A 57,671-nucleotide genomic window follows, 5' to 3' on the forward strand; every position below is an offset into this window, starting at 1 on the left:
AGCGCTCGTATTCAAAGGAATAGGCCCCACGTGCGATGCCCAACTCAATCCGGCCCTTGGTAATCTGATCCGCCGCCGCGGCCTCCCCGGCCAGCTTGATCGGATGCCAGAAGGGCGCGACCACAGTCCCGGTGCCCAAACGGACATTCTTTGTGTGATGCGCCAGATCGACCAGAGATAGGAACGGATTCGGGGCAATGGTAAACTCCATCCCGTGATGCTCACCTGTCCAGACAGCACGCATGCCGCCTTCATCAGCCATTTTCACCAGACCGACGAACTCATCGTAGAGCACGTCATGGGGCTGATCGGGCGTCAGACGTTCCATATGCGCAAACAGAGAAAACTCCATCAATCGGCTCCTTTAGCGAAAGTTGTGAATGTCGCCGCGCTCGGCATCGCCCAGATACAGGGCGAAATCCCCTGTCTGGGCTTCGCGCGCAAAGCGGGACATCATGTGGTGAATGCCTTTTGAGGCAAAGGTGAGATCGGGTAGGTCAGCGACGGATACCCATTCAGTTTGTTCAGGTGCCGGGTGCTGATCCGCAAGTGTAAGAAAGAACGTATAGTGCAGCTTGCTCTCGGCATCATTGAACGACGAGTAAACCTGTTCAATCCGGGCATGAATCCCGCGTTTGAACAGCCCTTGTGCCAACCGGTTTCGTTGGCCACCGCGCTCTGCGCCGGAAATCTGGACCGGGCGGAATGTGTCGCCTTCTCGCTCAAGCAGCACCTTGTCGCCGGATGATATGATCGCGCCGCACACGGTCGGGACCTTGGCGTCCATTTCTCGCTCTAGTCCCAGGCTGAAATACGACCCGCCGACGTAGCCCAACCCGTCGCCAGCGGTGTGTGAAAACTCCAACACACGACCGATCAGCACCGTGTGGTCCCCGGTAGGGATGGCTTGATGCGTTTCACAGCAGAACTGAGCGAGGGCGCCGTCAATCAGCGGCAGATCAAGCACACCGTTTTTATGAGCCACTTTAGCGAACCGGTCGCCCTTGTACCCCGCGAAGGTGTTCGACACCTCTTGCTGTCCTTCCGCCAGGATATTCACGGCGAAATGGCTGCATTCAGCAAAGACCTCATAGCTGGACAGAAACTTACCGGGGCACACCAGCAACATCGGAGGATCAAGGGACACCGAAGAAAAGGAATTGGCGGTGAAACCGACCGGGGCGCCTGTCCTATCACGGGCAGTCACGACGGTCACGCCGGTCATGAAGCTGCCAAAGGCATCGCGCAGCGCGCGCAGATCGAGTGAGGTCATGACAAACACTCCCGCAGAAATCGCAATAGCGCAGCGTTGACCTCAGTTGCATGGGTCATCGGCATCATATGTGCTGCATCGGGGATGATCTCGGCCCGCCCCTTCGACGTTAGCTTGGCCATGTCGCGCGACATTTGAGGGGTCGAATTCGGCTCATCCGCACCGGTCAGGAACAACGCCGGACATGTGATCGCTGCCAGTTGCGCCTGAGTTGGGCCATCGCTTTCCGCGAAAACTGTATAGGCGGCCTTGTATGCGCGCGGGTCTACCTGTTGCAGCCACAGGGCGCAGGCGTCGCGTTCAGCCGACGTCTGATCTGCGAACCACCGTTGGAGCGTAACTGCGGGATCATTCGCGCGCTGTTCATCCAAGGCGTGTGCACGCGCCAAAACGGCTTGGCGCGCGGTTTCAGGTCGCTTGAAAATTCCGTTTAGAGCTACAACGCCTTTGACATTTGGATTGCCCGACGCCGCGATGCGCAACGCAATAAGCGCGCCCATCGAGTGCCCGACAAGAACGGCAGGCTCTTGCAAGCAAGCGGTCACTGGTGCGGTATAGCTTTCCAATCCATCCGGTAAAAAAAACGATGCTTCGCCATGTCCGTTCATGTCTGGACACACAACGCGGTATCCACTGGACGCCAACGCGTCGACCTGCCCGCCCCACGCCTCGGCCCGCAGACCGACACCGTGCAACAGAACAACCAGAGGCCCTGTGCCCGCTTCAATCGCGGTCAAACCACCAAACTCAGACCGACGCCGGGTTGTCCACGTCATGACCCAGATCCTTCAAGTCTTGATACCGGTCCCCGATGCGATGATGAGGCCGACCCGAGGTTGCGCCACCCAACACTATGACAACCTCATCCGCGCGCGGGGCATCTGGAATGGCGAATTGCAGTGTCAGGTAATGGGACCGGCGGCCTGCGTCGTTCTTGTCCATCAACGGCACCATGATCGGCGCGTTTGCGGGGCCACGTGTGTTGGTAAAAGACAGATACGATTTCGCAGACACCGCCTGCCGGAAGTGATTGCCGAAATGCAGAGTGTGGATCAGGCCCGAAGCGTGCTCGACCTCGCCATCCAGCCCCACAACGGCGGCCTTGCCATAGGCTTCGATCACATCACCGCTGCCCGCCAAAGCGATCATCCGGCGGGTCAGTTCCTGACCAAGAACCGGGGCAAAACTCAGAATCTCGGGCTGCAGATCTTCGACATAGCGGCCCGCCCACGGGTTCGACACCACTGCGGCCACAGCGAACATCCTCCACGGGCGCCCGGCCTTGCGAAATCCTTCAACCAGAACCTCTTCGTCATAGGTCACGATTTTCCGAATATTTGGCTCCACAGGCGCCCCCTTTTCTGTCGTGGGCATACTATCCTCGCCCAAGGTCCGCTTTGACAAACGAAAGAACTTTGGTCTTAGGTATTAATGAATCTAATATGTAGGTTACCAATGTCGAAATCCCTGCCCCCGTTGACATGGTTCAGATCGTTCGAAGCCGCGGCCCGACGGCTGAGCTCGACCGCCGCCGCCGAGGAGATCGGCCTGACGCAATCCGCCGTCAGCCAGCAGATCAGGTCGTTGGAAACGCGACTGGGTGTGGTGCTGTTTCACCGGCATGCGCGCGGGCTGTCCCTGACCGACGAAGGTCGCAAACTGCTGCCGCAGGTCGAAGCCGCGCTTGAGATGCTGCACTCCGCAGCCTCGCCCTATCTTGCCGAGGAACGGGCGCGGCATATTACCGTTGCGGCCTCGGTCAGTGTGCTGGAATGGGTGATTTCCCCGGCCCTGCCCCGGTTTCAGCAGCAGAATCCCGATACCTCCGTGCGGTTCGTCAGTACAATCTGGCCCGATGAATTCGCCGCCTCACGCGCAGATGTCGAGATTCGGTTCGGGTCTGAAAAGCAGGTTGGTCGGGATGCGACAGCACTGCGACCCAATCACCTGATCGCTGTGAAAGCACCACAGCTTTCGGGCGGCCTGCAAGACCTGCCGCTGATCGGAACTGTTGGAACATCGGACAATTGGGGATCTTGGGCCGAAGCGACAAATCGGCCGGTTGGTGCCCCTGCGTTCTATGTCGATTCCTATGGCCTTGCCCTGCAATTGGCCACAACTGGTAACGGTGTTGCTTTGGTCAACGCTCTGATAGCCAATCACGCCCTGCAATCCGGTCAGGTGGTGCTTGCGTCCGAAGCCTCTGCCCCGGCCAGCGAAGGGTATTTTCTGGCGGTTCAGCGCCGCTCGCCCGAGGTTGACGCATTTGTCCAGTGGTTTACCGATATTCAGCGCGAACAGACGCACAATCAAGTCTGATTCAAACAAGTCGATGTCGCATCTGAGGATATTCAAACGCCTCAAAATAGTGAATTCTGGCGAAAAAGGTCCGATTCATGCGATATTCCGGCTTTCGAGTCATCAAAGAGGCGCTCACCGGCCACAAAGGGTGGAAACCGGTCTGGCGCGAGCCCGAACCCAAGGCGCATTACGACATCGTCGTGATTGGTGGCGGTGGTCATGGACTGGCCACGGCGCACTACCTGTCCAAGGTCTATGGTCAGCGCAACGTGGCCGTGGTGGAAAAGGGCTGGATCGGTGGCGGCAATGTTGGGCGGAACACCACCATTGTGCGTTCGAACTACATGCTCGACGGGAACGAACCGTTCTACGAGTTCTCGATGAAACTGTGGGAAGGACTTGAGCAAGACCTGAACTACAACGCCATGATGAGCCAACGCGGGATCATCAACCTGTTCCACACCGACGGCCAGCGCGATGCCTATACACGGCGCGGCAACGCGATGATCCTGAACGGCGCGGATGCCGAGCTTTTGGATGCCGAGCAGGTGCGTAAGGAACACCCCTATCTGAATTTCGACGACGCCCGCTTTCCGATCAAAGGCGGCCTGGTGCAGCGACGTGCAGGAACAGCCCGCCACGATGCAGTAGCCTGGGGCTTTGCCCGGTCGGCGGATTTGCATGGCGTGGATATCATCCAGAATTGCGAGGTGAGCGGTCTACGGATCGAGAACGGCAAATGTCTGGGGGTCGAGACCACCAAGGGCTTCATCGGCGCGAACAAAGTGGGTTGCGCGGTTGCCGGCAGTTCCAGCCGTGTGATGGGAATGGCCGGTATGCGTCTGCCTATCGAAAGCCACGTCCTGCAGGCCTTTGTATCCGAAGGGCTGAAGCCGGTTCTGCCCAGCGTCATCACCTTTGGCGCGGGCCACTTCTATGTCAGCCAGTCCGACAAGGGCGGGCTGGTCTTTGGCGGCGATATCGACGGCTATAACACCTATGCCCAACGCGGCAACCTGCCCGTGGTCGAGGATGTTTGCGAAGGTGGCATGGCCCTGATGCCGATGATCGGGCGCGCGCGCCTGCTGCGGATGTGGGGCGGCGTGATGGACATGTCGATGGATGGATCGCCCATCATCGACCGCACTCCGGTCGAAGGGCTCTATTTCAACGGTGGCTGGTGTTACGGCGGGTTCAAGGCGACCCCGGCCTCGGGCCATTGCTTTGCGCACCTTCTGGCGAAAGACGAACCACATCCTGTCGCTACCGCCTATCGCCTCGACCGGTTCCAGACCGGCCGGATGATCGACGAAAAAGGCGTGGGCAACCAGCCCAACCTGCACTGAGGGGGACCGTACAATGATTATCAACCATCCCCTTCTGGGCCCACGTGACGCGTCGGAATTCACCTATCTGGGCGACGCGGCCCTGATCGACCGCCCCGATTGGCAGGCCGAGAACGCAGCCGATGCATTCTATGAATACGGCTATCTGCGCGACAACCCCTCCGGTGAGCATCAGGAGCTTTGGTATCACGAGGCCGGTGATCGATCGTGGCTGGTCGTCACGCGCAACACGCTGACGCATGAGATTTCAAAAGTGGAACTGGCCCGCGACGTGGCCCGCGCTCGGGGGCGATCCAAATGACACAGACAAACAGGCTTGAAGGCGGTCAGATCGATCGCAACACTTCTCTGAGCTTCCGTTTCGACGGGCGCAGCTATACCGCCCACTCCGGAGATACTTTGGCTTCGGCTCTGCTGGCCAATGACGTGCGGCTGATCGGGCGCTCGTTCAAATATCACCGCCCGCGCGGGTTGCTGACTGCCGGGTCGGAAGAACCCAACGGAATGGTCGAGCTGCGCACCGGCGCACGGAAGGAACCCAACACCCGTGCCACAACGATTGAGATGTTCGACGGGCTTGAGGCCTATTCGCAGAACCGCTGGCCGAGCCTCAAATTCGATGCGCTGGCAGTGAACGACATGTTCTCGAATTTCCTGTCGGCAGGATTCTACTACAAAACCTTCATGTGGCCCGCCGCGTTTTGGGAAAAGCTCTACGAGCCAATAATCCGTCGCGCTGCTGGCTTGGGTTCTCTGTCGATGGAGGCCGACCCGGACGAGTACGACAAGGGTTTCCGCCACTGCGATTTGCTGATCATCGGGGCCGGTCCTGCTGGTCTGATGGCGGCTCTGACCGCTGGTCGTGCTGGCGCCGATGTCATCCTGGCCGATGAGGACTTCGCCCTCGGCGGGCGTCTGAACAGCGAGACCTTTGCGGTCGGCGACCACAGCGCTTCGGAATGGGCCGCGCAGGCGGTGGCTGAACTGTCTTCGATGCCCAACGTCCGCCTGATGCCGCGCACAACCGTGATCGGCGCATTCGACCACGGTATTTACGGCGCGGTCGAGCGGACCGGAGACCACCTGCCTTCCCTGCCTGCTGGCAAACCGCGTCAGATTCTATGGCGCATCTACACGCAAAAGGCGCTGCTTTGCGCCGGGGCCACGGAACGCCCCATTGCGTTCGAAAACAACGACCGCCCTGGCATCATGATGGCGAGCGCATTGCGTACCTATGCAAACCGCTTCGCGGTCACGGCGTCGCAGCGAGTGGCGATTTTCACCAACAACGACGACGGCCACCGGACCGCCGCTGATCTGCACGCCAAGGGCGTCAGGATCGCCGCTGTGGTAGATGTGCGCGAGGATGCGCCCTCCAGCTATGACTATGAAGTGCTGAAAGGCGCTCAGGTCACGAACACCAAAGGCCGCCACGGGCTGAGCTTCGTCGAAGTCTCCTTGCCTGATGGTTCGGCCCGGACCTTGGATTGCGGCGCGCTGGGTGTGTCCGGGGGCTGGAACCCGAATGTCCACCTGACCTGCCACCAGCGTGGTCGCCCGGTCTGGAACGAAGCGATGGCGGCCTTTGTTCCCGGCGCCGACCTGCCTGTGTGCATGTCGGTCGCAGGTGCGGCGAATGGGATCTTGTCAACTCATGGTGCCCTGCAATCCGGCGCGGAGGGCGCGGCCAAGGCGCTGGACTTGACTGGTGCTCTGCCCGACCTGCCCGAAGCCGAGGACGCTCCGATCGCGCAGACGCCCTTCTGGTATGTGCAGGGTTGCAAACGCGCTTGGGTCGACCAGCAGAACGACGTAACCGTCAAGGATGTGAAGCTCAGCTATCAGGAGGGTTTCCGCTCGGTCGAGCACCTGAAACGCTATACCACGCTGGGCATGGCGACCGATCAGGGCAAGACCTCGAACATCACCGGGCTGGCGATCATGGCCGAGGTGGCTGGTAAATCGATCCCCGAGGTCGGCACCACCATTTTCCGCCCGCCTTACACGCCGGTTCCGATCGCCACCTTCGCGGGTCGAATGAAAGGGCAGGAATTCCACCCGACCCGCCTGACGCCCTCGCACTATTGGTCCAAGGAACGCGGAGCGGTGTTTGTCGAGGTCGGCAACTGGCTGCGCGCGCAATGGTTCCCCCTGCCCGGTGAGACGCACTGGCGGGAATCGGTGGACCGTGAGGTGCGCCAGACCCGCGCCTCGGTCGGGGTGTGCGATTGTACGACGCTGGGCAAGATCGACGTGCAGGGTACTGATGCGGCCGCGTTTCTGAACCGTATCTACGCCAACGGTTTCGCCAAACTGGCCGTAGGAAAAACTCGGTACGGTCTGATGTTGCGTGAAGACGGGATGGTCATGGATGATGGCACCGCCGCGCGGATGGCCGAGGATCACTTCGTCGTCACCACCACCACGGCAAACGCCGTAAGCGTCTATCGCCACATGGAGTTTGTGCGTCAGTGCTTGTACCCGGACATGGATGTGCAACTGATCTCGACCACCGAGGCGTGGGCACAGTATGCAGTGGCCGGGCCCAATTCGCGCAAATTGCTGCAAAAGATCATCGACCCGGAATTCGACATTTCGAACGAGGCTTTCCCGTTCATGGCCTGCGGTAACGTCACCGTCTGCGGTGGGTTGCGTGCACGGTTGTTCCGGATCTCTTTCTCGGGCGAGCTTGCCTATGAAATCGCGGTGCCCTCACGCTATGGGGATGCACTGATGCGGCGGCTGATGGCGAAGGGTGAGGAATACGGCGTCATCCCCTATGGCACCGAAGCACTGGGCGTGATGAGGGTTGAAAAGGGTCATGCCGCCGGGAATGAATTAAACGGGACCACCACGGCACTGAACCTTGGATTGGGTAAGATGGTTTCGAAGAAGAAAGACAGCATCGGTTCGGTCCTGTCCGAGCGTGAGGCCCTCGTCGAACCGGATGTCCTGCGACTTGTCGGGATCAAGCCGCTAAAACCCGAGGATAAAATCACCGCAGGCGGGCATTTGATGAACACCGATGGCCCGGTCGATGCGGCCCATGATCAGGGTTATGTTACCTCGGCTGTTTATTCACCAATCCTGAACAGCAATATCGGTCTGGGGCTTGTTAAGAACGGAGCTGAGCGGCTGGGTGAAAAAATGCGCCTGGTCTCACCGCTGACCGATCTGACCGTCGAGGTCGAACTTGTTTCGGCCCATTTCGTCGACCCTGAAGGAGAGCGTCTACGTGCATGATCTTGTTGCGATAACCGCCCTGGGCGGAACTGAGCCGCGTGTGGACACCATAGCCGGGGTCACCTGCACAGAAGTACCGGGCGTCGCGCTGGCGTCGGTCGCGGCGCGTTTGGGTGAGGAGGCCAATTGCGTCAAGGCTTTGGGCGACCTCATTGAAGCACCCACGCCCGAGGTTGGCCAGTGGGCTGGCGCGACGATCAGTGCGTTCTGGTCTGGCCCCGACCAATGGATGGTCGAGGCCCCGTTTGAGAGCCACGAAGACCTGCCCGGTCAGACAAAAGCCGCCATGGCAGGTACTGCCTCTGTCACAGAACAGACGGATGGTTGGGCACGGTTCGATCTAAGCGGGGACAATATTTCGTCTGTGTTGGAACTGCTTTGCCAACTCGATCTGCGCAAAATAAGCGCGGGCAGTGCCGACCGCTGTTCGATCCATCATATCGGCTGTTTTGTGCTGTGTCGGACCCCGGAACACTTCAGCATTTATGGCCCGCGATCATCTGCCGGATCATTGCATCATGCCATCGTAACGGCGATGCGTTCAGCGCTGTAAACCGAGCTTATACCGACGGCAACGGCGCGTTATCTTCTACGCGGAAACGGTTGATACGGTGCCGATCTTCGCTGGGGCTCAATCCGAACGCAGCGCGGTAATGCGTGACCAAAGGTGCCACAGAAGCATAACCGACAGCCGAGGCGATCTGGGGTATCGGGTCTTTGGTGTATACCACCATCTGCCGCGCCGCCTTCATGCGCATGGCGCGGTAATAATGGCTGGGACTTTGCCCAGTGGCCTGCTTAAACGCGCGCTCGATCTGCCGGGAGGTCACACCCATTTGCTGCGCAACGTCGGCGATTGAGATTGGCTCGCTCATATGCGCACCAAACAACGCAACACTTCGAGATACCAGAGGCGGCAGGCTATCCCCCGTCCCCGGCGCATTGGCGCTGGGTACCTGCTGCTGCACACCGGCCCCGCGCATCATCGGGTGTTGGAACCAGCAGGCGACTTCATGCGCAACATCACCGCCCAGACGATCCTGAATCAGGTGAAGCGCCAGATCAAACCCCGCCGCAGCACCCGAAACGGTTGTGCGACTGGTGTTTCGAACGATCACTTCACTGCGCGCATCCATGTCCGGAAATTCAGCTTCAAACGCGGCCTCGTAGCACCAGTGAACTGAAACCGGATGGCCCTGCATGACGCCCGACCGCACCAATGGAAAGATGCCCGCACTGATCCCACCTAGAATTGTGCCGTGACGGCCTAGGCTGCGAAGTGCGCCGTTGCCGAAACTTGGGTTATCAAACCCTGAGGTCGGACTGCTGAGCAGGAACAATATGTCGACATCCTTGCACGCAGCCAGAGATCGTTCAGCCTCGAACCCAACACCTGCGCTGGATTGCACTTTTTGCCCGTTCTCCGAGATCAGAACCCAGCAGAATGCCTCTTGTCCGGCAATTTCATTGGCTGCGCGTAACGGCTCGATCACCGAGGTCAGGCAAGCCATCGGAAAGCCATCAAACAGCAGAAAGCCTATCTCGATTCTGTTTTCACTGCGCATGAGGCTGTCCTAGCAGGAATCCCGCGACAGCCCTATGCGAAGTTTCAGGCCCAGCGGATCAACCCGATGATGGCCGAGGTTGCGTAAAACCCCTGTAACAACAGAAAGGTCCATCGCCGGTCGATCATGGCCCAGGCGGCAAATAAAGCAGCGGACACGAAAAGCAGCGTAAAGCCAAGCAATTCCGCTCCTATATTCGAGGCAATCAGCAAGGCGTAAGCCATTGCCAGCACTGAACCTGTCACCTCGAACACAGTGGTCAATCTGCGACGCGTGGTTTCAACTAGGGCCATTGTTGGTCTCCGATGTTTGTCTTCCCCTTTGACTAGACCAACGCTAGGATGTGACTCAAATGAATGATTGTCATTCTACGATCTGATTTTGTCATGCGAGGGGATTATGAATGAACGGCTGGAAATCGACGCTCTGCGTGCCCTGCTCGCCATTTCGGCTCATGGAGGTGTGACCCGCGCGGCAGAACATCTGGCATTGTCGCAATCAGCAGTAAGCCACAAAATACGTCGGTTGGAACAGACCCTGGACTGCACCCTGCTGGCCCGTCGCGCCGGTGGCCCTCTTTTTACAGAGGCTGGCCAGCGGTTGTGTGACTATGCCCGCCGAATTACAGAGTTGCACGACGAGGCGCTGGCAGCGTTGGACAAGAAACCTCTGACCGGTGCCATCCGACTGGGCATGACTGAAGATACCACCACCAGCGGAATTGCAAGGGTATTGGGTCGTTTCACGCGGCTTTACCCTGACGTCCGCGTCCGAACGCGCACCAGCCAAAGTCTGAATGTGCAAGCATGGTTAAAGGCCGGAGAGTTGGACGTGGCGGTAATGCAGATTTTCCGTAAGGACATCTTGTCCGACGACCTGATCCTGTTTGAGGACCGGTTATACTGGGTGAAATCACCCGAGTTCCAAATTGACGTCTCAGCGCCTGTACCGTTCCTGTCCTTCGACAGCCAATGCTTTTACAGGCAGTGGGGCATGGGCAATGGGACGCACAGGTTCGACAGCGTGCTTGAATGTCCGAGTGCCGCTGGCATTCAGTCAGCGGTACGCTCCGGCCTCGGGGTTGCTCTACTCAATGGGCTGCATGTTACTTCGGATATGGAGATCATTAACGATCTGTTCCCCAATCCGCCTGACATATCCTATGTCGCGCGCTCATCACTGAAACGTCGGAACCCAGCGGTGATGGCATTGATTGAAGAGATCCGCAAAGAAGTCACGTCCGCCCTTCCCTTGCGTGCTGCAGTCTGAGCAACGTGCCCGGCTTGGTCAGTAGCCCCTAGTCATCCGTTTCCGACGGCGTTCATTTGATTTCTGGAAAGCCCAATCGCTGAACAGGGTTAGCGGGAACAACACCCGCTCGCCCAGACCATCAATTACGACCAGCTTCCCACCACGTTCCTGCGCTCGTACTATGTTTTCAGGGCCCATATCACCGACAATAATGCGCCCACGTTCCAGGTCGTTCAGCAATTCAATGACCTCTTCCTTAAGCTTTTTTCGAGCATCCGAACCCTTTTCCAGTGCCGCCTTCTCGGATTTCAACGTTGGCGCAAGATCGCCATCCGGTCCGGTCAGCTTTTCAACCACCAGACCCGGCCCTTCAGAAGTCGGCGCATAGCCCATGAAGCGGGCCAGTCGCTCAATTTCAGGACAACCTCGATGCAGGGCAGCAAGGTATTCGTTCGCCTCGCGGTTCCACTGCCGAAGAAAACCATAACGCCGCTCTGCATAGCGTGGAAAAATATGGTTTCGTACGGGTTCATCCACGCGGACTTTCAGCAATGCGCCTTCAATCTCGGGGTGTTGATATATTTTATAGTTGTTGCTGTCGCGCAAAGGAGTGTGGCCACTTAGGTCGATCATATCTGTCCGGTCCAGTTCACTAAAAGCCCGTCTCGAAAAAGGCGCGGGTGATGAATTCTGCGGCACTACTTAATGTGTTCCTAAACCTGATACAATTGACCATGAGGTCGGTCTGCCCACTGCTCAGAAGCATTGTGACCCCAATTGCAAACCGTATCCGTGCTTTACCACCGAATTTCGAGTGGTGACGCGAGACACGCTTTATGAATTCGAGCGGGAGGCAGAGGTCATTTTCGCTTCGCTAAAAGCCGATCTGTCGATCAGCCTGAACCGCGCCGATCGTGAAAAAACCATGACCGGTGAGCGCAAATTGACCGACATGCTGACCGATGGCACCGCACAATCCGAAGGCAACGTCGACGTGGTTGCGCAGTTGGCCTCGACCCTGGATCAGTTCGATCTGGGTTTTGAACTGATGCCCGGCACCGGTGCACAAGACCTGACACCGCGCCTAGTTTATTTTCAGCAAGTAAATCTCAACCAACTCCTCTCTGCCGCGAAGTTTGTGGGCGCCGATACGTTCGAAATCCAGTGGTTTGACCAAGGCACTCCGCACAGAGCTGGACACAAGAATATTCGCATCAGCGCGAGTGTCGCCCAAAACTCTTCCAGCTTCTTCAAGACGTTGCGCTACGTTCACTGAATCTCCGACCACGGTATAGCTAAGCCGCCCTTCGCTGCCGATATTCCCAACAACCACACGACCGATATGGATCCCAATGCGCAGCCTGACCGAATAGGGCAAACCCGCCTCTACTCGTTTAATCTGATTGTATTCGGTTACCCACTGCGCAATCTCAATCGCCGCGTTGCAGGCCAGATCAGCCGCATCATCCTGATGTTCCAGAGCCCCCCATACAGCCATCACCGAATCTCCGATGAACTTGTCGATCGTGCCACGGTTCTTCTGGATGCAGTCGGCCAACCCAGCAAAGTGGTCATTCAGGAACAATGCTGTTTGATGGGCTGTCAGATGTTCCGACAATGTCGTGAATTCAACAATGTCAGTGAACATTATGACGACGTCCCTATGCGATGAATTGATCTGCTTGCCCGGGTGGTGGCGCATCAATTGGCGGACCAAACGCTTGGGCACGTAGAGTTCAAACCAACGCAGTCCTTCTAGCATGAAGTTGTATGAACGCGCTGCCTCATCCAGTTCTCTGAAAAAGGACCCTTCGATTTCAGCGATATTCGAAATATCGAGATCATGAACCCGCTTTGCGCTGTCCGACAGTCGCCGCACAGGCTTGGCAATTTTCTGACCAATCAAAGCTGCCGTTCCGGCCGAAATAACTGCCATAACCAAGCAGAATATTATCGCCCATCTCAAGCGGGCCGCTTCTGCGATAATGTCGTGAGCTTCGAAATAAGTAGCTACGGTGAGTGTTTGAACGCCGTAGTCGGACAACTCTTCGAAGAATACAACATATTCCCAATCGGCATAGGAAACGAAACGGGTGTTCGCGCCGGTCAGAAAATACTTCGCGACGCTAAAACGATCATTCGGCAACCACATTGCCGAAACAATTGGATCAGAAAAGCGGTCCTGCTGCGGAAGCGGCGCCGCGCGATTTAAACCTGCGTAACCAAACGCCATGAGCGGATGCGCCAATACGGCTTTTCTACCGTAAAGCATAAAGACATTTGCGCCGAATTCCATTTCCTGATCGGCCAAAAACTCAGACAGTTTTACGACCGAAACCCAAGCTGAAAGGACGCCTATTATTTTGCCGTGTTGAATTACCGGCCTTTGGTAATTCAGCACAGACTGACCGTATTCTTCGCGCCAGAGAATTTTGCCCCAATGGGCTTTCCCAGTTTCAATTGCCTCGTCAATGAGATGACGCAGGTCGACATCGTCTCCTAGTTTCAAGAATATGGGTAGCGTCTCGTCTTGAGCACGTTCAACGCCAGTCAAGATTTGCCGTCTGTCAATAAACTGTATCCGCAGTATCTGAGGGGTCGCTGAAACGGCACCAAGCAGCAAGCTGACGAACTCTTCAGAACCGTCCGGATCCACTTCCCCCGAGGCGATCCTGCCCGCGATAAAATCGATTTGATCCGAGGCTGCCATCAGATAGCGCTCTACCTGTTGGCGCTGTGTGCCAATGATTAGTTGCGCCTTTTGCGTCAGCAATTCCGAGGTATTGCGATACCCAACGACCAACCCAACACCTAATACACCTGCAACTGAAGTCAGAACAAAAAATCCAAGACCAAGGGCCAAAGCAACAGACATGGAGGCATGCCATTCGCCACCATTACCGTGGGTCGTTTTTGATTTTATGCCCCCCATAACACGCCCCGTGAACGAGACTATCGTCCGGTGTAATTCGGCTGATTATATAAAAATTCTTGAATTTTTCAAAGATTGCTTGGCGGACGGACCTATCTGAAGAATAGGTCTGAGGGTGCACAAAGGCATTCTTGGACTGCGCCAATGAAAAGAAGTTCGCCTTTCTCTTTCACAGGCTCTATGCTGCGATGCAGAAAACCCTTGGAGGCTTGGCATATGAGCGGTCGAATCATCTGTGTAGCGCAGCAGAAAGGCGGAGCGGGCAAGACAACTCTCGTGACCAACTTGGCAACCGCGTATTTGGCGGAAGGCAAAAGCGTTGTTCTGCTGGATACAGATCCCCAAGGCAGCCTTGGAAAATGGCTGGATATTCGCGAAGAGACGGTTGGAGAAAATGAGAAACTACAATTCTCTACCTCGACCGCCTACGGGATTTCGCGTGCACTCCGCGGTGTTGGTGGTGAAGCCGACGTTATTCTGATCGATACGCCACCTAAAGCCGACAGCGATGTTCGCTGGGTCTTACGTGAATCTGATTTGGTACTGGTTCCTATCGCTGCCAGTCAGGCTGATGTCTGGGCGACCCATGATATATTGGACTTGGCAGACCGTGCTGGAAAACCGACGAACATTGTCCTGAACCGTACACGTGCAGGCACGCGCGTGGGCGAACACGTGGCGAAATCGGTGTCCGAGCTTGTGGCAAAGCCACTGCAATCGTCATTGGCAAACAGAGTAGTTTATGCAGAAGCCTTGGGACGAGGTTTGGGTGCGATGGAAGCCAAAAAGACCGGTTCCGCCTCGGAAGAAGTCCGCGCACTGGCTAGCGAGGTATCGGCCATCCTTAAGTTGTAATAAGCAACGCGCGACAATGTTGTGTTTGTCGAACACTTGCGCCGCGCTCGTTTTACAACTTGCCCGCGTCAACCCGAACAGTACTGACAACAGTTTCCGAGATTGATGGAGGTGCTGCCAAACGAATTCGAACCAGTCTCGGCTAGGCCAGTGAAGCTGTCTGTTATGCCGCGCCAAGTTCACACCACCCGGCAAGAGCGGTGGACCTTGTCAGTTTGAAGGTGTCTCGACTGTTTAGAGATCGCTCCTGGTTGAAGTGATTGCAATCGGAGGGGTGAACGGCGTCGAACTTCTGCAAACTTCACATCTGCCTGAACCGCTGCATCGCGCGTAATCGTCGTCGGAACGGTAAGTGCGAGCTCTCGACGCGGTTGTTGAGCCACCTGCCCGTCTTTGTTTTCCTTGGCACCGAACTCTCTGAGCCCTGCCCGATATGACGCAAAGCGATCGGTGACCAGCTCATCCACTGTGCCGTGTCTCTTCATCAATTTCTTGAGTATTAACAATGCAGCTTGCTTGTTTCGACGTTTGGTTAATACGGCTTCAACCACGTTGCCTTCGTTATCCACGACGCGCCACAGATAGTGCCTTTTGCCATTGAGCTTCACAAATACTTCTTCGACATGCCATTTCGATTTTTAGTATGCCCGCAACTGCTGGGCCCGTTTTCTCTGGATTTTCGATGCGAACATCGGGCCGAAACGGTTCCACCAATACCTCACTGTCTCGTGGCTCACTTCGATGCCACGCTCGTGCAAAAGGCTTTCTACTTTGCGAATGCGATAGTGGGAACCAAGCATATAGCAGCACGGCCAGACGAATGATCTCGGGACTGGGTACAAATTACTTGAAGGACATAGGTTTGGTTATTCACAAACGCTACGCAACCGCCCTGCCGCTTTAGGCAGTGTTTGCCTCGGTACTTTGGTTTATATGTGCCCGTGAAATGGTGTTCCTACGTTTTTCCGAAACGGAATTGACATTTTTGGACGCCGTTTTTCATAATCCGCCATGATGCAGCCTATAGACCGCAAGCTAGAAATCGTTGTTTTGGTGAGTCCGCATTTCAATGTTTCGGCGACGACGTCTTTCGTGGATCCATTCCGAATAGCAAATTATCTGATAGGTTTGGCTCGATTTTCTTGGACCTATGTCTCAGACGCCGGTGGTCCAGTTGAGTCTAGCAGCGGCTTGGTCGTTGACACTGCCCCATTGGCGGACGTGGTTGGGAGCAAGCCTTGGCTAGTTCTGGTGAGTACAAGTTGGTCACCTGAACGTCACGGAACACCTCAGTTCAAGGTGGCCCTTCAAAAATGGGAGACGTGCGGAGCGATCGTTGGTGGCTTGGATACCGGTGCGATAGTTCTTGCGACTGCTGGACTTCTCAAGGGCAAGACTGCGACGGTTCACTATGAACACATCGATGCCTTTGCCGAAATGGCCCATAACACCACCGTGTCAGAGGACATGATTGTTATGGATGGAAAGATATTCACTTGTTGCGGGGGATCTGCCGCGACTGATCTGGGGTTGCGGTTTGTACATTCTGTCGTCGGTGAAAGTATCGCCAATGCATCTGCGCGATACCTGTTTCATCACAACGTGCGCGGCGAAGGTCAATCACAGAACCCCAAAGATGTTGAGCCGCTGGGGTATGTCACTTCTGGGGTCGTCCGAGACGCGATAGATCTGATGGAGCAGCATTTGGAAGCCACCCTGTCGATCCCTGAAATATCAGCGCGGTTAAGGATTTCGCAACGACAACTTAGCAGGCTGTTTCAACAATATGTCCATAAGTCGCCGATCGAGTATTACCTTGACATACGCCTTGATCGGGCGCGCGGATTAGTGACGCAAACTGAGCTTAAGTTCAGCGAGATCGCAGAAGCATCAGGGTTTAACGGGCAGGTTCATTTCAGCCGAGCATATCGCAAACGCTTTGGTTTGACGCCAAGTGCAGACCGCATAGAAGGCCGCACGCCATTCGAATTTCGCGCTTGGCCAATGTTCAAGCCTGACATCAAGTCCGAAGGTGTTGGGTAGCCTTTTGCATCGCTGTTAGCATCTTGTCGCGTTGCGCTGATAGCTCTTCGGTACTTTGCCCTTCTGCTTGCTCAGCAATGCCATCGACCAGAGTATTGATCACGTCCTCATCAAGACGGGGATCGCCCAGATCGTCCCACCAGCCGTTGAATGTGTCTTTGAAATGGTCACAAAAGGCCCGCAGGCCACCGTCTCCGGCACCCAGGTGAAAAAGAGTCGTCGGACCCATCGCAGCCCACCGCAGTCCCGGTCCGGCCCACATCGCTTTGTCGATGTCTTCGACACTGGCGACACCTTCGACCGCCATATAGACAGCCTCGCGCCAAACTGCGGCTTGCAAGCGGTTTGCGACATGCCCGGGCATACCCCTCTTGATCCGGATCGTGACCTTGCCAATTTCCTTGTAGAATGCCTCTGTGCGGTCCAACACATCTGAACCGGTGGAATCGTTTGCTGTCAACTCGACCAGCGGGATGAGATGTGGCGGATTAAATGGATGACCTAAGATCAGTTTGCTTGGATCGCGCCAACCCTCTTGTAAAGCCTTGAGTGTCAGGCCGGAAGTTGAGCTAGAGACAATCGCGTCAGCTTTCAACTCTGGCTCAATCGCAGCATAGATCGAATGTTTAATTGGGAGCCTCTCTGGCACATTCTCCTGAATGAATTGCGCGCCACGCACAGCCGCCTTGGCGGTCGAAACAAAAGTGATCGCGTCAGGTGTAGCTCTGTCTGCGAGTTCCAACTCGGTCAACGCCGGCCACGCTTTTTCGATATAAGCCCGAACGGATGCTTCTGTATTCGGATCGGGATCAAAGACTGTTACGCTACGACCCGATGCGAGGAATAGCGCTGCCCAGCTTGACCCGATTACCCCGGCCCCAAGGATGGCGGTTCTTTCAATTTCTGACATCAGAATAGCCCTGGATTAAGGGGGGAGGCCGCCGTCATGCCTCCGTCCACAGTGAACAACTGCCCGGTTGCAAAAGACGAGTCGTCAGAGGCCAACCACACAGCCATCGCAGCTATGTCGGCAGGCTTACCAAAGCGTTTGACTGCGTGGCGAGCCAATGCATCTGATTTGGCCTTTTCCGGGTCATGGGATAGTTCGAACGCTGCGTCCAGCATGCCCGTCTCGATCCATCCCGGGCAGATCGCATTACAGCGCACCGCAGGTCCGTGGTCCACTGCGATAGAGCGTGTGAGCCCATGCACAAACGCTTTTGACGCATTGTAGAGCGCCATCGATGGGTCCGCGACATTGCCCGAAATCGAACCGATGTTGATGATTGAGCCGCCTTGCGACATTTCTGGAATGAAGGCGCGGCAACAGTTAAAAACGCCTCGCGCATTTACTCCCATTACTAAGTCCCAATCCGCGTCTGTGCTTTCGGTCACTGTTTTTTCGACCTGAACGCCGGCGTTGTTTACAAGGATATCAGTCCCACCGACTGTCCTGACGATCTGTGCAACCGCTTCGGCGTCGGACACATCCAGTGTGTACCAAATTACGTTTTTCGGCAGATCATCTGGTTGAGGGCCGCGCCCGCAGGTGGTGACAGCGGCACCTTCAGCCACGAACGCTTCAACTATGCCGCGTCCAATCCCTTGTTTGCCGCCTGTCACAAAGGCGTGTTTTCCAGCCAACCGCATCAGTGTGCCACCATCACATGACGGATTGCGGTATAGGCATCCAGTGCATAGACCGACATATCACTGCCTGTGCCCGAACCCTTCATCGCGGCCCATGGCATTTCGGGGGTCGCGACCCCGTGTGTGTTGACCCACGTAAACCCATAGCGCAGCTTAGACGTCATTTGCATCGCGCGCCCGACATCTCGCGTCCAGACCGACGAAGCCAGCCCGTAAGGCCCATTGTTGGCGATCTTCAGCGCATCTTCTGCGTCAGTAAAACGGGAGACAGTTACAACGGGGCCAAAGACCTCATTGCAGGCAATCTCTGCAGTGTTGTCGACGTTGGCGATAACGGTAGGCTGGTAGAAGAACCCCTTTTCTTCGCCAATCGTCCCGCCGGACACGATTTCTGCGCTGCTGCGCGCACGGTCCACAAAACCCGCAACACGATCCCGCTGAGCCGCAGAGACAAGCGGGCCGATTTCCGTTCCTTCAGCTTTCGGCGCACCGATCTGGATTTGGCCAACCTGATCGGCAATCGCAGCCACAAGTTTGTCGTAGGCACCGTCTGCAACCATCACGCGGCAAGGCTGTGCGCAGTCCTGACCGGCATTGAAGTAGCTGCCATATCGGATCGTCTCGGCCACAGCATCGAGATCAGCATCATCAAAGACAATGACTGGCGCCTTGCCGCCCAATTCCAGATGAACGTGTTTAATTTTCTGGGAAGCAGCCCGCATTGCAGCCATGCCTGTCGCCGGAGAACCCGTAACACTGATCCCTTCCATCTGTGGGCTGTTCATCAGGGCATTCCCCACGCCGGGCCCGTGACCATGGATCACGTTTAGCACGCCTTTTGGCAGAACATCTCGCAACAATTCAGCTAACCGCAGAGTAGATAGGGGCGTGATCTCGGACGGTTTCAACACCACAGAACAACCTGCTGCAATTGGTGCAGCAATCTTCCAGGACGCCATCATCAGCGGGTAGTTCCAAGGCGCTATGGCCGCGACGGGACCAATTGGATCACGCCGTATCATCGAAGTATGACCCGCGACATATTCGCCAGATGCTGACCCCATCATGGTGCGCGCAGCGCCAGCGAAAAAGCGAAAGACATCAATCGTCAACGGCATTTCGTCATCATGAGCCGATGGCCAAGGCTTTCCCACATCAAGGCTCTCAAGTTCTGCCAACTCTTGGCTGTTCGCCTCGATAACATCGGCTATTTGTAGCAAGATCGCAGCGCGTTCTGCGGGGGGCGTGGCCGAAAAGGTCTCAAATGCCTCTGCTGAACCGCGCACTGCTGCCTTGATCTGTTCATCGTTGGCTTCATTTACCTTGCCAATAACTTCGCCCGTTGCAGGGTTCAGGATGTCCAAGGCTTCTCCGGTACCTTCAACCATTTCGCCGTTGATCAGCATTTTCGTCTGCATATGCGTCTCCTTAAAACCCAACCTGATCGCCGCCTTTAAGTGCGAGCCGTGCGCGCGCCTCGGCGGGAGTCGCGACCGTAAGGCCAAGGTTTTCAACGATTGATCGGATGCGTGTGACTTGTTCCGCGTTGGATTTTGCCAACTCACCCTTGCCGATGAACAGGCTGTCTTCGAGACCCACCCGCAAGTTACCACCCCGCATGGCACTTTGGGTCGCGAAAGGCATTTGGTGACGTCCTGCGGCAAGGACCGACCATTCGAAATTCTCTGCTCCGAACAGCTTATCGGCTGTGTTGTGCATGTGGGTCAGATGGTCGGCATCTGCGCCAACGCCACCCAAGATGCCAAATACCATCTGAATGAAGAATGGCGGTTTGATCAGTCCCTGATCCACGAACCATTTGACGTTATAGAGATGGCCAAGATCATAGCATTCGAACTCGAACTTGGTGCCATGATCGCCACCAAGTTTTTCGATGGCATAACGAATTGTTTTGAAGGTGTTGGGAAAGATGAAATCTTCTGTCATCTCCAGAAATGGCTGTTCCCAATCGTGCTGAAACTGAGTGTATTTCTGCAGCATCGGAAAGATGCCAAAGTTCATGGATCCCATGTTGAGCGATGCCATCTCTGGGCTGGTAGACGTCGCCGCCAGCAGCCGTTCATCCATCGACATTCCCAAGCCACCGCCGGTAGAGACATTCATCACAACATCGGTGGACTGCTTGATTACAGGCAGGAATTGCTTGAACAGCTCAGGTCGTGGGTCGGGTTTTCCGGTTTCCGGGTGCCGCGCGTGTAAGTGGATGATCGAAGCACCTGCTTGTGCCGCTTCAATACTGGCCGTCGCGATCTCGGCTGGCGTAATCGGCAGGTGAGGTGACATCGATGGTGTATGGATGCCCCCCGTTGGCGCGCAGGTGATGATGACAGGCTTGGGCATCAGAGCTTCATCTGCTGCACTTGTGCAGACAGCCCTCCATCCAAAACCCACAACTGACCGGAAGCATACCGCGCTTCGTCCGAAGCAAGCCAGTTGACCAGATTTGCAATATCCTCGGGCGTCCCGTAGGTGCGCATCGGATGAACATCGCGCACGGCCTGTTGCAGTGTCTCAATGTTGCCACCGCCTCCGCCAGATCCATCGCCGTTGAAGAAGCTCTGCAACATTGGAGTGTCGATATAGCCGGGGCAAATGGCGTTCACACGGATACCTTCAGGGCCATGATCGCAAGCCATTGCGCGGGTCAAAGCATGTACCGCCCCCTTGGTTGCGCAATAAGCCGCAAGCCCTGGATCGGCAATGAATCCGTCATATGACCCGAAGTTAATAAGGCTTGCGCTGTTCCCCGATTTCGCTGCTTCGCGCATCAACGGAATGGCGTATTTCGAAGTCAGAAAAGTACCCGTGGAATTAACCGCAAAACTTAGGTTCCACTCCTCCAGAGTGGTTTCTTCTACCGTTTTTTCGATCTCGATCCCGGCCGCGTTCACTAGGATGTCCAGTTTGCCGTGTGCCACGCGCACATGATCCATTGCGGCTATCGCGTCTGCCTCTTGCGTCACATCCAGTTTAACAAAATGACTGCCATCATCGTCGTGCTGATCTAACGACCCCTCCGGTGTAAGGTCCGCGGAAAACACCGTCGCGCCTTCCCTCAGGAACCGCGCGACAATCGCGCGCCCGATACCTCCGCGCGCGCCAGTCACAAGGGCGATTTTTCCGTTCAGCATCATCGGCTTCAGTCCTTCAAAGGCGGGTAGCGATAGCGGCTTGCGGCCACGGTCCAATCCATATTGTTGCGTACATACTGCCGGCTTGCGTCAGACGGCGGGTTGTAGTCCCAAGGCTCGCTGGCACCTGCCTCCATCGCGGCATGCAACGCGCGGCGCGATTTCTGCGTGGCAATTATTTTGTTGCGCAAATCACTGCCGTCCCAACGCTCGGCAACTTCGGTAGCGAAAAGGGTTGCCGCGTCGGCATAGTCAGGATCCGCAGCGATATTTCTCGTTTCCATCGGGTCGGCGCTTAGGTCGTAGAGCTGAGGCGGGTCGCTATCGCAATGAATATACTTCAATGGACCGCGCCGGATCATGATCACGGGGTAGCCCGTCATCTCGGCACAATACTCAGCGATGGCTTCGTTGTCTGGGTCCTCTTCGCCCCGCGCCAAGGGCATAAGACTGCGACCGTCGATCGGCTCTCCGATCATCGTCTTATCACCGCCACCAATGTCGATAAATGTCGGCAGCAGATCGACAAGCGACACAGCGTTCTGCGCGGCCCCAACTGCAATGCCTGGGCCAGCCATGACCAGCGGAACGCGTGCGGAGTGCTCGAAGAAGTTCATTTTGTACCACAGCCCACGCTCGCCCAGCATGTCGCCGTGATCCGCAGTGACAATCACAATGGTGTTGTCCAACTCTCCGGTCTCTTCAAGGGCTTGAACCAGCTCTCCGATTTTACTGTCGAAGTAGCTGACGTTGGCCAGATAAGCATGTCGCGCACGCCGTATCTCTTCCTCACTGAGTGGCACATAAGACGCTTCGATCCCATCCATCAAACGGCGGGAGAACGGGTCCTGATCCTCCAGCGCGGGCACGAACGCGGGCATCTCGATGTCATCGTCCGCATACAGGTTCCACCATTCTGGTCGGGCCACATATGGATCGTGCGGGTGAATGAAGCTTGCCACCATCGCAAAAGGCGCATCGTTGCCGTGTGCTTTGTCACGGGCTGCATCGAACAACCAACGTTTGGCGGCAAAGGCAACTTCGTCGTCATAGTCGATCTGGAATGTCGCATGGGCCAAACCGCTTTCCTTGACCGTTTGCATATTGTGGTACCACTTATCAATTCGCTCGTCAGGAGCTTCCCAATCCGGGGTCCACGCGAAATCTGCGGGGTAAATATCGGTCGTCACCCTGTCTTCGAACCCATGCATCTGATCCGGGCCAACGAAATGCATCTTGCCCGAAAGGCAGGTCCGATAGCCTAACAATTTGAGGTAGTGCGCAAATGTTGGGACCGATGCCTTGAACTCGGATGCATTGTCATAAGCTGCGATGCGGCTGATGTGCTGGCCTGACATAAAGGCAAACCGTGAAGGCGCACAAAGTGGAGAATTGCAGTAAGCCGCATCAAAGCGCATGCCGCGTGCGGCCAAAGCATCCAGGTGCGGTGTCTTGGCGATCTTGTGCCCATAGGCCCCTGTGAAATGCGGCGCCAATTGGTCCGCCATGATCACAAGGATGTTTGGCCGCGTCACGCAGCACCTTTTGCGTAAGCGTCCAGGACAAGGCCATGGAAGTGATGCACGGCGTGCTCGGACTTGCCGGACCCATCCGGGTCATTGACGATCCTACCCTGGGTGAACGCAGGTGTGTTCATCCCACGCTGCACACTTTCGACGAGTCTGATGTCTTCGACCTGAAGAACTTCGTCCAGATAACGAATGGCATCCAACTCCATCGCGTCAGGTTCCGGCGTTTCAAGGAAGAAGTCATAGGTTTCAAGCGTCCGATCTGGCCCAACAGGGATGATGTTCAACACGATCATGCTGGACCGTCCCGGATACCGCATGAGGCAGGTGGTAGGATAGAGCCACCAAACAGCATGGGTTTTTACAGTGGCATTCGACACATCATAGGCGGTATTAGGGCTGTTGCCTGCGTCAGCCATATGGCTTGAGTAGATGCCGTAGGTTGTGACCTTGTAGGTATCCATATCCACGAGGTCGCAGAAGTCTTTGTGCGCCGTGGGGCAGTGATAACACTCTAGGAAATTGTCCACGACGTTCTTCCAGTTAGACTTGATGTCATAGGTCAGACGGTGGCCAAAAGTAAGCTGATCCACATCTGGTGCCCAATGCCGCACCTCGGTTTCCAAATTTCCCGATTGCTCTGACAATGAGGTTGCCGTCGGATCCAAATTGACGAAAACAAAGCCGCAAAACTCTTCGACCTGCACTTCGTCGAGGCAAATCTCGTCTTTGTTGAAGTCTTCGAGGTTTTCAGTATGTGGCGCACGCGCCAATTGCCCGTCAAGCTTATAGACCCAAGCATGATAGGGGCACATAATCCGTGTGGTATTGCCTTCGCCCGATAGCAGCTCATGAGCACGGTGTTTACAAACGTTGTAAAAGGCCCGAAGCTTACCCTCTTTGTCACGCACAACCGCAATAGGTTGACCGGCAATATCCACAGTTACAAAGGACCCCGGCTCACGTGTTTTCTCGACATGACACACCCATTGCCAAGTCTTAGAGAGAATGGAGCGAAGGTCAGCGTCAAACCACTGTTCCTCAGTGTAAGCTGCAGCCTGCAATGAGCTAGAGCGCGATGGATCAACGTGGTAGCCAAAGGAAATTGTTTCTGAATCGGTCATGCTGCCCCTCCCAGGTAGGGCTAAACCTATTTCAAGTGCGATCCAGGGCTATGCTTAATCAGCCGCTGATTTGATTATTTTCGCCAACCAATTGGCTTTCGGGGTCTTCGCGTTGATCTAACGAGGGTGCTGTCAGACAAATTTGAAACAGTATAAGCTTGGCCACTATGGCTTACCTTTATACCGCACAAAGATCGCGACACTCGGTTAGAACAGCGGACGGCGTCAGCTTGAAAACATCTTAACTGGGGAGAGATCGCTCCTGTTGAAGTAGTTGTAGACAAAGGAATGAACGGAGGCGAATTTCTGGAAAATTCATGTACGCCTGAACAACAGCGCAAGTCCCCGAAATGATAGGGCAAACTCGAAGGTCTGCGTCAACGTCTCACGATAAACTGAATGGATGGCGGAGAGACAGGGATTCGAACCCTGGAGACGGTTTCCCGCCTACACACTTTCCAGGCGTGCGCCTTCGACCACTCGGCCACCTCTCCGTAGGCGCGATATGTGAACCATCGCCGGAGGATTTGCAAGGGGCGATTAAAGCGATTTTCAACCTTCCTCAACCGCGCTACAAACACGGTTAATACTCATCTCCTCCCCCGTCACCCAGATCGGCCTCTGTCATATCAACAGGTTTGGAAGAAGGAGATTTCTCCGTCTTTTCTGAAGGTTCCGGCTCTGACTTCTGTGTGGGGGCTTGTCCCTGCAATGCCTCGGGGTTTCGTAGCCAAACATCGCGCTGCGCGAACGGGATCTCAATTCCAGCGTCAGCAAACCGGCGGTTGATCTCGTGGTTCATGTCGGACTTCACCGACAGCACCCAGTTCACATCGCGCAGGATGGCGCGGATCTCGAAATCCAACGAATCCGCACCAAAGCCCTGAAACACCACGCTGGGGGCTGGGTTGGCCAGAACCATTGGATGGGCGTTGGCAACCTCGCCCAAAATCTTTTCTACCACACGTGTATCAGTACCGTAGGCAACGCCCACTGGCACGATGACCCGCCCAATGGTGTTGCCGCGCGTATAGTTCGTCACTACACCACTGATCAGGTCCGAATTGGGTACGATCACATCTGTCCGATCAAACGTCTCAATCCGCGTAGACCGTACCGAGATGTCGCGCACATAGCCCATCATCCCGTTTACATCGATCCAGTCACCCTTCGAAATCGGCCGCTCAACCAACAGAATGATGCCCGATACAAAGTTCGACACGATGGTTTGCAGACCAAACCCAATACCGACCGACAGTGCACCGGCGACAATGGCCAGCGACGAAAGGTCAAACCCGGCCACCACAATGGCCACCAGCGCGGCCAAGAATATTCCTACATAGCCAGTGCCCGCCGCAATCGCGTTCTGTCCACCCGGATCTATGCTGGTTTTAGGTAGCAAAGAGTTTCGTAAACCGCTCTGCAGCACGCGCGTTAGGCCGTAGCCAATCAGGAACACAACCACGAATGTGAAGAAGTTGCTGGGCGAGATCGTGACGCCCCCGATATCGAACCCCAACAGAAGCCGCGACCAGGCTTCGCGCAAATCCGTCTCACGCGCGCCCCAGTAAAGCGCAAGGATCGGCAAGGCCAGAATTGCGAGGGTAAAGCCCACCAGCACAGAAAACAACGAGTCCCAGACAGCTTCGCCTTGCCCGGTGATCCACCCATAGACCTGAGTGATGAAACGTTGAAAAATCACCAAACCGGCAATTAGGACAAGCGTTTTCACAGCAGGAAATACAATTGCCTCAGCAGCATTCGTATAACCAAACAACGCCAGGGCGGGGGTCGTTAGACCCAGAATAAACAGGGCGCGGCGCAGAAACTCGACGAGCTGACTAAATCCTGCCGCCCGTGTTGTACCAGTTGGGTCCGGCGCGTCCTGCTGGATTTCTTTGGTTCGAATATGCCGCACCCTAAGCAGCAGCAACGCTGTGACCACGATCACAGGGAAACTGACAACAGCACGGGTGGAATCCGAGATGTTTTCGATTTGCTCGAACAGGATCGCCAGCTCGTGCAATATCAGCATCAAGGCCAGAAGATCGATGTAAACGCGCAGCTCTTTGATTTTGGCGGCAGACAGCCGTTTGAAGCCTTGTGCCTTACCAATCAAATAGATCTGACGTCCGATCCAATCGTAAAAAAAGATTATCGCCGCCCAATATGGGACTTGTTCCAACAGCAATGCGCCACGCAAACCTAGAACTCCGGTCAGACGAATAGCCGCGACAGCCGCCAAAACACCAAGCCAAGGCAGAATGATACGCAAAAGCGATATAACGAACGTCCAAACCCCGGTTCCGGACCCACCTAAAAGCCGAAGGTAGTCGCCGCCCTGCTCCGACCACCGTCGGCCAAACACCAGCAAAACTGCAGAAATGACAGCCAGAACAAAGATACCCAATCCGCGATCGCGAATCCGCTCGTGGACAACATCGGTGTGCAGATTTTCCGCAACCTCATTTACCAGACTGCGAAAGGCTTCCGTCACGTCTACCCAAGCTGGTCTCCAATAGGCTGGATTGACCGGAGAGGGCCCACGTTCCATCAGCTCCCTCGTCTGGCGGTGCCGGATGATTTGGTCAATTTCACTAATAAGACCGTTGGCGCGGCTGAAAGCTTCTTCCGAAATTATACGAGGAACACGCAAGCTATTGAGCTGTTCCTCTAGATGCGTCCGGATTTTGGCAATGTCTTCCGGTTCTGTCGCATCTCCTTCGGGCTTTGGGCCAAGCGCCTTGATTTGACCTTCAAGTGTTTGAATTCGGTCAGTGTTTGCACCGCGGGCCCTGCTAAAGTCCTCACGGTAGCCGTTAATCTCGGAACGCAGGTTTTCCAACGCAGCGTTTGAGGCACGGTTCGCCTCGATAACCGCTTCGGCGCGGTTCGCCGTACTAAGCCAGCCCTGATAGTATTCGCTTTGCCTATCTGTCAGTTGCGCAGCCGCAGGGCCGCCCAGCATGGCAAAACAAACCAATAAGAGCGCTAGAAACAGGCGAACCTGCCGCAGCATCATACGTCCTCGAATACGCCGGGAATGCTGCGCGGGGCCTCGGTCATCCAATCCGGAACCGGCAGTTCCTTTTCGCGCAGGAATTCAGGGTTGAACAGCTTGGACTGATAGCGTGTGCCATAGTCGCACAGGATGGTAACGATGGTATGGCCTGGCCCCAGATCCTTGGCCAGGCGCACGGCGCCCGCCATGTTGATCGCGGTCGAACCGCCCATAACCAAACCCTCCTCGCGTAGAAGATCGAAGATGTATGGCAGCGCTTCGTTATCGGTCATCTGATACGCGTAATCAGGCTTGAACCCTTCGAGGTTCTTGGTGATGCGCACCTGACCAATACCTTCCGCGATCGAGCTGCCCTCCATCGCGATCTCACCGGTGGTGTAGTAGGAATAGAGCCCCGCCCCCATCGGATCGACCAGAGCGATCTTTACCCCTTTGGGCTGCAGCGCGTCGGCCACACCGGCCAGTGTCCCGCCCGAACCTACGGCGCTGACAAAGCCATCGACCTTGCCGCCTGTCTGCTCCCAGATTTCAGGGCCTGTGGTTTCGACATGAGCCTGACGGTTGGCGACGTTGTCAAACTGGTTCGCCCAGATCGCCCCATTGGGTTCGGTCTGCGCCAGTTCTTCGGCCAGACGGCGCGAGTAATGAACGAAGTTGTTCGGGTTGCGGTATGGCGCCGCAGGTACCTGCACCAGTTGAGCGCCAGCTAGGCGCAGCATGTCCTTCTTTTCTTCCGACTGGGTTTCCGGGATCACGATCACGGTTTTGAACCCCATCGACGCACCAACAAGTGCAAGGCCAATCCCCGTATTGCCAGCCGTACCCTCGACAATGGTGCCGCCGGGTTTCAGCTCGCCGCGTGCGATGGCGTCGCGAATGATATAAAGCGCCGCGCGATCCTTGACCGATTGCCCCGGATTCATGAACTCGGCCTTGCCGAGAATCTCGCATCCGGTCTCTTCACTGATGCGCTTTAACCGGATCAGCGGTGTTTTCCCGACTGCGTCGGCAAGGTCTCGTGCAATGCGCATGGCGCCCTCATTTCATTACGTCCCATCGAAGATTTACAGATGCCGTGCGACAACCACAAGCGGCGATCCTTAACCGCGCAAGCGATCACGGTGCCGGGCCAGCCAATTGGCCAGCAACAACAGCGGCAAATCTTTGAATTCGTTGTTGTCTGCCTTCTGCATGAAGGTGTCGAAAGGCATAATTTGGGTTCGAATATCCTCTCCCTCGGACGCCAAACCCCCATTGTCGATCGTCCGCACAAGATCACCCAGACCTACATAGAGATAGACATACTCAGTTGACGACCCGCTCGAGGAATAGGCCCCACCCGCATATTCCAGAGAGTCCAGCGTCACATGCGCCTCTTCCAGCGCTTCGCGATAGGCAGTCTGCTCGGGTGTTTCACCGGGGTCGATCATGCCTGCCACGGGTTCCCACATCCAGGGCTCTGGGTCATCAATCAGAAAAACCGGCGCTCGAAACTGCTCGACCAACAGCACGGCATCGCGCACAGGGTCATAAGGCAGAACGACGACAGCGGCCCCCTGCATCAACCCGCTGCGGTTTAGAACCGGACCCATCGTGCCATCATGCTGACGATGCTGCACCTCAAGCTCTTCTACGCCGAAATAGTTAATATAAGCACGTTTGTGGCTTTGGACGATAACATCCTTTTCCGTGTCGCGCGGGTCATCAGTCCGGCGCTTGCGCGCGGCCAGCTTAGCCCATGCACGGGTTCGGATCGGTGAAAAGTTTCGCGCAATCGCGGAAGCGTCGACCTTACCGTAATAGGCCATCTCTTCCTGAGCAGCGAGGACCACCACCTCGGCCCACTCACGGACCCAATCCCCCAATAACCACAGCTTATCCGGAGACCAAAGACCGGGTTCAGGATAGAATACGCGAGCCTCAGAGCGGGTGCCGTCTTCCTGCTCGACAATCTGCGGACTTAGGTCGTATTCAAACCCACCCTCATAATAGGCCAGCCGCTTCAGATCTTCGGCGCCCAATCCTTGCACCAACACGCCTTCAGCGTTGCTGCCCTTTTCCTCCACTATCATTGGAAATGCCTCTGCCTTCACACCATAGACAGCGTGATCAGGCAGGCTGGCCCGAGAAAACTCCAAATGTGACAAAGTACGGCCAAGCACACATTCCAGCAAGGGTAAATGCCGGAGGGTGCCGTAAAAGAACAAATCGGACACTAGAGCGAAACTCGATTTAAATCAGGTGATTTACCGCCAACGGCGGTTAGCCTCTTCGGCTGCAAGCCCTGCGATAAGAGCTCCTATCGCCAAAGTCCACAGAATTTCAGATGTCAGTAGAAGTTTGCTGTATTCCACGCTGAGCTGGAAAATTGAAATAAGAGCCTCGAACGGGCCGTCATAACGGTGGCGCATGGCCAGTCGGAACATCTCATAGCAGCCTTGTGTGAACAGGCACCAGAACACGGTCGCCGCCATGCCAGTCAAACCATTATTGACCGCAGCGGTCCAACCGCGGCCAACACGCTTGCCCATAACCTTCCAGCCACATGCGAAACCAATCAACATGTTGACGTAGGTAAACCAGCCATAGTCCTTTCCTTCTTCCCCATTGTTGATAATCATGGATGAGACGAGAAACGCCACGACCAGCAGACAAATAGCAGCAACGAGACGCGGAGCAGTAGGCATACGGTATTTCCGTTTGTTAACTGGGTTTTGCTATAGTGATCTGTGTCACATCGCAGTTGCCAGTGTCAAAGGCTGCTCCGCATGCGGTCAAATAATAGTTCCACATGCGGCGGAAACGCTCATCAAAGCCCAGTTCGGAAATTTCGTCCCATTTGTCGTTGAACGTATCGTACCAACGACGCAGGGTCAGATCGTAACTTTTGCCGAATTCACGTGATTTCACCACATTCAATCCTGCATCGGTCACCTGCTGTTTCAGGACCGAAGGCGCCGGAAGCATTCCGCCCGGAAAGATATATTTCTGAATGAAATCAACGCCATTTTTGTAGATATCCCAACGATGATCTGCGACGGTGATAATTTGCAGCGTGGCTTGAGCACCCGGTTTCAGACGATCACGGACCGTTTCGAAATAGACAGGCCAGTACTTTTGGCCCACGGCCTCGAACATCTCGATCGAGGCAATGCCGTCATATTGACCTCTTTCGTCACGGTAATCTTGTAATTTGAACTCAACAAGATCAGAAAGTCCTGCATTTTCAATTCTCTGCTTGGCAAAGTTCAACTGCTCTTGACTGATTGTAAGACCTGTGACCCGAAGGCCACGCTCTTTCGCGGCATATTCCGCGAAGCCACCCCAGCCACAACCGATTTCAAGGATATGATCTCCGGGCTTTGCACCCATCTCGTCAACAAGGCTTGCGTATTTCGCGGTTTGAGCCTTTTCCAGACTTTCCTGCCCGGTCTCGAACAGAGCGCTGGAATAGGTCATCGTATCGTCCAGCCACAAGCCGTAAAAATCATTCCCCAAATCATAGTGATACGAGATGTTCTTTTTGGCCTGCCGTCGGTGGTTGCGGTGCAGCCAAAAGCGCAAACGCTCGTAGGCTTGAACCAGAAACTTGCCGGTGAAATCGTCATACACGGTCTCGGTGCCCAGATGCACCAAATCCATGAATGAGCGCAGGTCAGGCGTACTCCAGTCCCCTTCCAGGTAAGCGTCAGAAAAACCCAACTCTCCTTCACGGACCAGGCGCGCAAAGACGTCTGGGTCATGTATATCAACCCGCGCCACTGGCCCGGGCTTGGCACCTTCAGATCGGAACACGCGACCGTCCGGCAACGCTATGTCCAACCTGCCGGACTCCATCCGGTTCAGCATCTTGAAGACCTGAGCAAAATATCTGGGCAGGTCTTTTTGCCCTTCGGTTGTTGTAAGGATCATCCGCCCTCCCCTTTGCGGCCTCAGTTCAAAGCTAGGCCGAGTTTGTGTTTCTGGCAAGTTTTCAGTTCCTTACCCGGTTTTTCGACCTTCATAAGCCGCCAACGCCCGCGCGCGACCTGTGGCCAATTCGACCACCGGATTGGGGTACCCCGCTTTGGGGTCAAGCGCCCACGAACGTGGTATAGCCTGGAAATAGGCCAGTGCTGTTGCAGGCGGGTCGGCCTGCCCTTCGGCGATCCATCGCTTTACGTAGATTGCATCTGGATCGAATTTCTCTCGCTGCGTGTCAGGATTGAATATGCGAAAGAACGGTGAGGCGTCAGGACCGGAACCTGCCACCCACTGCCAACCCATCGCATTTGCAGCCGGGTCCCAGTCAATCAGGCACTCAGAAAACCAGTCCATTCCGATTTTCCAGTGCGTCATCAAATGTTTGGTCAAATAGCTCGCTACGATCATGCGGGCGCGATTGTGCATCCGCCCCGTTACGTACATTTCGCGCAATCCGGCATCGACCGCGGGTATTCCTGTGCGGGCCTGACGCCAGGCGATCACCTCGGGCTGCCTAACATCAGTTTGCCATGGGAACGCATCCCATTCCGGCTTCCAATTTCCATGCAACAGTTGCGGGCTGTGATACATCAAGTGATAGGCAAACTCGCGCCAGACCATTTGGCGCAAGAATGCATCTGTCCCCCGCACGCCATTCATCGCCGCCCGCTGGACCGCGTGCCAGATACAGCGTGGACCTAATTCGCCTATCGAAAGGTACTCTGACAGGCCCGAAGTGCTGTCCAAATCCAGACGATCCCGATTGCCCGAATAGTCTTGAATCCGGTCCAGAAACCGATGCAGAGCCTCGAAGGCGGCATTCTCTCCTGGTCGCACAAACGGCGTGACAACCGCCGCGCCCCGGTTCATTGCCGCACCCAGGTTCCACGTCTTTAAATATTCTGAAGATGGCCATTTTGACGGTGCCTTAAATGGCGGCACTGGTTCGGGCGCGGGAACTTCACGCCCCTGCACCGCCCGCCACATCGGAGTAAAAACCCGGAAAGGATGGCCCGCCTTAGTGGCGACGGTCCATGGCTCGAACAGCAGGTGACCCGCAAAGGATCTGGCCTCAACCCCCTGATCTTGCAAAGCAGATTTAATGCGAGTGTCACGCGCTAAGGCGTCAGGATCATACGCGCGTGACCAATATACGGCGGTTGCACCGGTCTCAGCGATCAACTCCTGAAGTACGTCCAGAGCCTCGCCGCGCCGTAGGATCAAGCGGTTGCCATTCCGCTCTAGCGATTTCGCAAAGACCTCAAGGCCCAGCCCCAGACGCCATTTCGGCGCTGCTCCCAGGGTAAGAGTTAGGTCGTCTAAGATGAAGACCGGCAGGATGGGGCGGCCAGTTCGGGCCGCTGCGCTCAACGCTGGATGGTCCGACAGGCGCAAGTCCCGACGGAACCAGAGAATGATCGGAGATTGCTTGCTTTCCATGTCCGCCCGGCTGTTTTAGTCACATTACGACGCCGGACGGAAACCGGATCACAAAACGGCGTCAAGTGCGTTCAATAACTGATCAATTTCCTGCTGAGAGGTATAGTGCGTAAAGCTGACCCGAAGAACGCCCTGTTTCAGATCAACTCCCATCGCCTGCAACGGGCGCACGGCGTAAAAATCTCCGCCTTCAGCCATAATCCCGTGTTCGACAAGATCGGCAGCTACCGCAGCGGTGCTCCGGTTCAAGGCGAGAGCCACGGTCGGCGCGCGCCGCGCAGCATCCGACGTGCCAATCAGACGGACTGCGTTGCGGTCTTTGACTGCATCCAGCACAGGTTGCAACAGAGCAATCTCTCGCACACGCATCAGCTCATGCACAAATGCACCGCGCGCAGTCGGGTCGCCTTGGGGGCCGTTATGGTGATCCGACAGCATATCGACGTAATCCGCCATTCCAGCGCAGGCCGCGACCTGAGCGTGATCCGGTCCGGCAGGAGTGAAGCGTCTATACAGATCGTCACCATTAAAAAAATGACCCTGGTTCGGCAGCAGCTCTCCCAAGGCCCGACGGATCACCATGCAGCCCTGATGGGGGCCGTAGGTTTTGTAGGCTGAAAACAAATAGATATCAGGTCCCAGATCACCAACATTCGGAAAGCCATGCGGCGCGTATGAAACACCGTCGACGCAAACAAACGCCCCAGCCGCATGGGCAATGGCAGTGATTTCGGTGACGGGATTGATCTCTCCGATCACGTTCGAGCAATGAGGAAAACAGACCAGGCGGACCTTCTCGTCCAGCAGGTTCTCAAGATCCGCCGGATTCAATGATCCGGTTTCCGGGTCGATCTGCCACTCACGGATTTCGATGCCGTCCTCAGCCAGTCGCCGCCATGGGCCGGAGTTGGCTTCGTGATCCTGATTGGTAACGATGATCGCCTCACCCGGCTGCATCCACTGCCGGAACGCCTGCGCCAGAACATAGGTGTTCTGCGTGGTCGATGGCCCAAAGCTCAGCTCATCGGTATCAACGCCTAGAATCGCGGCCATTCGGGCGCGGGCCTCGTCCATCTCTTCGCCCGCCAGGCGGCTGGCATCGTAGGGGGCATAGGGCTGTACTTTGCGTTGGGTGTAATAGCGCGACAGACGGTCTATCACCGGCTGACAGGTATAAGACCCACCAGCGTTCTCAAAAAACGCCTGCCCTTGCAGACTGGGTTCGGAAAAGGCCGGGAACTGCGACCGAACAAAATTGATATCCAGGGTGCTCATGGCACGTGCCTCCTTGATCATGCTCGTAAATCCAAGAGGTGCCCGAGCATGATTTCGGAACCCTCAGAAATCATGGCAGGTCTTCCAGCCCAGCCGACACCTATGGGTGTCCGCAGCCCCGCGTCGCGCAGGAACGGCGCTAAATTGCCCAGAGCCCTTCGTTTCGTCAAGAACACAACCGTTCCTGACATAAAAAAAGCCGGGCTCGATAGCCCGGCGTTGAAAACTCGTGGACGTCGGCTTAGCCCTGAACCTTGGTATAGGTCCCCTCGCCCGCCAGAATGCCGCGGAAACCGCCGGGTTCGTCCAGCCCGAAGACGATTAGTGGCAGGTTGTTGTCGCGTGCCAGCGCAATGGCCGAGGCATCCATAACGCGCAGCCGCTTGGCCAGCACGTCATCATATGTAACCGTGTCATAACGCACCGCGTCCGCGTGCTCTTTTGGGTCTTTGTCATAGACGCCATCCACGCCGTTCTTGCCCATAAAGATTGCCTCACACGCCATTTCGTTGGCACGCAGGGTCGCGGCGGTGTCGGTCGTAAAATAAGGGTTTCCTGTTCCGGCGGCAAAAATGCAAACCCGTTTCTTTTCAAGGTGTCGGACGGCACGACGGCGGATATACGGCTCGCACACCTCATCCATACGAATGGCCGAGATGACACGGGTAAACACCCCGACTTCTTCCAGAGCTGATTGCATCCCCAGCGCGTTCATCACCGTGGCCAGCATACCCATATAGTCAGCGGTCGTCCGTTCCATCCCCTGAGCCGAGCCACTAAGACCACGGAAGATGTTGCCACCACCAATGACCATGCAGATCTCGACGCCCAGATCGTGCACCGATTTGACCTCTTGCGCAATGCGCTGAACCGTGGGTGGATGCAGGCCAAACCCCTGATCCCCCATCAACGCCTCACCCGAGATCTTCAGCATCACTCGGCTGTACTTTGTCTTGGGGGCTTCGATCGTTTCGACTGTCGGGGAAAGGCTCATGTTGCGCTCCGGGCTGGCACGGGTTTATTTTCCGGCGCAAAATGAAGCAAAAACTCCGCGGGTTCAATGCGGATGGTGAGAATTGAGGCACCCTGGATGGCTAATAACGACAGTTCGCAGATTTGGGACCGCCTGCCACCCATCCCCGATGACAAACCAGTTTTGATTGCTGGTCCGACGGCCTCGGGCAAATCCGCGCTTGCCTTGCAAATCGCCGAGACTTTCGGCGGCGTGATCGTCAACGCCGATGCCAGTCAGGTCTATGATTGCTGGCGGGTGATCTCTGCCCGACCATCAATCGAAGAAGAGGCCCGTGCGTCGCATCTTCTTTATGGCCATATCGCCTATGATCAGAACTATTCCACCGGACACTGGCTGCGCGAAGTGACCCCCCTGTTGTCAGGTGACAAGCGCCCCATCATCGTTGGCGGCACCGGCCTGTATTTCTCGGCCCTGACCGAAGGAATGGCCGACATCCCCGCCACACCGCCTGCAATCCGGGCCAAAGCGGATCAATTGGAATTGTCTACTCTTATCGAAGGCGTTGACGCGGAAACACTCAGCCGGATTGACATTCAGAACCGCGCCCGCGTTCAGCGCGCATGGGAGGTGCAGAAGGCCACCGGGCGCAGCTTACGCGATTGGCAGGCCGAGACGCCTCCTCCTATTTTGGATATTGCGGACGCGGTTCCAATCGTTTTTGACACGGAAAAACAATGGCTTCTGGATCGCATCACACGCCGGCTCGATCAGATGTTGGACACCGGCGCGTTGGACGAGGTTGAGGCAATGCGGGACCTCTATGACCCGTCTCTACCAGCATTCAAAGCCATCGGCGTACCCGAGTTGATGGCCTATTTAGACGGCCGCCTGTCTCTTGATGCTGCCAAGGAGCGCGCGACAATTGCCACCCGGCAATTCGCCAAACGGCAACGAACATGGTTTCGCGCACGAATGCAAAAATGGAATCGCATTGATTTCTCAGCGTGATACGTACGCCACTTTGAGTCTCTGCCAAACTGGCAAACCATCTGACGATTCCCAATCACACCCTTTTGGCCTGTTTACGACAGTATACAATGGCGAAATCAGCCCAACACACCCAATTGAAGCTTTAAGCACACCCCAAGCATGTCGCTTTTGTGCCATGAATGTCGATTTCACGCATTGACCTAACCCAGTTTCTGGGGCCGAATAGCTATATGGGGATGATTAGCATTCAGCTCGACTTTCACGAACTTGCCGACCGGTGTCAGACGGTCTGAGCGGTTCTACCACTCTTCATAAAAAATGTGTCACAGGGAGAGACATTCATGAAACATCAAACACTCACCGGAGCACCGGTTCATTGGGCGGCAGAAATGCACGCTCAGGAATGTCGCGACGGCAAGCTCAGCCGACGCGAGTTCATCGCTCGCGCAACCGCGTTGGGTGTTGCTGTTCCGACTGCCTACAGCATGATCGGCCTGCAATCACCGGCAGCAGCACAGGAACCGCCTCGCGGCGGCACAATCCGCTATCAGATGGAGGTTCGCGCCCTCAAGGATCCGCGTACCTATGACTGGACCCAGATTGCCACATTCACGGCGGGCTGGCTGGAATATCTGGTCGAATACAACAATGACGGTTCCTTCAAGCCCATGCTGCTGGAAAGCTGGGAAGCCAACGATAACGCAACCGAGTACACACTTAACGTTCGCAAGGGCGTAAAGTGGAACAACGGCGATGATTTCACCGCCGAAGACGTTGCGCGCAACATCACCGCTTGGTGTGATGCAACGGTCGAAGGCAATTCGATGGCTGCGCGTATGGCCTCGTTGGCGGATGCGACAACGCAAAAGGCAGCCGATGGCGCGATCACAGTAGTCGACAGTCACACCGTGAAGCTAAAGTGTAACGCCCCGGACATCACGATAATCCCTGGTATGGCCGATTACCCGGCAGCCATTGTACACAGCAGCTTTGATGCCAATGACATGCTGGGCAACCCGATCGGCACCGGTTTCATGATACCAGAAAGCCACGAAGTTGGAGTGAAAGGCGTACTGGTCCGCAATGAAGGCTTCGATTGGTGGGGTTACGAGGCCGGCAAAGGAGGCTACATCGACCGGATCGAGTTCATTGACTACGGCACAGATCCAGCCGCCTTCCTGGCTGCGTATGAGGCCGAAGAAATCGACATGAACTGGGAATCGGTTGGCGAATTCGTCGATATCTTTGATGGCATCGGCCTTGTCCGTTCGGAAATCCCGTCGGGCTTTACCATCGTCATCCGTCCCAACCAACTGGCCGAAGACGGCAACGGCAACAAGATCTATGGCGACAAGCGGGTCCGTCAGGCCTTGGCTATGGCCGTTGACAACGAAGTTTGTCTGGAGCTGGGTATGTCGGGCTACGGCATTCCTGCGGACAACTGCCATGTTGGCCCGATGCACCCCGAGCATGACTCGGCCGTGACACGCATCCCGTACGATCCTGCAGGCGCCAAAGCACTGATGGACGAAGCGGGCATGGGTGACTTTGAGCACGAAGTTCAGTCGATCGATGACGACTGGCGTCGGAACACAACGGCGGCTGTGGTTGCTCAGTTGAACGACGCTGGCATCAAGGCCAAGCATACCGTACTGCCAGGATCGACATTCTGGAATGACTGGACCAAATATGCGTTCTCGTCGACCAACTGGAACCACCGCCCATTGGGCACACAGGTTCTGGCGCTGGCCTATAAGTCAGGTGTCGCATGGAATGAATCAGGCTTTGCCAATGAAGAGTTCGACGCCCTGCTGGCCGAAGCAAACTCGATCGCCGATGTCGACAAACGCCGCGAGGTGATGGCTAAACTGCAAGCGATTATGATCGAAGAAGGCGTTACAATTCAGCCCTACTGGCGGACAGCGATGCGTCATCACCGCGAAAATATGGTGGGTGTCGAAAAGCACATCGCGGACCTGCCGCAGCTTTACAAGTTCGGCATTTTGTCCTGAGCCAACTATAACACAAGGCCGCGCCGCATTGGCGCGGCCTTTTCGTCCGGACTGCGGCGACCATAAAACAGCTATGCGTGAAGCCAAACAAAATTCACGCCAGCCTACCAACAGGGGCTAACATGGGACTATTTATCCTAAGACGCGTGGGCATCATGCTTATGACAGCATTGTGCCTTACATTTTTAGTCTTTTTCCTCACCAACCTTTATCCAAACCTCGAAAAGCTCGCGAAAACGCAGGGCAACTTTCGGATGTCGGATGAGCAGGTCGAGAGTTTTCTGGAAAAGAACGGATACTTACAGCCAATGCCGATCAAATACGGTGAATGGCTGGGGATTCTGCCTTCCTTCCGATATGAGAACGAAGATGGCACTGTTCAGGGCAGATGCATTTTGCCTGGTCAATCGGCAGAAGAGGCCCCCAATTTCTGTGGTATTCTACAAGGTTATTGGGGCTACTCTACTGTTTTCAAAGAGGAAGTATCGAAGGTTGTGGGCAATCGCTTAGCCCTGACCGGCAGGCTCATGTTCTGGGTTATGTTGCTGATGGTCCCTTCAGCCCTGATACTGGGCATTCTTGCGGGGATGAAAGAAGGCTCTGCCACCGACCGAACACTGTCGACTTTTGCCATCACAACGACGGCGACACCCGAATATGTGTCCGGCGTTATCTTCATCGCAATATTCACTTCTTCTGCTGTTGGACTAAAGTGGTTCAAGGGCACGGCGACGCAGGCTATGGATAACCCGACCTTCGAGAACTTCTTCCTGCCGGTGCTTACCATCGCGCTTTATGGCATGGGCTATATCGCCCGGATGACCCGCGCCTCAATGACCGAGGTGATGACGGCACAGTATATCCGCACTGCCCGCCTGAAGGGTGTTTCATTCCCGAACATCGTCATGAAACACGCGCTGCGAAATGCACTGATCGCGCCCTTTACCGTCATCATGCTGCAGTTCCCATGGCTGCTGAACGGCGTGGTGATCGTCGAGACCCTGTTCAACTACAAAGGCTTTGGCTGGGCACTGGTTCAGGCGGCGGGCAACAACGACATACAGCTGTTGCTGGCGATTTCGGTCGTGTCGGTCTTTGTGGTGCTGGTGACGCAGCTGATCTCGGATATTGGCTATGTCTACCTCAACCCGCGCATCCGCATTTCTTAAGGAGGGATAGATTATGGAACCACTTACCTGGACCGGCTCTATCGCCTTCCTGAACCCGCTGTTGATGGTCGCAATCGCCGCCCTTCTGGTGTCCATCGTGATCTGGATTGTCGGAAGCATCGTGCTGCCAGAGGCACCGATGAGCGTCAATCTGGATGGAACCCTCAGTTCAGGCTCAGGCCTGCGTGGACTGACGCAAAAGGCGCTTCGCTATAGCTTTACCGCAACTGTCGCCCTCGCGTTGGCCTATATCGTGCTTGGTATCTTATTGGGGACTGGCGCAGGGATCATCGGTGCGATTTCGCGGCAGTTTCTGCCTGTCTGGCTCTCAATGATCATCCTGTATGCTATGTCCATCGCCTTCAAGCGGCGTCTGGGTTTGTATGGCAAACTATTCGACAGCCCCATAGGCATGATCGGCTTTGGTCTTGTCATGTTCTGGGTTTTCACAGGCGTCTTTGGTGCGCTGGACCTGATCATCACCCATGACCCGCTGTCGCAGGTGTCGGGGATGAAAAACAAGCTTCCAGGGACACCGCTGCCCAGCCCGGAAGAAGGGGAGTACACTTGGTATCTGCTGGGGGGTGATAACCTTGCGCGCGACGTGTTCAGCCGTATGGTCAAAGGCGCATGGATCGTGGTGCAGATTGCGCCACTTGCCACGTTGTTCGCCTTTATGGTCGGGATCACTCTGGGCCTGCCCGCCGGTTACTATGGCGGTCGTCTGGATACGTTCCTGTCCTTCCTTGCCAACCTGATCCTCGCCTTCCCGGTGATCCTGCTGTTCTATCTGCTGGTCACACCGGAAATCGTGGCGACTGGCGTGCCGAACTATATGGCGGCGGTGCTGTTTGTCTTTCCGATCCTGTTCATCGGCGTTTTGTTGAATTCGCGCTATTACACGCGACCGACATTTCGCACACCGCTGTTGATCGGGGTTCTGGGTGTTGCGATCTGGCTGTACCTGTCGCTGATCTCGACTGGCGGCTATATCATCAATACCAATAGCTACCGCATCTGGGGTCTGCCGACCTATCTGGACCTGTTCAACATTCCAGGTGGTATTCTCGTGGTGTTCGTCTCGGTGGTTTTCGTGAATTCACCCACAGTGTTCCGCATCGTGCGGGGGCTGGCACTGGACATCAAGACACGTGACTACGTGGCTGCAGCGCAGACCCGTGGCGAGGGCCCATGGTACATCATGCTGTGGGAGATCCTGCCCAACGCCCGTGGGCCGCTGATCGTCGATTTCTGTCTGCGGATTGGCTACACCACCATCCTTTTGGGAACCTTGGGCTTCTTTGGCCTTGGACTGCCGCCGGAAAGCCCGGACTGGGGTTCGACGATCAACGAGGGGCGCAAGCTGCTGTCGATCTATCTGCACCCGGCCCTGCCACCTGCGCTGGCGCTGTTGTCACTTGTTCTTGGTTTGAACCTGCTGGCTGACGGTCTGCGTGAAGAAAGTCTGAAGGATTGATGTGATCGAGGCCGGGGGCTCTGCCCCCGGACCCCCGAGATATTTTTAGCCAGATGAAGGGGATCCCCCATTTGGCGAGGAGTAAGCAAGATGAGCAAAATGGCGGATTATGACGGCCCGATCCTGGAGATCGACAAGCTGTCGATTTCATTCTTCACCCGCTTGCGGGAAATCCCTGCAGTGATGGATTTTTCAGTCAGCGTGCAGCCCGGTGAAGCGGTTGGGCTAGTGGGAGAATCCGGCTGTGGCAAATCCACCGTGGCACTTGGGGTCATGCAGGATCTTGGCAAGAATGGTCGAATTGTCGGCGGCACAATCAAGTTCAAAGGGCGCGATTTGTCCGAGATGACTTCGGACGAATTGCGCGACATTCGCGGCAACGAGATCGCGATGATTTATCAGGAGCCGATGGCCTCATTGAACCCGGCGATGAAGATCGGAAAGCAATTGATGGAAGTGCCGATGATCCACGAGGGCGTCGGTGCCGAAGAAGCATATGCCCGCGCGTTGGAGGTGGTGACAGATGTGCGCCTGCCCGACCCCGAGCGGATGCTGAACTCCTTCCCGCATCAGTTGTCGGGCGGTCAGCAGCAGCGGATTGTGATCGCAATGGCGCTGATGTCAAAACCATCGCTGCTAATTCTCGATGAGCCAACGACCGCTCTGGACGTGACAGTTGAGGCCGCCGTGGTCGAACTGGTTAAGGATTTGGGTAAGAAATACGGCACTTCGATGCTGTTCATTTCGCATAACCTGGGTCTGGTTCTTGAGACCTGCGACCGGCTGTGCGTGATGTATTCTGGTGAAGCCGTTGAACGTGGCTCGATCCACGATGTGTTCGACGAGATGCAGCATCCCTATACGCAGGCTCTGTTCCGTTCGATCCCCCTACCCGGCGCAGACAAGAACGCGCGGCCTTTGGTGGCCATTCCGGGGAACTTTCCCTTGCCGCACGAACGCCCGCCGGGATGTAACTTTGGTCCACGTTGCGACTATTTCGAAGAAGGTCGCTGCGACGCGCAGAACATTCTGATGGAGCCAGTGCCGGGCAATGATCGCCATCACACGCGCTGTCTGAAGTTCCAAGAGATCGACTGGAATGCGCCGATCACAGTGGGCGAACAGAAGGAAAAGGCCGAGATTGGCCGCACCGTTCTGAAAATGGACAACCTCAAGAAATACTATGAGGTAGCCGCAAACGCGTTGTTCGGCGGAGGTGACACGAAGGTGGTGAAGGCCAACGAAACGCTGAGTTTCGAAGCGCACGAATCCGAAACACTCGCCATTGTAGGTGAATCCGGTTGTGGCAAATCCACCTTTGCCAAGGTGCTGATGGGGTTGGAAACAGCGACCGATGGTCAGATTCTGCTGGACAACCGCAATATCGAGGCCGTGCCCATCGAAGAACGCGATGCCAAGACCGTGGGTGAAGTTCAGATGGTTTTCCAGAACCCGTTCGACACGCTGAACCCCTCGATGACGGTGGGCCGTCAGATCATCCGCGCGCTAGAGATATTTGGCGTCGGCAAATCCGAGGCTGAGCGCAAGAAACGCATGCTGGAACTGCTGGACTTGGTAAAACTGCCCCGGGCCTTTGCCGACCGCATGCCAAGGCAACTGTCCGGCGGCCAGAAACAGCGTGTTGGTATAGCGCGGGCCTTTGCCGGTGATGCGCGGATCGTGGTCGCGGACGAACCGGTCTCGGCGCTGGATGTATCGGTGCAGGCGGCAGTAACCGACCTGCTGATGGAAATTCAGCGCGAACACAAAACGACGCTGTTGTTCATCAGCCATGACCTGTCCATCGTGCGCTATCTGAGTGATCGGGTGATGGTGATGTATCTGGGCCATGTGGTCGAACTGGGCACAACCGATCAGGTCTTTGCCCCGCCATATCATCCCTATACCGAAGCTCTGCTGAGCGCTGTGCCGATTGCGGACACGTCTATCGAAAAGCAGCATATCGTCCTTGAGGGAGACATCCCGTCAGCGATGAGTCCACCTCCGGGCTGCCCATTCCAGACCCGGTGCCGTTGGAAGTCCGAAGTTCCGGGCGGATTATGTGAACGCGACGTGCCGCCAGTAAAAACTCTGGCCGATGGGCATCAGGTGAAATGCCACCTTGCCGAAGACATTCTGGCCCGCATGGAGCCCGTGATCAAAATCGCTGCGGAATAGAGAAACGAACTCGAAAAAGGCCGGTTTTTGACCGGCCTTTGTTGCGCCTTGAGGTTTCGGGGTGACAAAACTTAACCCGTAAGAACATTATTCCCAAAATGCATGAACTCCTGTTTCATGCCTGCAATCTCTCCTGCTTCAAGCTGTAGACTACCGTTTTCTAGCATCTTGTGACTTGGCTGTGCCTTCACCCACTCATCCGCTGATTGCAGCGTCGTGAGGGTATAGGACGTCACTTCGTTCAGGTAGTGCGTCGGAATAACAATCTTGGGCTTAAGCTTGGCAACAATGTCATTTCCCTGATCATAGCTAAGGATATGTTCTGATCCATCAACCGGCAGTGTCAGAACATCCACCTGCCCGATCGCATCCCAGAACTCCTGAGGGGGGTTGTGGCGGTTGTCTCCCCAGATGAGCGTGCGGATCCCTCCGGTCTCTACAAGATAGACGACCATATCCATATGCCCGACATTGTTCGGAGGGCAGGCTTCAGCGCCGAATTCGGCCAGAGCGTTCGTCCAATCGTACCAGCCCGGAGCGACACAGGCATGTTTATCGGCAAAGCCTGTAATCTTGAGATCGGCGAATTCAAAGTTTCCGACCATCCGATCCAGTACCATGGTCGAGCTGGGCCGTTCGATCGCATCGTGATCGAAATGGGCGTGCGTGGACATGGTTATGTCAACCGGGATTTGCGGGAACTCATTTCGGAACCATAGCCCCCACGCCCCCGATGGATCATCGCGCCACGGGTCGAATAGAACCGTCGCCCCGCTTGGCGAGGTGATCTTGATTGCACAATGGCCATAGTAATCGATACTAACCGTTCCAGTGCTGGACTGGCCGGTGGTACCCTGCAGGTCGATTACGTGGTTGTTGTTGCCAGGTTGAAGCCACGCCTGCGACTGCGCCTGAACCGGTTTAGCGCCTATCAGCGAAGCCCCGGCGCAAACTCCAGCAGCGCCTGCCGCCATGAATAGTGACCGGCGCGAAAGTCCCGGTGCCAAGTCATCTCTTTCACCCTTCAGGAATGTCGGTTTAAGATCATTGCGATCCATGTTTTTTCCTCTCTGTTGGACAGTCGCGGTGATCTCCGCGCTATCTTCGACAGGATACCGAGGTCGGTCAGATTGGTTCAGATCGGAAATTTCCGGGGAAAATATGGGGGAAATCCCCATAGTTGGCCATCACGAAATCGTGAGGAGATGGCTCCGCAGGTTTTGGCCCCGCCCCTCCAGGCCAAGCTTGCGCCTTATATTATTGCGGTGGAAATCTATCGTCGACGTCTCACGTGACAATGCTCGGGCAATATCTTTTGTTGTCTTACCGGACATAACCAATTGCGCAATTTCGATCTCGGTCGGAGTCATCACTGCGAAAGCGTCTGATAGCCTGTCCGACATCAATGACGTGATCTCTGTCAGGTTCTGTTCGGCCAGATCGAGGTAAACGTGCTGAGCCTTATCCGGTCCAATTTGGTCCCGTAGCTTGTCAAGATAGGGTATCACCATGCTACGAACTCGTTCTACAATCTGCTGGTCCCGGTTTTTCCGATCCTCGTCCAAGCTGGATAACAATACACGCAGCGCGGTGTTGGTTTCCTGTAGTTCGCATGTCCGTTCCTGCACGCGGGTTTCCAGTTGCGCTAGCGTAATGTTCAATTTTTCCTCAAGCGCTCGGCGCAGGTAAACCTCTTGTAATAAAGCCAGATCCGACTCGACCATGCGGGCAAACTGTGCCAGTCCTTCGCGAAAGATCAGCGCTCGGCGATTGCGTTTTCGGTCCAGGACGCAAATTGTCCCAAAGACAGAGCCATCTGGCCATTTGAGTGGCAAGCCTATGTAGAACGACATGCCATGCTCTAAATCTTCATTATCATACCACGCTGGTTCGCATGCAGCGTCTTCTACCACAAGCTCTTCGTCGCGTTGCAACACGCCCTGACAATAGAGTTTCGGATTCAGGCGAAAATTCATCCCCACTGGATATGGGTTATCAGGATGATCCGAAGTAATGAGCACTGAGTGATCAGGGGCGTCGGTTTTCATGATCAGGCTGGCAGGAACATCGGCAAGCTGGGCGACTAGATCTACCAGTCGCTGCCAATTGGCCAAGGTTTCCTTGGGTATCTGCGGGCGATCAACTGCCATCGACAAGGTTCCCTATCCTGAGCGTTACCCGAACAGGTTAAGGTGACGAACTGCTTGTAATCAAGAATCGGGCACTCTGCATCGCAGCGTGGCCAATTTAGCCGCCCCAGATCACTTTTACGTAGTTCTGGGTTTCCTTGTACGGCGGAACACCGCCGTGTTTCTCAACGGCCTCTGGCCCCGCATTATAGGCCGCCAGTGCCAGGCGCCAGGATTTAAACTTTCGATATTGCCACGAAAGATACCGCGCGCCGCCTTCCAGGTTTTGTTTGGGGTCATGCGGGTTCACACCCAAAAGCTGCGCTGTGCCGGGCATCAACTGTGCCAGACCCAATGCACCCTTGTGAGATTTCGCATGTGGGTTCCAACCGCTTTCCTGCTGCACCAAACGCAGGAACAGGTCTTCTGGCACCTTATGTTTACGCGCCGCCTGACGAGCCAGTGTTATGAACTCACCGCGATACTTCCCTGTATATCGCTTGTTGAACGTGGGCTGAGCAGGTTTGGGCTTGAGCCGTTCAGAATCCCGGTACTGTGTTGCTGCGCGTGAATCCAAAACCTTGGACTGTTTAAGAAAAATGTCCTTCCGGCTTTTCGTCGACAACGTTTGCGCCGCTACCGGAACCGAGCCCAGAGCAATGCAAATACCAACAAAACCACCAACCAGAAAACGCATTAATGCCGATCTCGCTCGTTCAGGACCTTATCGAGTATAGATATCTCAGTAAAAAATGAAAGCTTGGTAAGGAGAAGCTTAGTAAATTCTTGCTCTGTGTTGCAGCCATCAACTGTGTTTCAACCTAGCCGCAGGAGGTATAGGGTCGCTTGGAAACACAGCGCCAGATTCGGGCGCGCATACGTCAATTCAGAACGGGGAAATACATGGCGGGTTCAGTCAACAAAGTCATTCTGGTCGGAAATCTTGGCCGCGATCCCGAGGTTCGGACATTCCAGAACGGCGGCAAGGTTTGCAACCTGCGCATTGCCACATCCGAGACATGGAAAGACCGCAACACCGGTGAGCGCCGCGAGCGCACAGAATGGCACTCGGTCGCTATTTTCAACGAAGGGCTTGTTCGCGTCGCAGAGCAATACTTGCGGAAAGGATCCAAAGTTTACCTCGAGGGCCAACTGCAGACCCGCAAATGGCAGGATCAATCCGGGCAAGACCGTTACTCGACCGAGGTGGTCCTGCAGGGCTTTGGCTCTACCCTTGTGATGCTGGATGCTCGCGGTGAAGGCGGCGGTGGTGGCTACGGTGGCGGCCAGTCCGGTGGTTATGGCGGAGGTCAGGCCGGTGGCGGTTATGGCGACCCATATGGCGGCCAATCCAGTACCCCTGCCCCGGCATCTGGCGGAATCGACGACGACGAGATTCCGTTCTAAGCAAAGCGGAGACGTATCATGACATGGTCCTTCTCACTCGGCCGGTTACTTGGGTCGGAACTGAGGGTCCATGTCACCTTCTTCCTACTTTTGGCATGGGTCGCTTTCGCCGCCTATTCCAGCGGTGGCCTGCCCGCAGCCATCGAAAACCTGATCTTCGTTCTGGCACTGTTTGCCTGCGTCGTCGCGCATGAATTCGGGCACGCATTAATGGCGCGGCGCTATGGGATCAAAACCCCCGACATCACTCTTCTACCGATCGGTGGGTTGGCGCGGCTGGAACAGATGCCGGAACAACCAATGCAAGAGGTCTGGGTCGCCCTTGCCGGACCTGCCGTAAACATAGTCATCTGGATCGTACTGGTCGCGTTTGGGGCCGGAATGCCGTTGGAGACCTTGGCTCAGATCGACTCGCCTGGGCCAAGTCTGTTGAACCGGTTGGCGTATGTGAACCTGCTTCTGGCTGTTTTCAATATGATCCCGGCCTTTCCGATGGATGGAGGCCGAGTGTTCAGAGCCTTATTATGCCTGAAGATGGACCGGGTGAAGGCCACAAAAGTGGCCGCGATGGGCGGTCAATTCGTTGCCTTGGCATTTGGGTTCTGGGGCTTGAGCACTGGCAATCCCATATTGGTTCTGATCGCGGTCTTTGTATTCGTCGCGGCCAGCTCGGAAAGCCAGGATGTTGCTATGCGCTCGGTGGCGCGGCGGGTGCTGGCTCGTGATGCCATGATCACAGAATTTCACGCCCTGTCCCCGTCAGATACGCTGGCGACCGCAGCGCAAGCAGTCATTCACACCACACAGCACGAGTTTCCGGTACTTGACTCAGCTGGCGCTCTACTGGGGTTCGTGACCCGAGACCGCCTGTTCACAGCGCTGGCCGGGGAAAATCCGCGCTCGGACCCGGCCACGTCCATCATGGTGACGGATATACCACAGGTGCAACTGACCAGCGGGCTCGAAATGGTTCTGGACACGCTGCACAAAGGTGCCCCTGCCATCGCGGTCTGCACTCAGGCTGGCAACATGGTTGGCTACATCACCCGCGAAAACATCGGTGAGCTGATGGTGATCCGCAGTCGTTAATCAGACGGTTGCCAAGGCATCTTCCAACACAGAAATCACCGCGTCGCGCGGGACGTCCGACGTCACAAATGCCTGGCCAATCCCCCGTGCCAGGATGAACCGCAATTGGCCGTCGATGACCTTTTTGTCCTGCGCCATCAGATCGACCAAAGCCTCGGCACTTGGCAAGTCGCCCGGGATATCAGCCAGATCAGTTTTCATACCCATCGCGCGCAAATGCGCCCGCACGCGGCTAGGGTCTTCCTGCGAACACAAGCCCAGACGCGAGGACAATTCAAACGCCAGCGCACAACCAATAGCCACACCTTCGCCATGCAACAGACGATCCGAGTACCCGGTCGCGGCCTCAAGCGCGTGACAGAACGTATGGCCAAGGTTCAGCAGCGCGCGGTCGCCCTGCTCGGTCTCGTCCCGTGCCACGATGTCGGCTTTCATCTGCACAGAACGTGTTACGGCACGTACGCGCGCGGCCATATCTCCACCCGACACATCGGTTCCATTGGTTTCCAACCAATCAAAGAAATCGGAGTCGCCCAGCAGGCCGTATTTAACCACTTCGCCATAGCCTGAAAGGAAATCGCGCTGTGTCATGGTGCCCAGAACCGAAGTATCGGCCAGCACAAGCGATGGTTGGTGAAACGCACCGATCAGGTTCTTGCCCTGCGGTGCATTGATCCCGGTCTTGCCACCAACAGAGCTATCGACTTGCGCCAGCAGAGAGGTCGGGATTTGCACAAAGCGCACCCCACGACGCAGAACCGCAGCGGCAAAGCCGACCAGATCGCCGATGACACCGCCACCAAAGGCGATGACCACATCGCGGCGCTCGACCTTTTCCGCCAACAGCCATTCGACCGTGCGTTCGAAATGCGGCCAGCTTTTGGTGCTCTCACCCGCTGGCAATGTCAGTGACGTCATCTCGATCCCGGCCGAGGCCAAACCGTCACGTAGCGCATCCAGATGCAAGGCACCCACGTTTTCGTCGGTCACCACTGCCACTTTGGGTCGCCGCAGCAAGGGCGCGATCCGGATGCCAGCCTGCGCCAGCAGGTCCGGGCCGATTTCCACGTCATACGAGCGTTCGCCCAGCTCTACATGTACAGTTTGGTGCATTACTTCCGTTCCAAAACATCGGGGCGTGTCGCTAGCGCTTTCAGCACCCGGTTCACCATATTCTCGATCGAGGTTTCGCCGTCCGACTCCGCGATCAGGTCGGCCTGCACATAAACCGGCACGCGTTGTTCGTACAAGCCACGCAACGTCGCATACGGGTCTGCCGTGCGCAGCAACGGGCGCGTGTCCTTGTGTTTGACGCGATTCCACAGAACGTCCAAATCTGCCCTCAGCCAGACCGAGACACCGCGCTCTGTAATCATCGTTCGGTTCCGTTCAGCCAGAAAGGCACCGCCACCCGTCGACAGAATGCCTTTTTCCTCATCCAACAGACGCCCGATAACCTGAGATTCCTTGGCGCGGAAAAACGGCTCTCCGTCACGTTCGAATATCTCGGGTATGGTCATGTTGGCCGCCGATTCGATCTCGGCATCGCTGTCGAGGAAAGGAACCCCCAACCGCGCGGCCAATGCACGGCCCACAGCAGTCTTTCCTGCGCCCATCATGCCTACAAGAACGACTGTTTTGTGCAGTGCAAAGCCTGCATCCGTGTCCGAGCTGAGGGTGTTATGCTTAATTTCGCTCATTTCACCGTGAATGACGTGATCTTAGGAAAAATGCTAGCTATAACTATGGCAAAACAGAAAATTGAGGCAGTGTTGAACAATGGGCCGTGTGATCAAGTTCTTATTATACCTGATTTGCCTGAGTTTCATCGGGCTGGTGGCATACGCCTATCTGGGGCCGTTCTTCGGTGTAGATTTCTCAGCGCCTCAGGAAGAGATTCGAGAACCGGTAATCCTGAATGTCGAATAAGGCCGCAGTGGTCGCGCTGTTCCTGGCCGGATCGGCGCAGGCACAGCAGGAACCTCTTTCCGTCATTGATTGGCTGAGCAACCCGCCAGAAAACCTGCCGGGAACAGTTCTGTTGGAGCCGCCAGTAACACAAACCGGTGTGCAACCGGACGTCGAAGTCACCCCGCTTGAGGCCCTGTCGCCGCCACTTGGGCTGGTTTCTTCATCCGTGACCGGCCTGCCCGTTGGCCTTTGGCAGAACAGCGACCCCGACCGGCTGGCGCAGCTGATCGCCCGGGTGCCCGTCAAGTATAACCCAGCCATGCAGCGGCTACTGTTCACTCTGCTGCTGTCCGAAGCGCGCGCACCGGCTGGGCCGAATGCGCAGGAAACACTTCTGTTAGCGCGGCTGGATCGCCTGATGCAGCTTGGCGCAGCTGATCCCATGCAATCATTGGTGCAACTGGCTGGCCCCACCGACAGCCGCGAACGGTTCCAGCGCTGGTTCGACGCGACACTGTTAACCGGGGACGAAGACCGCAGCTGCACCGCGCTGATTGCTCAGCCACATCTGTCGCAGGACTACGCGGCGCAGATTTTCTGCAAGGCGCGCCGAGGCGACTGGGGCTCGGCCGCGCTGACGCTTGAGGCCGCCCATGCGCTGCAAGTCCTGCCGCCCGAAGATCTGGATGTGCTGGATCGGTTCCTTAGCCCCGAACTGTTCGAAGATGCAGAATATCTGCCGCAACCGGACAATCCCGATCCACTTACATTTCGTCTGTTCGAAGCGATCGGTGAGCGCCTGCCATCTGCCCCGCTGCCGCGAGCCTTTGCAAATGCCGATCTGCGCGATGTAGCCGGTTGGAAAGCCCAAATTGAAGCTGCCGAGCGTCTGACACGTATCGGTGCACTGACCCCCAACCAATTGTTGGGCCTGTATACCGAGCGTAACCCAGCGGCCTCGGGTGCAGTGTGGGATCGGGTGTCCGCCATTCAGAAGTTCGAAAGTGCTTTGGAATCCGGCAAGCCACAAGCCATCTCGAACACTCTGCCCTCTGTCTGGTACCAAATGCGCAGCGTTGGTCTTGAGGTTCCATTTGCCGAGTTGTTCGCAGGTCGACTATCGCAGTTCTCTCTGCCTGACGCTGAGAGTGAAAGCCTGCGATGGCGCGTCCTGCTGCTGTCCGAACTCTATGAAAAAGCTGCCCTGTCGCCACCAGACCAGTCCATCGAAGCGATGTTTCTAGCCGCATTGGCGCAGGGTGATCCAGGGCGCGCGCGCACCCCGTCCCCACAAGCCGATGCGGTAGCTCAGGGTTTTGCCTGGGCTGCACCAATCCCCTCGGACATCGAGTCAATGCTGGAAAACGACCAATTGGGCGAGGCAATTCTTGAGACAATGGAGTTGTTCGCACATGGTGCGCGCGGCAATCTTGTCGATCTGACTGCTGCAATTGCAACGCTGCGCCGGGTGGGTCTTGAGGACACTGCACGCCGTGCGGCGCTGAACCTTTTGATCCTGCAGGACAGCTGATCATGGCGTCCCCGGCTACATCAGACCTGTGGATTTCCACTTTCCTGCAAGCGCAAGCTGCCGAGCTTGGGGCCGCCAACAACACCCTATTGGCCTATGGGCGTGACCTGAAAGACTTTGCCGACTGGCTTGAGCGTCGCAAAGTCGGATTTGACGACGCTGACCGAGATCGGATTGAACGCTATCTGATCGACTGTGATGCGCAAGGGCTGGCACAATCCACCCGAGCACGTCGCCTTTCTGCCATAAAGCAAATCTATCGTTTCGCATTCGAGGAAGGCTGGCGCGAAACCAACCCCGCCATCCAGATCAAAGGACCGGGGCGCCAGAAACGCCTGCCAAAAACACTGGACGTACCCGAGGTTGACCGACTGCTGCAGGCCGCCCGTCAGACCGGGCGCACCAAGGCGGACCGGGTACGCAACACCTGCCTGATGGAGGTGCTGTACGCGACCGGTATGCGCGTGACCGAGCTGGTCTCGTTGCCGGTTTCATCCGCACGGGGCGACCCGCGGATGCTGTTGGTGTTGGGCAAAGGTGGCAAGGAACGGATGGTTCCGCTGTCCCCACCTGCCCGCGAAGCACTTGCCGCATGGCTTGCGGTTCGGGATGACGCCGAAGAGCAATTGGTCGCAAATGGCGGTCAGCGATCGAAGTTCCTTTTCCCATCGCGCGGAAAATCAGGTCACCTGACACGGCATATGTTCTTTCAGTTGGTCAAGGAACTCGCGGTTCAGGGTGGCGTTTCCCCGGAAAAAGTCACTCCACACACGTTGCGACATGCCTTTGCTACTCATCTATTGGCGAACGGAGCTGATCTGCGGTCGATCCAAACACTGTTGGGGCACGCGGATGTCGCAACCACAGAAATCTATACGCATGTCTTGGATGAGCGTCTGGCCGAACTGGTGTTAGAGCACCACCCGCTGGCGAAAGACACCAAAGACAAAGGCTAACCCCTTGATCCGCAGGGGGCGCGCCCCCATAACGGATGCAACAACACCAACAATTTAGGACCGATGGAACCCTCACCTTCTCTGATCGACGGCGCATTCTGGTTTACCACAGGCGCCATTTTGCTTTTGCTTGTTCTGTCGGGCTTCTTCTCGGGTTCTGAAACTGCTTTGACCGCATCTTCGCGCGGCAAACTGCGGGCGCAGGCCGACAAGGGCTCGCGCGGGGCGCAAAAGGCGCTGGATATTACCGATGACAATGAACGGCTGATCGGCTCAGTCCTGCTGGGCAACAACTTGGTGAACATCCTCGCGGCCTCGCTGGCGACGGCGCTATTTACCCGACTGTTCGGAGAAAGCGGCGTGGCGCTGGCGACACTGGTAATGACCTTGCTGGTTCTGATCTTTGCCGAGGTTCTACCCAAAACCTACGCCATCACCAACTCGGAAAAAGCGGCTGCGGCTGTTGCTCCGATCATCAGTATCGTTGTTACAGTCTTCTCGCCCATCGTCGCAGCGGTGCGCCTTCTGGTGCGCGGCGTTCTGCGCTTGTTTGGGGTTCAAATCGACCCGGACAGTAATATCCTTGCCGTGCGAGAGGAAATCGCAGGTGCCCTGCAGCTGGGCCATTCAGAAGGCGTGGTCGAAAAGGAAGACCGGGACCGCATCCTTGGTGCGCTGGATCTGGGCGAGCGCGCGGTGGAAGAGATCATGCTGCACCGCTCAAATATCGAGATGATTGATGCTGACGACGCGCCCGAGGCCATTCTGCAGCAATGTCTGGAAAGCCCGCACACGCGCTTGCCTGTATTCCGCAATGAGCCAGAGAATATCGTGGGCGTCGTCCACGCCAAGGACCTGTTCCGCGCCATGTATGCCCACGCTGGTGGCACCGAAAACGATTCCAATCGTCTGAAGGAATTCGACATCTCGAAAGTGGCGAACGATCCTTATTTCGTACCGGAAACCACAACGCTGGACGACCAGATGCGCGAGTTCCTGCGAATGCACAGCCACTTTGCGCTGGTAGTTGATGAATACGGCTCGTTGCGCGGCCTGATCACGCTTGAGGATATTCTCGAAGAAATCGTAGGCGAGATCGCCGACGAGTTTGATATCGAGGAAGACGTACCCGTGACCCGCACCGAGGATGGGCAATTTCTTGTCGAAGGTGCAATGACGATCCGTGACGCCAACCGCGCAATGGATTGGTCGCTGCCGGATGAAGAAGCGAACACGATCGCCGGGTTGGTCATTCACGAAGCACAGATGATCCCGACAACAGGTCAGGTCTTCTCATTCCACGGGTTCCGGTTCGAGGTCACCGCCCGCGAAGGCAACCGCGTGACCGAGCTGAAGATTCGACCGTTGTAACCAGCGACACGAATTGTCGCTAACGGAACAGTAAACCCCTTCCTTCGCTTGCACGCTTTGGCCAATACCAACGGAGGCGAGACGTGAAGACCACAACTCGGGTAGCGGTAATCGGCGGGGGTGTCGTCGGATGTTCGGTTTTGTATCACCTGACCAAGCTTGGCTGGTCGGATGTCATGCTATTGGAGCGGTCTGAGCTGACCAGCGGTTCAACATGGCACGCGGCGGGTGGGTTTCACACCTTGAACGGCGACACCAACATGGCGGCGCTGCAGGGCTATACGATCAGGCTGTATAAAGAGTTGGAAGAAATCACCGGCATGTCCTGCGGCCTGCATCACGTGGGCGGCGTGACACTGGCGGACAATCAGGACCGGTTCGACATGTTGCTGGCCGAACGCGCCAAGCACCGGTTCATGGGTTTGGAAACCGAAATCGTTGGACCGGACGAGATCAAGAAAATCGCTCCCATCACCAATACCGATGGCATCATCGGTGCACTCTACGATCCGCTGGACGGTCACCTTGATCCGTCGGGCACAACTCATGCCTATGCAAAGGCAGCCCGGATGGGCGGTGCTACGATCGAGACCCATTGCATGGTGCGTGAAACCAACCAACGCCCCGACGGCACCTGGGATGTGGTCACCGACAAAGGCACCATTCATGCCGAGCATGTGGTCAATGCCGGCGGTCTGTGGGCGCGTGAAGTCGGTGCAATGGCAGGCATCTATTTCCCGCTACACCCGATGGAGCATCAATATCTGGTGACAGACTCGATCACCCAGATCGAGGCGATCATAGACGAGGGTGGCGAACACCCGCATGTGATGGACCCCGCTGGCGAAAGCTATTTGCGGCAGGAAGGGCGTGGGTTATGTATCGGCTTTTACGAACAACCCTGTAAACCTTGGGCGGTCGACGGAACACCTTGGGAGTTCGGCCACGAACTGCTGCCCGATGATTTCGACAAGATCACCGACAGTATCGAGTTTGCTTACAGACGCTTCCCCGTTCTTGCCGAGGCAGGCGTAAAGTCGGTTATCCACGGTCCGTTCACCTTTGCGCCCGACGGCAATCCTCTGGTCGGGCCTGTATCGGGGGTTCGCAACTATTGGTCTGCCTGCGGCGTGATGGCCGGGTTCAGCCAGGGCGGTGGCGTCGGTCTGACACTAGCGCAGTGGATGGTCGAAGGTGAACCCGAGCGCGACGTTTTCGCGATGGATGTGGCCCGGTTTGGCGACTGGATCAGCCCGGGCTATACCCGCCCGAAGGTGATCGAGAACTATCAGAAACGTTTCAGTGTCGCCTACCCGAACGAGGAATTGCCCGCCGCGCGCCCGAACCGGACAACCCCGATGTACGATATCTTCAGCGATCTGGGTGCCGTGTGGGGTCAGCAATACGGGCTGGAAGTACCGAATTATTTCGCTCAAGACGGTGAACCGGGCTATGAAACGCCATCATTTCGCCGCTCGGACGCCTTCGCGGCAACCGGGCGCGAGGTACGCGCTGTTCGCAATGGTGTTGGCATCAACGAGGTTCACAATTTTGGAAAATACCGTATCACCGGCCCCTCTGCCCGTGGGTGGTTGGACCGGATAATGGCCGGACGTATCCCGCAACCGGGTCGGCTGTCTTTGACGCCAATGCTGTCCCCCAAGGGCAAGCTGATCGGCGATTTCACCGTTTCCTGCCTGAGCGAAGGTGCGTTCCAGTTGACCGCGTCCTACGGCAGTCAGGCTTTCCACATGCGCTGGTTCCAGCAGCATCAGCAAGATGGCGTACAAATTGAGAATATCAGCGACCGGCTGAACGGCTTTCAGATCGCCGGTCCCAAAGCCGCAAAAGTTCTGGCCGCCTGTACGCGGGAAGATGTTTCAGCCCTTCGTTTCCTTGATGTACGTCCTATGACCATCGGCATGACCGACTGTATCGTGCAGCGGGTCAGCTATACTGGTGATCTCGGGTATGAGATCTATTGCGATCCGATGGCCCAAAGGCAACTTTGGTGGACGTTGTGGCAGGCCGGACAAGCGCATGACATGGTACCCTTTGGCATGCGCGCGATGATGAGCTTGCGTCTGGACAAGTTCTTTGGATCCTGGATGCGGGAATTCTCACCCGATTATACGGCTGCAGAAACGGGCCTGGATCGGTTCATTTCTTTCTCGAAGAGCATTGATTTTATTGGCCGTTCCGCCGCAGAGCTGGAGCAGACCCAAGGGCCAGCACGCAAACTGGTTGCTTTCGTGGTAGATGCTGACGACACCGATGTGAACGCATATGAACCCATCTGGCTGGATGGCAATGTCGTGGGCTTTTGCACGTCGGGCGGATATTCACATTATGCAGACAAATCAGTCGCACTGGGCTTTTTGCCCACAGAGCGGATAAGCGATGGGCTTGAAGTCGAGATCGAAATCCTTGGCCAACTGCGCAAAGCTCGCATGATCTCGGAACCGCTGTTTGATGCAGATGGTACGCGCATGCGGGGATGACACCATGCGGCGATCGCGGCATGGTGGCGGCATGACGCAGATTCCCATTCTTCTGCTGGCCGCTGGACAATCCAGCCGCATGCGCGGCCAAGACAAGTTGCTACAGGTCGTCGACGGCAAGCCTTTGCTTCGCCGCGCGGCAATTATCGCCCAACAAGCGGCGCCCGTTATCGTCGCGCTACCTCCGGCACCACATCCCCGCCATCAAGCATTGGAGGGGCTGGACCTTTGCAAGTCGGAAATCCCCGACGCCCACGAAGGTATGAGCGCCAGCCTTCGGGGCGCTTTGGCGCATGTGTCGCCTAATGCGACCGCTGCGATGGTTTTACTGGCGGATTTACCGGATATCACCTCGGATGATCTAAAGAGCGTTTTATCTTCCGTTCAGTCCCACCCGGATAAGCTGATTTGGCGTGGCGCGACGGAAACCGGAAAACCTGGACACCCAGTTGTGTTTGACCATAGCCTTTTCGGCCACCTTAAACGGTTGTCCGGGGACCAAGGCGCGCAATCAATCGTGCGTGCGTGTTCAGATAAAATGCATCTCGTTCCCCTGCCAGACCAGAACGCCCTGCTGGACCTAGACACGCCAGAGGAGTGGGCTGAGTGGCATAAAAAACGCACTGCCAAAAAATAACACGGCCCGGTCGAAGACGACCGGGCCGGCACCCAAGACAGGACTACCACTTTTCATCAATCCCGAAAACGCTGCCAAAATTGCCTTAGGACAACCTGGCTATTCCGCTGCCGAACCTAAACAAGACCCCCTCGTTAACATGCCGCTCAGCGCTTCCGGTGACTGTGACAAGCCTTCAACACCCCCTAGTGCCGTCGGCTCCCCTCGCTTGGGCATCTTCATCGTCACCTATCCGATGGCTTCAAACAATGTAAAATTCGAAAGAAGGGTAAATTTTACCGGTATCAGAATGGTTTTTCCGCAACATCCGCCAAGCGTAACTCAACCTAAGAGGTACCATCCCCAGTGAGCAAAGCCACGCCATCCTCCATTATGCCTATACCTAAATAGCCCTCTGGCTTTTATGCTATAAATTATTCCGAGAGAGCGGCGCAGGGAACTTACAGGACAACAACCTTAAGAAGATCACCCCGAAAGAAGAAGGGTTCGCGATTTGTTTGTTAACCAAATATATTTAATTCGACCGTTTTTGCGACTTGAGCCCCAAAACAGCGACAATTCGTCGATTCGCAGGCAATGATTCGCCTATTTCCACCATTCTGAATAATCAGCTTGGCGGATAGAGCAGCCTCTTTGTGGCAAAATTAAGATTTCTTAACAAAACTCTCAGGAAACAATCAGAGTAAGCGCGCATTTCCTGTCTCAACGCGTGGCCGCAATCACGTGACATAAACAGGAGACAAAAATGAGCATCCGCAAATCCTCTCTACTTTTGCCCGGGACAGCCAGTTGGGTCGGCGCAGGCGCCTTAAGCGCCGCATTGCTGGCGACCACCGCCCTGCCCTCAATGGCCGACGAAGCATTGGCAGACCTCGTTGAAAGCGTGTCGCCTGCGGTCGTCACCATTATCGCGGAACAGGACACCGCACCGATGCCTGCCCAGGGACGGCAGTTTGACCTTGATCAGCACCCGTTTGGGGAATTCTTCAAGCGCTTCGGGACACCTGAAGGGTTCAGCCCCCCGCAACGCGGACCAGCACAGGGGCTGGGTTCAGGATTTGTTTTGGACGAAGCCGGGTACATCATTACCAATCACCACGTTGTCGATAATGCCAAGACTGTGACAGTACGCATGTCGGACGACCGTACCTTTGAGGCCGAAGTCGTTGGCACCGATCCGTTGACTGATATCGCCGTTCTGAAAATCGACGCAGGCGAAGTCCTGCAGGCCGTTCAGCTGGGCGACAGCGATGTCATCCGAGTGGGTGAAGATGTTGTGGCAATTGGCAACCCGTTTGGGCTGCACTCGACCGTGACCACCGGGATCGTATCGGCCAAAGGCCGCAATATCTCGGATGGGCCATATGCCGAAT

The 57,671-nt window shown here is 56.1% G+C and carries 50 protein-coding genes, 1 tRNA gene and 2 pseudogenes (2 of these 53 cut by a window edge); 23 read left to right on the forward strand and 30 right to left on the reverse strand.

Annotated elements, in window-relative coordinates:
* The 4 genes in view from GOW93_RS01710 to GOW93_RS01725 are tightly spaced (at most 12 nt apart) and all read right to left on the reverse strand, a layout consistent with a single transcriptional unit that may run on beyond the window.
* Positions 1 to 352: the 5' portion of an LLM class flavin-dependent oxidoreductase gene (locus GOW93_RS01710; RefSeq protein ID WP_170381338.1), read on the reverse strand. The gene continues 683 nt to the left of window position 1, outside the view; only the first 352 of its 1,035 coding nucleotides appear in the window; it begins with the start codon at positions 350 to 352; the stop codon falls past the left edge of the window.
* Between the two features lie 12 nt (positions 353 to 364).
* Positions 365 to 1,273, reverse strand: coding sequence for a flavin reductase family protein (locus GOW93_RS01715; protein ID WP_170381339.1), 909 nt, complete (start codon positions 1,271 to 1,273; stop codon positions 365 to 367).
* Positions 1,270 to 2,049, reverse strand: coding sequence for an alpha/beta fold hydrolase (locus GOW93_RS01720; protein WP_170381340.1), 780 nt, complete (start codon positions 2,047 to 2,049; stop codon positions 1,270 to 1,272). The genes GOW93_RS01715 and GOW93_RS01720 overlap by 4 nt, the downstream gene beginning before the upstream one ends.
* Entirely contained in the window at positions 2,021 to 2,620 is a 600-nt protein-coding gene (locus GOW93_RS01725) for an amino acid synthesis family protein (protein ID WP_368039633.1), read from the reverse strand. Before GOW93_RS01725 ends, GOW93_RS01720 begins: the two co-directional genes overlap by 29 nt.
* A 108-nt stretch (positions 2,621 to 2,728) precedes the next feature.
* On the opposite strand from GOW93_RS01725, the gene GOW93_RS01730 reads away from it, so the two are divergent.
* From GOW93_RS01730 to GOW93_RS01750, 5 genes are all read left to right on the forward strand, one after another.
* A complete protein-coding gene (locus GOW93_RS01730; protein WP_170381342.1) occupies positions 2,729 to 3,592 on the forward strand; it encodes a LysR family transcriptional regulator in 864 nt (287 codons plus the stop codon).
* 77 nt (positions 3,593 to 3,669) lie between these two features.
* Entirely contained in the window at positions 3,670 to 4,920 is a 1,251-nt protein-coding gene (locus tag GOW93_RS01735; RefSeq protein WP_170381343.1) for a sarcosine oxidase subunit beta family protein, read from the forward strand.
* 13 nt (positions 4,921 to 4,933) lie between these two features.
* On the forward strand, positions 4,934 to 5,221 hold the full coding sequence (locus GOW93_RS01740; protein ID WP_170381344.1) for a sarcosine oxidase subunit delta: 288 nt from the start codon (positions 4,934 to 4,936) through the stop codon (positions 5,219 to 5,221).
* Positions 5,218 to 8,163 (forward strand): sarcosine oxidase subunit alpha family protein, encoded by a 2,946-nt coding sequence (locus tag GOW93_RS01745; RefSeq protein WP_170381345.1) that lies wholly within the window; start codon positions 5,218 to 5,220, stop codon positions 8,161 to 8,163. Before GOW93_RS01740 ends, GOW93_RS01745 begins: the two co-directional genes overlap by 4 nt.
* Positions 8,156 to 8,716, forward strand: coding sequence for a sarcosine oxidase subunit gamma (locus GOW93_RS01750; protein ID WP_170381346.1), 561 nt, complete (start codon positions 8,156 to 8,158; stop codon positions 8,714 to 8,716). Before GOW93_RS01745 ends, GOW93_RS01750 begins: the two co-directional genes overlap by 8 nt.
* 7 nt (positions 8,717 to 8,723) lie before the next feature.
* Here GOW93_RS01750 and GOW93_RS01755 read toward each other — a convergent pair whose 3' ends face one another.
* Both GOW93_RS01755 and GOW93_RS01760 read right to left on the reverse strand, forming a co-directional pair.
* Complete coding sequence (locus GOW93_RS01755) at positions 8,724 to 9,728, reverse strand: GlxA family transcriptional regulator (protein WP_170381347.1); 1,005 nt, start codon at positions 9,726 to 9,728, stop codon at positions 8,724 to 8,726.
* Positions 9,729 to 9,772: 44 nt separating this feature from the next.
* Positions 9,773 to 10,021, reverse strand: coding sequence for a hypothetical protein (locus GOW93_RS01760; RefSeq protein WP_170381348.1), 249 nt, complete (start codon positions 10,019 to 10,021; stop codon positions 9,773 to 9,775).
* 106 nt (positions 10,022 to 10,127) lie between these two features.
* Here GOW93_RS01760 and GOW93_RS01765 point away from each other — a divergent pair, with 106 nt between their 5' ends.
* The gene (locus GOW93_RS01765) at positions 10,128 to 10,997 is read left to right on the forward strand and encodes a LysR family transcriptional regulator (protein ID WP_170381349.1); all 870 of its coding nucleotides are present in this window, start codon (positions 10,128 to 10,130) and stop codon (positions 10,995 to 10,997) included.
* Positions 10,998 to 11,015: 18 nt separating this feature from the next.
* On the opposite strand, the gene GOW93_RS01770 is transcribed toward GOW93_RS01765, so the two are convergent.
* Positions 11,016 to 11,612, reverse strand: coding sequence for a YrbL family protein (locus GOW93_RS01770; RefSeq protein WP_170381350.1), 597 nt, complete (start codon positions 11,610 to 11,612; stop codon positions 11,016 to 11,018).
* Positions 11,613 to 11,904: 292 nt separating this feature from the next.
* Here GOW93_RS01770 and GOW93_RS20885 point away from each other — a divergent pair.
* A pseudogene (locus GOW93_RS20885) lies at positions 11,905 to 11,970 on the forward strand (hypothetical protein); the annotation flags it as partial.
* Between the two features lie 93 nt (positions 11,971 to 12,063).
* Here the strand turns inward: GOW93_RS20885 and GOW93_RS01780 are convergent.
* Entirely contained in the window at positions 12,064 to 13,854 is a 1,791-nt protein-coding gene (locus GOW93_RS01780) for an adenylate/guanylate cyclase domain-containing protein (protein ID WP_170381351.1), read from the reverse strand.
* A gap of 273 nt (positions 13,855 to 14,127) precedes the next feature.
* Here GOW93_RS01780 and parA point away from each other — a divergent pair, with 273 nt between their 5' ends.
* Entirely contained in the window at positions 14,128 to 14,766 is a 639-nt protein-coding gene (gene parA / locus GOW93_RS01785; RefSeq protein WP_170381352.1) for a ParA family partition ATPase, read from the forward strand.
* Positions 14,767 to 14,929: 163 nt separating this feature from the next.
* Here the strand turns inward: parA and GOW93_RS01790 are convergent.
* A pseudogene (locus GOW93_RS01790) lies at positions 14,930 to 15,591 on the reverse strand (IS6 family transposase).
* 189 nt (positions 15,592 to 15,780) lie between these two features.
* Between GOW93_RS01790 and GOW93_RS01795 the strand changes: the two are divergent.
* Complete coding sequence (locus GOW93_RS01795; protein WP_170381775.1) at positions 15,781 to 16,809, forward strand: GlxA family transcriptional regulator; 1,029 nt, start codon at positions 15,781 to 15,783, stop codon at positions 16,807 to 16,809.
* On the opposite strand, the gene GOW93_RS01800 is transcribed toward GOW93_RS01795, so the two are convergent.
* From GOW93_RS01800 to pyrH, 16 genes are all read right to left on the reverse strand, one after another.
* Positions 16,787 to 17,719: a 3-hydroxyacyl-CoA dehydrogenase NAD-binding domain-containing protein gene (locus tag GOW93_RS01800; RefSeq protein WP_170381353.1), complete on the reverse strand. Its 933-nt coding sequence runs from the start codon at positions 17,717 to 17,719 to the stop codon at positions 16,787 to 16,789. The genes GOW93_RS01795 and GOW93_RS01800 overlap by 23 nt on opposite strands.
* Positions 17,719 to 18,459, reverse strand: coding sequence for an SDR family NAD(P)-dependent oxidoreductase (locus GOW93_RS01805; protein WP_170381354.1), 741 nt, complete (start codon positions 18,457 to 18,459; stop codon positions 17,719 to 17,721). Before GOW93_RS01805 ends, GOW93_RS01800 begins: the two co-directional genes overlap by 1 nt.
* Entirely contained in the window at positions 18,459 to 19,877 is a 1,419-nt protein-coding gene (locus GOW93_RS01810; protein ID WP_170381355.1) for a gamma-aminobutyraldehyde dehydrogenase, read from the reverse strand. Before GOW93_RS01810 ends, GOW93_RS01805 begins: the two co-directional genes overlap by 1 nt.
* 10 nt (positions 19,878 to 19,887) lie before the next feature.
* On the reverse strand, positions 19,888 to 20,820 hold the full coding sequence (locus GOW93_RS01815; protein WP_170381356.1) for a 3-keto-5-aminohexanoate cleavage protein: 933 nt from the start codon (positions 20,818 to 20,820) through the stop codon (positions 19,888 to 19,890).
* Positions 20,820 to 21,614, reverse strand: a complete 795-nt coding sequence (locus GOW93_RS01820; protein WP_170381357.1) for an SDR family NAD(P)-dependent oxidoreductase — start codon at positions 21,612 to 21,614, stop codon at positions 20,820 to 20,822. The genes GOW93_RS01815 and GOW93_RS01820 overlap by 1 nt, the downstream gene beginning before the upstream one ends.
* A gap of 5 nt (positions 21,615 to 21,619) precedes the next feature.
* Positions 21,620 to 23,146, reverse strand: coding sequence for a choline-sulfatase (gene betC, locus GOW93_RS01825; protein WP_174819532.1), 1,527 nt, complete (start codon positions 23,144 to 23,146; stop codon positions 21,620 to 21,622).
* Complete coding sequence (locus GOW93_RS01830; RefSeq protein WP_170381358.1) at positions 23,143 to 24,264, reverse strand: aromatic ring-hydroxylating oxygenase subunit alpha; 1,122 nt, start codon at positions 24,262 to 24,264, stop codon at positions 23,143 to 23,145. The genes betC and GOW93_RS01830 overlap by 4 nt, the downstream gene beginning before the upstream one ends.
* Positions 24,265 to 24,668: 404 nt before the next feature.
* Positions 24,669 to 24,758: transfer RNA gene (locus GOW93_RS01835), tRNA-Ser, on the reverse strand.
* 89 nt (positions 24,759 to 24,847) lie between these two features.
* Complete coding sequence (locus GOW93_RS01840; protein WP_170381359.1) at positions 24,848 to 27,283, reverse strand: DUF3772 domain-containing protein; 2,436 nt, start codon at positions 27,281 to 27,283, stop codon at positions 24,848 to 24,850.
* On the reverse strand, positions 27,283 to 28,317 hold the full coding sequence (locus GOW93_RS01845) for a cysteine synthase A (protein ID WP_170381360.1): 1,035 nt from the start codon (positions 28,315 to 28,317) through the stop codon (positions 27,283 to 27,285). Before GOW93_RS01845 ends, GOW93_RS01840 begins: the two co-directional genes overlap by 1 nt.
* A gap of 69 nt (positions 28,318 to 28,386) precedes the next feature.
* The gene (locus GOW93_RS01850) at positions 28,387 to 29,502 is read right to left on the reverse strand and encodes an NUDIX domain-containing protein (RefSeq protein ID WP_170381361.1); all 1,116 of its coding nucleotides are present in this window, start codon (positions 29,500 to 29,502) and stop codon (positions 28,387 to 28,389) included.
* 30 nt (positions 29,503 to 29,532) lie between these two features.
* Positions 29,533 to 29,973, reverse strand: coding sequence for a TrgA family protein (locus GOW93_RS01855; protein WP_170381362.1), 441 nt, complete (start codon positions 29,971 to 29,973; stop codon positions 29,533 to 29,535).
* A gap of 16 nt (positions 29,974 to 29,989) precedes the next feature.
* Positions 29,990 to 31,198: an SAM-dependent methyltransferase gene (locus tag GOW93_RS01860; RefSeq protein WP_170381363.1), complete on the reverse strand. Its 1,209-nt coding sequence runs from the start codon at positions 31,196 to 31,198 to the stop codon at positions 29,990 to 29,992.
* A 69-nt stretch (positions 31,199 to 31,267) separates the two neighbouring features.
* Entirely contained in the window at positions 31,268 to 32,689 is a 1,422-nt protein-coding gene (locus GOW93_RS01865) for a cryptochrome/photolyase family protein (RefSeq protein ID WP_170381364.1), read from the reverse strand.
* Positions 32,690 to 32,737: 48 nt separating this feature from the next.
* On the reverse strand, positions 32,738 to 33,964 hold the full coding sequence (locus GOW93_RS01870; protein WP_170381365.1) for an aminotransferase class V-fold PLP-dependent enzyme: 1,227 nt from the start codon (positions 33,962 to 33,964) through the stop codon (positions 32,738 to 32,740).
* A 241-nt stretch (positions 33,965 to 34,205) separates the two neighbouring features.
* Positions 34,206 to 34,958 carry a UMP kinase gene (gene pyrH, locus GOW93_RS01875; protein ID WP_170381366.1) on the reverse strand — a complete coding sequence of 251 codons (753 nt, stop codon included), beginning with the start codon at positions 34,956 to 34,958 and terminating at the stop codon, positions 34,206 to 34,208.
* A gap of 96 nt (positions 34,959 to 35,054) precedes the next feature.
* Here pyrH and miaA point away from each other — a divergent pair, with 96 nt between their 5' ends.
* From miaA to GOW93_RS01900, 5 genes are all read left to right on the forward strand, one after another.
* Positions 35,055 to 35,948: a tRNA (adenosine(37)-N6)-dimethylallyltransferase MiaA gene (gene miaA, locus GOW93_RS01880; RefSeq protein WP_170381367.1), complete on the forward strand. Its 894-nt coding sequence runs from the start codon at positions 35,055 to 35,057 to the stop codon at positions 35,946 to 35,948.
* Between the two features lie 323 nt (positions 35,949 to 36,271).
* Positions 36,272 to 37,942 carry an ABC transporter substrate-binding protein gene (locus GOW93_RS01885; RefSeq protein WP_170381368.1) on the forward strand — a complete coding sequence of 557 codons (1,671 nt, stop codon included), beginning with the start codon at positions 36,272 to 36,274 and terminating at the stop codon, positions 37,940 to 37,942.
* 122 nt (positions 37,943 to 38,064) lie between these two features.
* A complete protein-coding gene (locus GOW93_RS01890; RefSeq protein ID WP_170381369.1) occupies positions 38,065 to 39,111 on the forward strand; it encodes an ABC transporter permease in 1,047 nt (348 codons plus the stop codon).
* A gap of 13 nt (positions 39,112 to 39,124) precedes the next feature.
* Complete coding sequence (locus GOW93_RS01895) at positions 39,125 to 40,588, forward strand: ABC transporter permease (RefSeq protein ID WP_170381370.1); 1,464 nt, start codon at positions 39,125 to 39,127, stop codon at positions 40,586 to 40,588.
* Positions 40,589 to 40,678: 90 nt separating this feature from the next.
* A complete protein-coding gene (locus GOW93_RS01900; protein WP_170381371.1) occupies positions 40,679 to 42,766 on the forward strand; it encodes a dipeptide ABC transporter ATP-binding protein in 2,088 nt (695 codons plus the stop codon).
* Between the two features lie 71 nt (positions 42,767 to 42,837).
* On the opposite strand, the gene GOW93_RS01905 is transcribed toward GOW93_RS01900, so the two are convergent.
* The 3 genes from GOW93_RS01905 to GOW93_RS01915 all read right to left on the reverse strand — a co-directional run bounded on the left by GOW93_RS01905 (position 42,838) and on the right by GOW93_RS01915 (position 45,592).
* Entirely contained in the window at positions 42,838 to 43,824 is a 987-nt protein-coding gene (locus GOW93_RS01905) for an MBL fold metallo-hydrolase (protein WP_170381372.1), read from the reverse strand.
* 129 nt (positions 43,825 to 43,953) lie between these two features.
* The gene (locus GOW93_RS01910; protein WP_170381373.1) at positions 43,954 to 44,916 is read right to left on the reverse strand and encodes a LuxR C-terminal-related transcriptional regulator; all 963 of its coding nucleotides are present in this window, start codon (positions 44,914 to 44,916) and stop codon (positions 43,954 to 43,956) included.
* Between the two features lie 97 nt (positions 44,917 to 45,013).
* Complete coding sequence (locus GOW93_RS01915; RefSeq protein WP_170381374.1) at positions 45,014 to 45,592, reverse strand: lytic transglycosylase domain-containing protein; 579 nt, start codon at positions 45,590 to 45,592, stop codon at positions 45,014 to 45,016.
* Positions 45,593 to 45,798: 206 nt separating this feature from the next.
* Between GOW93_RS01915 and ssb the strand changes: the two genes are divergently transcribed.
* Both ssb and GOW93_RS01925 read left to right on the forward strand, forming a co-directional pair.
* A complete protein-coding gene (ssb, locus tag GOW93_RS01920) occupies positions 45,799 to 46,302 on the forward strand; it encodes a single-stranded DNA-binding protein (RefSeq protein WP_170381375.1) in 504 nt (167 codons plus the stop codon).
* Positions 46,303 to 46,320: 18 nt separating this feature from the next.
* On the forward strand, positions 46,321 to 47,391 hold the full coding sequence (locus GOW93_RS01925) for a site-2 protease family protein (RefSeq protein ID WP_170381376.1): 1,071 nt from the start codon (positions 46,321 to 46,323) through the stop codon (positions 47,389 to 47,391).
* On the opposite strand, the gene aroB is transcribed toward GOW93_RS01925, so the two are convergent.
* Both aroB and GOW93_RS01935 read right to left on the reverse strand, forming a co-directional pair.
* Positions 47,392 to 48,504, reverse strand: coding sequence for a 3-dehydroquinate synthase (gene aroB, locus GOW93_RS01930; protein WP_170381377.1), 1,113 nt, complete (start codon positions 48,502 to 48,504; stop codon positions 47,392 to 47,394).
* On the reverse strand, positions 48,504 to 49,091 hold the full coding sequence (locus tag GOW93_RS01935; RefSeq protein WP_170381378.1) for a shikimate kinase: 588 nt from the start codon (positions 49,089 to 49,091) through the stop codon (positions 48,504 to 48,506). Before GOW93_RS01935 ends, aroB begins: the two co-directional genes overlap by 1 nt.
* A 79-nt stretch (positions 49,092 to 49,170) precedes the next feature.
* Here GOW93_RS01935 and GOW93_RS01940 point away from each other — a divergent pair, with 79 nt between their 5' ends.
* The 7 genes from GOW93_RS01940 to GOW93_RS01970 all read left to right on the forward strand — a co-directional run.
* Positions 49,171 to 49,320, forward strand: a complete 150-nt coding sequence (locus GOW93_RS01940) for a hypothetical protein (RefSeq protein ID WP_170381379.1) — start codon at positions 49,171 to 49,173, stop codon at positions 49,318 to 49,320.
* A complete protein-coding gene (locus GOW93_RS01945; protein ID WP_170381380.1) occupies positions 49,310 to 50,833 on the forward strand; it encodes a hypothetical protein in 1,524 nt (507 codons plus the stop codon). Before GOW93_RS01940 ends, GOW93_RS01945 begins: the two co-directional genes overlap by 11 nt.
* Before the next feature lie 2 nt (positions 50,834 to 50,835).
* Positions 50,836 to 51,789 (forward strand): tyrosine recombinase, encoded by a 954-nt coding sequence (locus GOW93_RS01950; protein ID WP_170381381.1) that lies wholly within the window; start codon positions 50,836 to 50,838, stop codon positions 51,787 to 51,789.
* A 63-nt stretch (positions 51,790 to 51,852) separates the two neighbouring features.
* A complete protein-coding gene (locus tag GOW93_RS01955) occupies positions 51,853 to 53,160 on the forward strand; it encodes an HlyC/CorC family transporter (RefSeq protein ID WP_170381382.1) in 1,308 nt (435 codons plus the stop codon).
* A gap of 83 nt (positions 53,161 to 53,243) precedes the next feature.
* Positions 53,244 to 55,661 (forward strand): GcvT family protein, encoded by a 2,418-nt coding sequence (locus GOW93_RS01960; RefSeq protein ID WP_170381383.1) that lies wholly within the window; start codon positions 53,244 to 53,246, stop codon positions 55,659 to 55,661.
* 4 nt (positions 55,662 to 55,665) lie between these two features.
* Positions 55,666 to 56,298, forward strand: a complete 633-nt coding sequence (locus GOW93_RS01965; RefSeq protein WP_254443431.1) for a nucleotidyltransferase family protein — start codon at positions 55,666 to 55,668, stop codon at positions 56,296 to 56,298.
* 745 nt (positions 56,299 to 57,043) lie between these two features.
* Positions 57,044 to 57,671 carry the 5' portion of a Do family serine endopeptidase gene (locus GOW93_RS01970; protein ID WP_170381384.1) on the forward strand. Its footprint extends 809 nt past the window's final position, so only the first 628 of its 1,437 coding nucleotides appear in the window; its start codon is at positions 57,044 to 57,046; the stop codon falls past the right edge of the window.

Source organism: Ruegeria atlantica (assembly GCF_013032455.1).
Taxonomy (GTDB): domain Bacteria; phylum Pseudomonadota; class Alphaproteobacteria; order Rhodobacterales; family Rhodobacteraceae; genus Ruegeria; species Ruegeria atlantica_B.

Bases quoted from the DNA above. Each gene is read 5' to 3' on its own strand.
- GOW93_RS01715 (WP_170381339.1), bottom strand. From the start codon at position 1,273: ATGACCTCACTCGATCTGCGCGCGCTGCGCGATGCCTTTGGCAGCTTC.
- GOW93_RS01720 (WP_170381340.1), bottom strand. From the start codon at position 2,049: ATGACGTGGACAACCCGGCGTCGGTCTGAGTTTGGTGGTTTGACCGCG.
- GOW93_RS01730 (WP_170381342.1), top strand. From the start codon at position 2,729: ATGTCGAAATCCCTGCCCCCGTTGACATGGTTCAGATCGTTCGAAGCC.
- GOW93_RS01735 (WP_170381343.1), top strand. From the start codon at position 3,670: ATGCGATATTCCGGCTTTCGAGTCATCAAAGAGGCGCTCACCGGCCAC.
- GOW93_RS01740 (WP_170381344.1), top strand. From the start codon at position 4,934: ATGATTATCAACCATCCCCTTCTGGGCCCACGTGACGCGTCGGAATTC.
- GOW93_RS01745 (WP_170381345.1), top strand. From the start codon at position 5,218: ATGACACAGACAAACAGGCTTGAAGGCGGTCAGATCGATCGCAACACT.
- GOW93_RS01755 (WP_170381347.1), bottom strand. From the start codon at position 9,728: ATGCGCAGTGAAAACAGAATCGAGATAGGCTTTCTGCTGTTTGATGGC.
- GOW93_RS01760 (WP_170381348.1), bottom strand. From the start codon at position 10,021: ATGGCCCTAGTTGAAACCACGCGTCGCAGATTGACCACTGTGTTCGAG.
- GOW93_RS01765 (WP_170381349.1), top strand. From the start codon at position 10,128: ATGAATGAACGGCTGGAAATCGACGCTCTGCGTGCCCTGCTCGCCATT.
- GOW93_RS01770 (WP_170381350.1), bottom strand. From the start codon at position 11,612: ATGATCGACCTAAGTGGCCACACTCCTTTGCGCGACAGCAACAACTAT.
- GOW93_RS01780 (WP_170381351.1), bottom strand. From the start codon at position 13,854: ATGTCTGTTGCTTTGGCCCTTGGTCTTGGATTTTTTGTTCTGACTTCA.
- parA (WP_170381352.1), top strand. From the start codon at position 14,128: ATGAGCGGTCGAATCATCTGTGTAGCGCAGCAGAAAGGCGGAGCGGGC.
- GOW93_RS01795 (WP_170381775.1), top strand. From the start codon at position 15,781: ATGCAGCCTATAGACCGCAAGCTAGAAATCGTTGTTTTGGTGAGTCCG.
- GOW93_RS01800 (WP_170381353.1), bottom strand. From the start codon at position 17,719: ATGTCAGAAATTGAAAGAACCGCCATCCTTGGGGCCGGGGTAATCGGG.
- GOW93_RS01805 (WP_170381354.1), bottom strand. From the start codon at position 18,459: ATGCGGTTGGCTGGAAAACACGCCTTTGTGACAGGCGGCAAACAAGGG.
- GOW93_RS01810 (WP_170381355.1), bottom strand. From the start codon at position 19,877: ATGCAGACGAAAATGCTGATCAACGGCGAAATGGTTGAAGGTACCGGA.
- GOW93_RS01815 (WP_170381356.1), bottom strand. From the start codon at position 20,820: ATGCCCAAGCCTGTCATCATCACCTGCGCGCCAACGGGGGGCATCCAT.
- GOW93_RS01820 (WP_170381357.1), bottom strand. From the start codon at position 21,614: ATGATGCTGAACGGAAAAATCGCCCTTGTGACTGGCGCGCGCGGAGGT.
- GOW93_RS01830 (WP_170381358.1), bottom strand. From the start codon at position 24,264: ATGACCGATTCAGAAACAATTTCCTTTGGCTACCACGTTGATCCATCG.
- GOW93_RS01840 (WP_170381359.1), bottom strand. From the start codon at position 27,283: ATGCTGCGGCAGGTTCGCCTGTTTCTAGCGCTCTTATTGGTTTGTTTT.
- GOW93_RS01845 (WP_170381360.1), bottom strand. From the start codon at position 28,317: ATGCGCATTGCACGAGACCTTGCCGACGCAGTCGGGAAAACACCGCTG.
- GOW93_RS01855 (WP_170381362.1), bottom strand. From the start codon at position 29,973: ATGCCTACTGCTCCGCGTCTCGTTGCTGCTATTTGTCTGCTGGTCGTG.
- GOW93_RS01860 (WP_170381363.1), bottom strand. From the start codon at position 31,198: ATGATCCTTACAACAACCGAAGGGCAAAAAGACCTGCCCAGATATTTT.
- GOW93_RS01865 (WP_170381364.1), bottom strand. From the start codon at position 32,689: ATGGAAAGCAAGCAATCTCCGATCATTCTCTGGTTCCGTCGGGACTTG.
- GOW93_RS01870 (WP_170381365.1), bottom strand. From the start codon at position 33,964: ATGAGCACCCTGGATATCAATTTTGTTCGGTCGCAGTTCCCGGCCTTT.
- pyrH (WP_170381366.1), bottom strand. From the start codon at position 34,958: ATGAGCCTTTCCCCGACAGTCGAAACGATCGAAGCCCCCAAGACAAAG.
- miaA (WP_170381367.1), top strand. From the start codon at position 35,055: ATGGCTAATAACGACAGTTCGCAGATTTGGGACCGCCTGCCACCCATC.
- GOW93_RS01885 (WP_170381368.1), top strand. From the start codon at position 36,272: ATGAAACATCAAACACTCACCGGAGCACCGGTTCATTGGGCGGCAGAA.
- GOW93_RS01890 (WP_170381369.1), top strand. From the start codon at position 38,065: ATGGGACTATTTATCCTAAGACGCGTGGGCATCATGCTTATGACAGCA.
- GOW93_RS01895 (WP_170381370.1), top strand. From the start codon at position 39,125: ATGGAACCACTTACCTGGACCGGCTCTATCGCCTTCCTGAACCCGCTG.
- GOW93_RS01900 (WP_170381371.1), top strand. From the start codon at position 40,679: ATGAGCAAAATGGCGGATTATGACGGCCCGATCCTGGAGATCGACAAG.
- GOW93_RS01905 (WP_170381372.1), bottom strand. From the start codon at position 43,824: ATGGATCGCAATGATCTTAAACCGACATTCCTGAAGGGTGAAAGAGAT.
- GOW93_RS01910 (WP_170381373.1), bottom strand. From the start codon at position 44,916: ATGGCAGTTGATCGCCCGCAGATACCCAAGGAAACCTTGGCCAATTGG.
- GOW93_RS01915 (WP_170381374.1), bottom strand. From the start codon at position 45,592: ATGCGTTTTCTGGTTGGTGGTTTTGTTGGTATTTGCATTGCTCTGGGC.
- ssb (WP_170381375.1), top strand. From the start codon at position 45,799: ATGGCGGGTTCAGTCAACAAAGTCATTCTGGTCGGAAATCTTGGCCGC.
- GOW93_RS01925 (WP_170381376.1), top strand. From the start codon at position 46,321: ATGACATGGTCCTTCTCACTCGGCCGGTTACTTGGGTCGGAACTGAGG.
- aroB (WP_170381377.1), bottom strand. From the start codon at position 48,504: ATGCACCAAACTGTACATGTAGAGCTGGGCGAACGCTCGTATGACGTG.
- GOW93_RS01935 (WP_170381378.1), bottom strand. From the start codon at position 49,091: ATGAGCGAAATTAAGCATAACACCCTCAGCTCGGACACGGATGCAGGC.
- GOW93_RS01940 (WP_170381379.1), top strand. From the start codon at position 49,171: ATGGGCCGTGTGATCAAGTTCTTATTATACCTGATTTGCCTGAGTTTC.
- GOW93_RS01945 (WP_170381380.1), top strand. From the start codon at position 49,310: ATGTCGAATAAGGCCGCAGTGGTCGCGCTGTTCCTGGCCGGATCGGCG.
- GOW93_RS01950 (WP_170381381.1), top strand. From the start codon at position 50,836: ATGGCGTCCCCGGCTACATCAGACCTGTGGATTTCCACTTTCCTGCAA.
- GOW93_RS01955 (WP_170381382.1), top strand. From the start codon at position 51,853: ATGGAACCCTCACCTTCTCTGATCGACGGCGCATTCTGGTTTACCACA.
- GOW93_RS01965 (WP_254443431.1), top strand. From the start codon at position 55,666: ATGCGGCGATCGCGGCATGGTGGCGGCATGACGCAGATTCCCATTCTT.